Origin of the sequence: Nocardiopsis deserti (assembly GCF_008638355.1) — a bacterium.
Taxonomy (GTDB): Bacteria; Actinomycetota; Actinomycetes; order Streptosporangiales; family Streptosporangiaceae; genus Nocardiopsis; species Nocardiopsis alborubida.
Map to the genome: position 1 here is coordinate 458,205 of NZ_ML703349.1, position 54,261 is coordinate 512,465.

The window sequence follows — 54,261 nt, forward strand, 5'->3', positions numbered from 1 at the left end:
AACAGCGAGATCGCCGACGAGTTCTACATCACCCTCAGCACCGTCAAGACCCACATCGCCAGCCTGATGGCCAAGCTGGGCACCCGCAACCGCGTCGAGACGGCCATGTGGGCCTACGAGACCAAGCGCGTCAGAAACGGTCTCAGGCGCGGTGACGCTTCCGGTCGGTGACCGTCCCGCACTTCCCGCTGGTGCGTCCGCTTCCGGACCCCCGTGAGCGCGCCCCTTACCCGCGAGCCCGCCCCGTGCGGAGCCCCACGGCCGAAGTACGACTTCGCTCCCGTACTTTCGGCCGACCCGGTTCAGGCCTCTGGTCCGATGAGCCGCCACCCCCTCAGCCGCGACGATCGAGCCACGACGGCGGGAGCACGACCACGTGGCACCCGTCCTCGCGGCCGCCGCGGAGCGGACGGCTGGCAGCCGAAACCAGAACGAAAAGGGGACTCGTCGTGACCTCCTCCGCCAGGACGGGCTGGCTCCTACCCGCCTCGCTGATCCTGCTCAGCGCCGTTCCGATGATCGCCGGCGGCGTCCGTCTGGGCGAGCTGACCGTCGGCGCCGAGGTGACGCCCGAGAACGCACGGTTCTTCGCCTCGCCCCTGCCCGTGGTCCTGCACATCGTCAGCTCCGTCGTGTACTGCGTCCTGGGGGCCTTCCAGTTCGCCCCCCGTTTCCGGCGCAGACGGATCGGCTGGCACCGCGCGGCCGGGAGGCTCCTGGTCCCGCTCGGCCTCGTCTCGGCGCTCTCGGGGCTGTGGATGACCCTGTTCTACTCTCTGCCCGAGGGCGACACCGGTCTGCTCACCGCCATGAGGCTCGTCTTCGGTACGGCCATGGCGCTGTCGGTCGTCCTCGGCTTCGCCGCGGTGCGGCGGCGGGACATCGCCCGGCACAGCGCCTGGATGATCCGCGGTTACGCGATCGGCCAGGGCGCGGGCACGCAGGTACTGACCCACCTGCCCTGGACCCTGGCCCTCGGCGCTCCGGACGAGTTCAGCCGGGCGATGCTCATGGGCGCGGGCTGGGCGATCAACATCGCCGTGGCCGAATGGCTCATCCGACGACGCCCGGAAGGACCGGCCCGCGGCCCCGGTGCGGGGGAGGGCCGAGCGCCTGGCGGGCAGGCGGTGCTCCCGCATCCCGACCGCGGCTGACCCGTTCGCGGTGGCGCACCTGGACGAGGGTGGCGTTCCGGGGGGGCCGCCCTCCAGACCGGAAGGCGCGGCGTCGTGCGGAGAACGTGCTCGCCACCCTGACCTCGCAGGGCCGCTCGGTCGGCTTCGCGGTCCTGGCGGCGTTGCAGGACCCCCGCAAGGAGGTCATGAACCTCCGTAACCTCTTCCCGGACAAGGTCGCGCTGCGTCTGGACGAGGCATCGCAGGTGGACATGGTCCTCGGCGAGGGAGCACGCGAACGCGGAGCGGAGGCCCACCTGATCGACCCCGCCCTTCCCGGGGCGGCCTACGTCCGCCTGGAGGGCTCACCGGCCCCGGCGCGGGTCCGGGCCGCCTACGTCTCGGACGAGGACATCACCGCCATGGCTGACACCTACGGAGTGGGATCGTCCGAGGTTTCGTCTGAGTAGGCCGCGTGAGCGCTCTTCCTCGACCGACGGCAGTGATCCCAAGCAAGCCCCAGATAGAGCACAGAGATCGCGATGCCCGTCCACACCATCCAAGCGTGTGGATCACGGAGCACGATGTACACGACCAGGAATCCACTCCACACCAGGGCCACGACCAGGCTGATCCGCATCAAGCGCCGGGACTTGTCCATGAGGTCACCTCGCGGTTGCTGTCGGGGGGTATCTGATGCCGACTCCCACGGGCAAGAGCACCCGGGCTGAGCGTCTGGCCCAACCCTTGGCGAGGGAGGTCGCCGAACAGATCGCTGCCGACAAGGGGGTGTGCATACGGCCGGTCTCCCTCAGACGTACCGACATAGCCACGGGCCAAACCGAGATCATCGACGTTCCGTGCGGGTCCACGCTGGAATCCCGGTGCCCTGCCTGTGCGAAGCGCAAGAGGTCGCTTCGACGCACTCAGTGTGAAGAGGGCTGGCACCTGGCCACCGAACCCGTGGTGGAGCCTGATCCGCCGTCCGAGGAACAACGCTCCTGGGTCGAGTAGCGTGCGATGGTCACCGCCGAACAGGATCGCGTCGCCGCCACCGGGACCGCTGACCCCCAACAGCTCTCGGCGCTGGATGCGGCGATCGCGGACCTGGACGAGGAGACCACCGCCTCCGGCCTTCGAGGTTCGGTCACCCGCTCCGCTTCGCTCTTGTCGGGGTCGCGTCGGGTGCGTTCGACCAAGCGCCGTCAGGACGTGCCCGACCTGCCCAAACGGCCCATGACGCGGAAGACGGTCGGGCGGGCCTTCACCGACCCGGCCTCGGACAAGGTGTTTCGGCCCTCGCTGTTCATCACCCTGACCCTGGATTCCTACGGGCGGGTGCGCTCGGACGGAACCCCCGTTGACCCCTCCACGTACGACTACCGGCGGGCCGCTCGGGACACGCTCCACTTCTCCAAGCTGGTGGACCGGTTCGTGTAGAACCTTCGCCGGGTCGCGGGGTTCGATGTCCAGTACTTCGCGGCTGTGGAACCCCAACGACGCCTGGCTCCGCACCTGCACATGGCCACCCGGGGCACGATTCCCCGGGCCGAACTCCGCCAGATCGCTGCTGCCACCAGGTGGAGACCACCCGGCAGGAACAGCACGTGGACCGGCTGTTGGACGCCCTGCGCTTCGAGTCGTGCTCGCCCCGGTGCTCCAACTGGCTGCGCTACGGCATCCAACCTGACGACGCCAAGGCCGGACAGCGCCCCGGGTTCTGCCGCTCCAAGGCTCACCGCCGCGAACACCTGGGCTACGCGGGCCGCCGCGTCCTGGTCTCGCGCAAGTGGTCCGGCAAGACCCTGGCCGATCACAAGGCGGACCGGCTCGCCTGGGTCCTGGAAACCCTCGGCGACGACCCGGCCAACGACGGCCAGGAGGACGAGAAAACCCCGCATTCCCCGGTGCTGTCCTCGGTCTCCTCAGGCTCCTTCGCCTGGGAACTGGCCCGTCCCACCGACCCCGACGTGCCCCCTCGCGAACAACGCCTCCTCCGCGCCGTGGGCGAAGCGCTCAAACGCCGCGCCCAACTCGACGCGGCATGTACCCCCGAACGTTCGGCAACGGAAAGGGCCGCCTGATGACCAGCAAGAAGACCCGTCCGACCGGCCGTCTCCTGACCGTCGTGCAGGCGGCCGAACGCCTCAACACCTCCGAGCGCTACCCCCGTCGGCTGATCGAGGAGCGGCGCATCACCTTCGTCAGGGTCGGCCGCCACGTGCGCATCCCGGAATCGGCGCTGGACGAGTTCATCACCGCCGGTGTCGTGGAGCCGCTGAGGTCGCACACGAGGAGGGCCGCGTAGTGGCTGCGAAGAAGCGCCGGTTCGGCCGTATCCGCAAGCTCGCCTCCGGGCGCTACCAGGTCCGCTATCCGGGACCGGACGGGATCAACCACCCCGCCCCGCACACCTTCGCGACGAAGAAGGAGGCGGACCGCTGGTTGGCCCTGCGAGAGGCCGAGATCAACCGTGACGGCTGGTGGGACCCCAACGCGGAAGACCTCTTCTCCGAGTACGCGGCGGAGTGGGTGGACAACCGCGAACTCACCCCCAAGAGCCGCCGCACCTACGAGGACCTGCTCCGCCTCCACCTCAATCCCACGTTCGGCAACATGAGCCTGAAGGACATCCAGGAGGCCGACATCCGCAAGTGGCGGGCGGCCAAGCGCAGGAAGGCCCAGGGGAGGGGACAGGTCCCCAAGGCGTACCGGCTCATGCGGGCCGTGCTCAACACCGCCGTCAAGGACAAGCTGATCCGCGAGAACCCCTGCCAGATCGACGGCGCGGGCCAGGAGGAGACCGAGGAACGTCCGGTGCTGTCAGTGCCCCAGGTCTTCGAGCTGGCCGAGGCGATCAACCCCCGGTACCGGGCGCTGGTGCTGCTGGCGACGTTCGGCAGTCTGCGATGGGGTGAGCTGGCGGGCCTGCGCCGCCGACACCTCGACCTGGACAGGCGGACCGTGACCGTGCGGGAGACCGTCTACGACATCGGGACCCTGGAGAAGGGCAGACCCAAGTCCCGGGCGGGCGCCCGTACGGTGCGCCTCCCGTCGCTGATCCTCCCGGACCTGCGCCGCCACCTGGACGAGTACTCGGCTCCGGGGCCGAACGGCTTCGTGTTCGTCGGGGTACGCGGCAACCAGCTCCGCCGGAGCAACTTCACGAAGTACTGGGCCGACGCCTGCGCGGCCGTGGGCCTGGAGGACGTCCACCTCCACGACCTGAGGCACACCGGCAACACCTACGCGGCCGAGGCCGGGGCTTCCCTACGGGAGCTGATGAACCGGATGGGGCACTCCAGTCCCCGGGCGGCGATGGTCTACCTCCACGCGCGCGACGAACGCGCTCAGGAGTTGGCGGACCGGCTGGGGGAGAGGGCCGCCGAGGAGCTGCGCCGGACCCGTGCGGGCGACGGTGGGGGCTCGCACTCTGCGGGTGCTGCGGTCTGAGCATCGGGCACGTAACGGGCACGCGGCCCGTACGGACCCCTAGAAACGCCTGAGGCCAGGTGTTCGGTTTGCACCGATCTACCTGGCCTTCTGCTGCGTGGAGCGGATGACGGGAATCGAACCCGCGTTATCAGCTTGGGAAGCTGAAGTTCTACCATTGAACTACATCCGCGCGGCACCGCCGGAAGGTTCCGGCTGGCAACGGATGCCATCCTAGCCCAACTCCGGGCCGGGTGGGCAACTCGGCGCGGACCGCCACCCGGCCGGGGATCGCCGCTACGCTGCGTTGCCCCAGGCGGTAGGTTCGGACCGTGCTGCTCTCCGATCGCGATATCAGGTCCGAAATCGACGCCGGGCGGGTCAGGATCGACCCCTTCGACCCCGGCCTCGTCCAACCCTCCAGCATCGACGTCCGGCTGGACCGCTTCTTCCGGGTGTTCGAGAACCACAAGTATCCGCACATCGACCCCTCGGCCGAGCAACCGGACCTCACCCGGTTGGTCGAGACCGACGGCGAGGACGCGTTCGTCCTGCATCCGGGCGAGTTCGTGCTGGCGTCCACCTACGAGGTCGTCAGCCTCCCGGACGACATCGCGAGCCGTCTGGAGGGCAAGAGCTCCCTGGGGCGCCTGGGACTGCTCACCCACTCCACGGCCGGGTTCATCGACCCCGGCTTCTCCGGGCACGTCACGCTGGAGCTGTCCAACGTGGCCACCCTGCCGATCAAGCTCTACCCGGGCATGAAGATCGGCCAGCTGTGCATGTTCCGCCTGTCCTCCCCGGCCGAGCACCCCTACGGCTCCGCGGGCTACGGGTCGCGTTACCAGGGGCAACGGGGACCGACGCCGTCCAGGTCCCACCAGAACTTCATCCGCACCCCGATCAGCCCCGAGAGCGTCTAGGCGGAGCCGGGGGCAGACAGGGCGGTTCGTTTACGGTACGGTCATGGGCGGACACGGACTGTCGTTTGACCCATCTGTCACTAGTATGTGACCAAGGTCACTATTTTTTCCTGTGTGGCGTAAATCACAAAGGAGCGTTCTGGAGCTCCGGCATCCGCTGCCACAGGTCGGCGGACGGTTTTTATGGCGTTTAAACATGTTATTTGCTGGTTACTTAGCGCCTGAACTGTGCGTACACACCTCGGTAAGGTTGCGCCCCGACGTGAACCAGGTAGCGGTTCCGCCCCGATGAGGGGGCGCGCAAGAGGGCTCCGCGCAGGCCGGCTACCTGTGGGAACCGCGGGTCGGCGATGGGGCGCAGGTGTTGCCCCGACACGCCTCGCGGTCAGGACAGCCCTCTAGAGGAGACCGTGCCAGCAGTACGCGCAGACCACTTGTACAAGGTGTTCGGTAGACAGTCCAAAGCCGCCGTCGGGCGGCTCTCGGACGGCAGCCACCGCGACACCATCGCCGACCTCGACGTGACGGCCGCCGTCATCGACGTGTCCTTCGAGGTCGAACCGGGCGAGATCTTCGTCGTCATGGGCCTGTCCGGATCGGGGAAGTCCACCCTGATCCGGATGCTCAACGGCCTCCTGGAACCCACCGCGGGGACGGTCGAGGTCGACGGCGTGGACATCACCGCGCTCAGCAGGAAGAGCCTCCTGAAGCTGCGGGGCGAGAAGATCAGCATGGTCTTCCAGCACTTCGCGCTCCTGCCGCACCGCACGGTCCTGGAGAACGCCGCCTACGGCCTGGAGCTGCGGGGCCTGTCCCGCGCGGAACGGAGCCGGAAGGCGGGGGAGACCCTCGAACTCGTGGGGCTCGGCGGCTGGGAGGACAAGCTCCCGCACCAGCTCTCCGGAGGCATGCAGCAGCGTGTGGGCCTGGCCAGGGCACTGGCCGCCGACACCGACATCATCCTCATGGACGAGGCGTTCAGCGCCCTCGACCCGCTCATCCGGCGGGACATGCAGACCCAGCTCCTGGAGCTCCAGAAGAGCCTGGGCAAGACCATCGTCTTCATCACGCACGACCTCAACGAGGCCATGCGCCTCGGCGACCGGATCTGCGTGCTGCGCGACGGCCGCGTCGCCCAGATCGGCAGCGCGCAGGAGATCCTCAGCGAACCCGCCAACGACTACGTCGAGCGCTTCATCGAGGACGTCGACCGCACCCGCGTGCTCACCGCCGCGTCGGTGCTCGACCCGAGTGCTCCCGCTGCCGACTCCTCCGCGCCCGAGGTCGGCGCAGACACCCTGGTCGCCGACCTGTACGCCAGCGCGGCCGTCTCCGACCGCCTCCGCGTGGTCGACGAGGACGGCACCGTGCTCGGCACGGTGACGCGCAACTCCGTACTGGCCGCTCTCGCGGGCGGGAAGGAGACCCCGTGACACCCGTCGACTTCCCGCCGTCCCTGCCCATCGGCGACGGCTTCGAGGCCCTCAACGCCTGGCTCAAGAGCACCTTCGGTCTCTTCTTCGACGTCGTCGGCGAGTTCATCCGCTGGGCCGTGAGCGCCCTGGCCGGCTTCTTCACCGAACCGGCGGCCGGGCAGCTCGCCTTCGTCGCCGCCGTGATCATCGCCGTCCCGCTGCTGCGCCGCCGACGGCTGCCGCTGGCGGTGATCGTCGCCGCGGTCTCGCTGCTCTACGTCCTGCACGCACAGGCCGGGTTCGGCAACACCGTCGTCAACAGCCTGCCGCCGCAGCTCTTCCTGTGGGCGATGAACCTGTTCGACCAGCAGTACGTGGACGCCTACTTCTGCATCTCGCTGCTCTTCCTGGTCGCCGTCACCGTCCTCGGTGTGCTCGACCGGGGCACCCGCGTGCGCACCGGCGTCGTCGCGGGCGGATGGCTCGTGCTGGTCCTGCTCGGCTGGCTCGTGCTCCCGATGCTGGTGACCCGGCCCGGGGCTCTGCTGATGATCCTGCTGCTGAGCCTCCTGGCGCTCTCGGTGGCCGGGTGGCGCATGGGCCTGTTCGGCCTGGTCGCCCTCACCGTGGTGGCGTCGGTCGGCCAGTGGACCAACGCCATGGACACGCTCGGCCTCGTCCTCGTGGCCAGCGCCATCGCCGTGGTCATCGCGATCCCGATCGGCGTCGTGGCCGCCTACAACGACCTGGTCAGCAAGATCGTCAAGCCGGTCCTGGACCTGATGCAGACGCTGCCCGCGTTCGTGTACCTGATCCCGGCGATCTTCTTCTTCTCCATCGGCGCCGTGCCCGGCGTGGTCGCCACCATCGTCTTCGCGATGCCGCCCGGTGTCCGCCTGACCGAGCTGGGCATCCGCCAGATCGACAAGGAGCTGGTGGAGGCGGGCGAGTCCTTCGGCGCCTCCCGGCGCAAGGTCCTCACCGGCATCCAGCTTCCGCTGGCCCTGCCCACCATCATGGCCGGGGTCAACCAGGTCATCATGCTCGGCCTGTCGATGGTCGTCATCGCGGGCATGGTCGGCGCCGGAGGCCTGGGCAGCGAGGTCTACCAGGGCATCACCCGCAACGACGGCGCCCTCGGCTTCGAGGCCGGTATCGCCGTGGTCATCCTGGCGATCTTCCTCGACCGCCTGACCGCGGCCGTCACCCGCAACAGCCCGCGCGCGGCCGCCTCGGCCGCCTGAGCGGCGTGCCCGCCCCGCCCTACCCAGCCCCGCACACCGAATTCCCCGAGGGAAGGAACCCCACGATGTACAGCCGTAAGCGCATGACGGCCCTCTCTGCCGCCGGCATGAGCGCCGCGCTCCTCCTGACCGCCTGCGGCGGCGGTGGTGGTGGTGAGAGCCTGACCGGCCCGGAGGACGGTGGCGGCGAGGACGCCAAGGAGATCAACATCGCGCTGATCGCCTGGGAGGAGGGCATCGCCGTCACGCACATGTGGCAGGCCATCCTGGAGGAGAAGGGCTACGACGTCACGATCACCGACGTGGACGTCGCCCCGATGTACCAGGGCGCGGCCAACGGCGACGTCGACCTGTTCCTCGACACCTGGCTGCCGGTGACGCACGCCGACTACTGGGAGGAGTACGGGGACCAGCTGGAGGACCTCGGCGCCTGGTACGACAACGCCAAGCTGACCATCACCGTGCCCTCCTACATGGAGGACGTGAACAGCATCCCCGACCTGACCGACCACGTCGAGGACCTGGACGGCCGGATCGTGGGCATCGACCCGGGCGCCGGGCTGACCCGCGTCACCCAGGAGGAGGCCATGCCGGGCTACGGCCTGGACGAGGACTTCGAGCTGGTCACGTCCTCCACCGCCGCGATGCTCGCCGAGCTGGACTCGGCGATCACCGAGGAGGAGCCCATCGTGGTGACCCTGTGGCGTCCCCACCCGGCCTACGCCCAGTACGACCTGAAGGACCTGGAGGACCCCGAGGGCCTGATGGGCGACGCGGAGACCGTCCACGCCGTCGGTCGTGACGGTTTCGGCGAGGAGTACCCCGAGCTCACCGGCTGGCTGGAGGAGTTCCAGCTCAGCGATGACGAGCTGGCCAGCCTGGAGGTCCTGACCGTGTCCGAGGACGGCGGGTACAAGGACGACCCCGAGGCGGGCGCCCGCGTCTGGCTCGCGGACAACCCCGAGTTCCTGGAGCGCACCCTGGGCGAGGACGCCGAGGGTCTGGAGTTCTAGGGGCGCGCGGGGCCGCGTCCCCGCGCGCACCGGTCCCGGACAGCCCTCCGGGGCCTCCGTGCACACGAGAACGGGCCGTCCCCGAGGGGCGGCCCGTCCGCGTTCGTCCGTGCTCCCGGAGCCGCGCGCGGCTCCGGGACGCGCCGTCAGGGGGCGTAGTAGCCGCCCTGGGCGCCTCCGTAGCCCTGGTCGAGCTGTCTGCGGCGCTCCCGCCTGGGCAGCAGGTAGGCCGCGAGCATGCCGCCGACGAAGCCGAAGAGGTGCGCCTGCCACGAGACGCCGGGGTACTGGGGCAGGACCCCCCAGATCATCGTCCCGTAGAAGAGGATCACGCAGATCATGATGACGATGTCGATGGTCTTGCGCTCGACGATCCCGCGCAGGACCGTGTAGCCGAAGTAGCCGAAGACCAGGCCGCTGGCGCCCACGGTGAGGGAGAGCGGTGAGCTGAACAGCCACACGCCCACACCGCTGACCAGGATGATGATCAGCGTGGTGAGCAGGAACCGCCCCAGGCCGCTGAACGCGACGAGCGCGCCCAGCACGAGGAACGGCAGCGAGTTGCCGATGAGGTGTTCCAGGTTTCCGTGCATGAACGGCGCGGTGAACACGGTCCAGGGGCCCTGGAGGTCCCAGGCGCGCAGACCGTACTGCTGGTCGAGCCGTCCGAGGAGCACGAAGCTGTCGAGGATCTCGAAGACCCACATGGCTGCGAGCATCCCCGCTACGGTCAGGATGGCGGTGATTCTGGACTGCTTCACCCCATCGAGAGTAGAGGACACGGCCTTGCGGCGGTATGTCCGTCCGGGGCGTGGTGGGTAATTGCCCGATGTGTCGGGATATGTCGCGGCAGGCCCACGCGAGTGGCGCTGCTCCGCGCGGAGGGGGCCCGGCACCCGGGAGGGGGAGCGCTGACCCCCGGGAGGGGCGGCCGCGAGTCCCGGAGGAGGGGGCGCGGTACTCAGGAGGTCAGCGAACGCCCGCGCGGCGGGATGCCCGCCACCGCCATGAACGACTCGACCCGGGCCGGGTTGGTCATCCCGGTCAGCGGCAGGTAGGCGCGCGAGGTGCGGCGGCTCTGGAGCGAGGGGAAGCGCTTGGGGCGTCCGGCGTTGTCGTACAGCCCCAGGGAGCGGATACGGCCCGGAAGCACGTAGTACGAGCCGATGTCGTGGAAGGGCACGCGCACGATGTAGCGGCCCCGCTGGTAGCGGAACTCGCCGTCGGAGACCTCCAGGACGGGCGCCTTGATCATGTGGCCGTGCGCGGCCAGGGCGGCGCCCATGAGGGCCAGGAGGACGCCGAGGGTGATGTTGGCCCAGTGTGAGACGTCGACCGCGACCGCCAGGGCACCGAGAGCCAGCAGACCGTAGCCGCCCCACAGCTCCACGTGCTTGCGGCCTACGGGGCACACCAGGCGAACTGTTTCGGACACGGCAGAGGCCCCTCTCACTGGGCACCGCGGGTGGGATGACGGCGATCGCCGTTCGAAACCCTATCGGCTCCGGCAGTGCGTGGACGGTGGTTTCGGACAACCGGAGCTGGGGATTTCCGTGCCTGCCTGGTGTGGTCTGCCCTCGCATGGGGGAGTTTCAGCTCCTGTGTCTTATTAACATCACGTCATCCTATGTTTGACGCATTCTGTTTCCTCTGTGGGTCGCCGCGGAGACGGCCGAGGGGTCGGCACGAACATTCGGGATTATATGTGTGCTTTGTGGACTTTTGTCCGTTTGCCTCTGTGTAGTCATTCGGGACGCCCGGGTAGTTAAACGACGTTTACTTTACCTTAACCGTTGTTGGGTGGCGTAACTGGCCCGCAATGTATTTCTGGCTTGTCCGAATCCGGGGAGTGGAGTAGTGCTCTAGGATCGGGCTCTGACCTGCGGTGACATTCGTGTTTCCGTGGGGTGGGAACTGTGTGGCCGCGGTCCGGGGTGATGGGCGCGAACCGGTTGCGGATGGGTCACGAATCCGGCAGTAGGGCTATACAGACATTTCGCTCAATGGTCTTCTGATCGACTAATCGCCTAGTTCTGCGGGGCGTGTGCGAACCACACAACCCCGAGGTTCGGCTCGTATTAGTGATCAAGGGTGTAACTGATGCACAAACGAAGGAAGACGCTCGCGCTCGCCGCGGCGGGCACCTCCGCTTTGATGGTGCTGACCGCCTGTGGTGGCGGCGGTGGCGAAGGTGAGCAGGAGAAGGAGGTCACATGGGTGATCAACAGCCTTCCCGCCGCCTGGGGTGCCATCAGCGGCGCGGGCGGCAGCGTCTACGTCATCCAGATGCTCTCCGGTGTGCTCCCCTACACCGGGCAGTACCAGCCCGACGCGACCTACGAGTACGACATGGACGTGCTCGCTGAGGAGCCCACGCTCGTCAACGACAACCCGGACGAGGGCCCCTTCGAGTTCAGCTTCACCCTCGCCGAGGACGCCGTGTGGAGTGACGGCACGCCGATGACCGGCGAGGACCTGCGCGTCACGTGGATGATGTCCGCGGCTCCCACCGAGGGCTACTGCGACATCTGCGACTCCCGCGGCACCACGAGCGCCGACATGGTCGAGGAGGTCGAGGTCGACGGCAAGACCGCGACCTTCCGCCTCAAGGAGGGCCTGGCCAACCCCGAGTGGATGGGCATGTTCGACGCGCACAGCGTGGCGGGCGGCTTCTACCCGGCGCACCTGGCCGAGGAGCAGGGCTGGGACGTCGACGACCCCGCGCAGCTCGGCGAGTACTTCACCTGGCTGCACGACACCCGCCCCGAGTGGTCCGGCGGCCCGTACCAGATCGTGGACGGCGACCTGGAGAACCAGGTCGTCAAGGAGCCCAACCCGGAGTGGTGGGGCGAGGCGCCCGCGCTCGACCGCGTCATCATGTCGTACAACACCGACGAGGGCACCTTCATCCCCGCCTTCCAGAACGGCGAGATCCACGGCGCCAACCCCGCGCAGTACAGCGAGGACGTCATCACCCAGCTGAGGGAGATGGAGGGCACCACCCTCAGCGTCGGGGAAGGCAACATCTGGGAGCACATCGACATCAACGTCGAGAACGAGTGGCTCTCCGACGTCGAGTTGCGCAGGGCCGTCTTCACCGCGATCAACCGCGACGAGATCGCCAGCCGCAACTTCGAGGCCGGCTACCCCGAGTACGAGCTGAAGAACAACCACATCTTCGGCAGCGACAGCGAGTACTTCGAGGACCACATCTCCGAGACCGGGCAGGGCAGCGGCGACGTCGAGGCCGCCACCGGGATCCTGGAGGACGCCGGTTACGAGCTCGACGGGGACACCCTCATGCTCGACGGCGAGCAGGTCGGCCCCTTCCGCCTGCGCAGCACCGACACCGTCATCCGCAACAACTCCGTGCAGCTGATCCAGGCCCAGCTCGCCGAGATCGGCATCGAGACCACCATCGAGATGACCGACGACCTGGGCACGATGCTGGACGAGCAGGACTACGACATCGTCCAGTTCGGCTGGAGCGGCACCCCGTACTTCACCACCAGCCCCGAGCAGTTCTGGCGCAGCGACAGCCCCAGCAACTTCGGCGGCTACACCAACGACGAGGTGGACGAGCACGCCCGGGCCACCGCGACGGCGACCAGCCTGGACGAGGCGGCCGAGCACGCCAACGCCGCCGTGGCCGCCTTGGTGCCGGACGCCTACGTCCTGCCGATCGTGGCCGAGCCCAACTACTTCTTCGTGAGCGACCGGCTCGCCAACGTCGAGGACAACCTCCAGTCCAGCTACCGCGCCACCTACAACATCGGTGAGTGGGACCTCGCCGAGTAACTCGGCTCAGGCCCGTGGCCCGGGCCCGGGGCATCCTCCCGGGCCCGGGCCGGTCCTCGTCCACCCCTGAAGGATCACACCCATGCTCGTTTACACGGTGCGGCGCGTCCTGGGCGCGATACCCATCCTGATCCTCGCGTCCGTGCTCACGTTCGTCCTGATCGACGTCTCCGGTGACCCGCTCGCGGATCTCAGGATGCAGCAGCCGCCCCCGGACCCCTCGGTCATCCAACTCCAGGAGGAGCGGCTCTACCTCGACCGGTCCATGCCCGAGCGCTACTGGCTCTGGGTCACCGGCATCGGCGGCAACGGAGACATCGGCCTGCTCCAGGGCGAGTTCGGCCCCTCCACGCAGAGCAACAGCTACGACATCGGCGAGAACATCGCCGAGCGGCTGGGCACCACCCTGCGCCTGGTGGGCGCGGCCATGGTCTTCGCGCTGGGCCTGGCCGTCCTGGCCGGTGTCGTCAGCGCGATGCGCCAGTACTCCAAGCTCGACTACACGCTCACGTTCGTCGGCTTCCTGGCCCTGGCGATGCCCGTGTTCTGGTTCGCGGGCATCATGCAGCAGGCCGGGGTCGGCTTCAACGAACTCGTGGGGGACCAGGTCCTCGCCACCATCGGCGACGGTGTCTACCAGGCCCAGGGCGAGGACCTGTGGGGCAGGATCACCAACGCCTTCGCCTACATGACCCTGCCCACGATCGTGCTGATGCTGACCAGCTTCGCCTCGTGGAGCCGGTACCAGCGGACCTCCATGCTCGAGGTGCTCAACAGCGACTACGTCCGTCTGGCCCGGGCCAAGGGCCTGCCCAACCGCGTCGTCATCCGGCGCCACGCGCTGCGCACGGCCCTCATCCCGCTGACCACGGTGGTCGCCGTCGGCATCGCCGGGATCATCGACGGCGCGGTCCTGACCGAACGCGTCTTCCAGTGGCGCGGCCTGGGCGAGTTCTTCATCACCGCGGTCGAGAAGAACGACTCGTACGCGCTGATGGCGTGGCTGCTGCTCAGCGGCGTCATGGTCATCGTGGCCAACCTCATCGCCGACCTCCTGTACGGCGTGCTCGACCCGAGGATTCGCTATGAGTGAGAAGAGGGCGCCCTCGGCGCCGCGCAGCGCCGACGCCGAGAGCGTCGGGGGTGCCGAACGCACCCAGCTCCAGATGATCCTGTCCCGGTTCCTGCGCCACCGGGCCGCCATGATCAGCCTGGTCGTCCTGGTGGTCGTCGTGCTGGCCGCCTTCGTGGGCCCGCTCCTCTGGCGGTGGGACCACACCGTCCACCTGGAGATTCCGCCGAGCGTGCCGCCCAACGCCGACCACCCACTGGGCACCACCACGGCGGGGCACGACGTCCTGGGCCAGCTCATGCGCGGCGCCCAGCAGACGCTCAAGGTGGCGTTCACGGTGTCGGTCATGGGTACCGTCGTCGGCTCCCTGTGGGGTGCCACCGCCGGATACTACGGCGGCCGGATCGACGCGCTCATGATGCGTGTCGTGGACGTGTTCATGATCGTGCCGCTGCTGGTGATGGTCGCCGCGATCGCGGGCAACGCCCGGGCCGGGACCACCTGGTACGCCGTCGCCCTGATCATCGGTTTCTTCTCGTGGGCGCAGATCGCCCGCGTCGTGCGCGGCGTGGTCCTGTCCCTGCGCGAGCAGGAGTTCGTGGAGGCGGCCAGGGCCGCCGGGGCCTCACCCGGGTGGATCATCGTCCGCCACCTGCTGCCCAACGCGGCCGGTCCGATCATCGTCGCGGCCACCCTGCTGATCGCGGTGGCGATCCTGCTGGAGGCGGGCATGTCCTTCCTCCAGTTCGGCATCCAGCCACCCGACATCTCGCTCGGCCAGATGATCGGCGACGCGCGCACGGCCGCGTCCACCAGACCCTGGCTGTTCTACCCGCCCGGTGTGCTGCTGGTGGTGATCTGCCTGACGATCAACTTCATCGGCGACGGGCTGCGCGACGCCCTCGACCCACGACAGACCATGGTGCGGCGATGACCACGACTGACCAGATGAGCAACGAGGGGACCGCCCCGGCGGGGACCGGCGACGTGGTCCTGGAGGTCAGCGACCTCAGCGTCACCTTCCCCTCCGACGACGGGCCGCTGCCCGCCGTGCGCGAGGTGTCCTACGTCCTGCGCCGGGGCGAGGCGCTGGGGATCGTGGGCGAGTCCGGATCGGGCAAGTCCGTGACCTCGATGGCGATCATGGGGCTGCTGCCCAAGAACGCCCGCGTCGAGGGCTCGGCCAAGGTGCTGGGCCAGGAGGTCATCGGCCTCAGGGACGCGCAGATCAGCAGGGTCCGCGGCAACAAGATCGCGATGATCTTCCAGGACCCGCTGACCTCGCTGAACCCCGTCTACACCGTCGGCTACCAGATCGCCGAGGCCGTCCTGGCCCACCGCAGGGTGGGCAAGAAGGCGGCGATGGCACGGGCGCTGGAGCTGCTGGAGCTGGTGGGCATCCCCAGCCCCGAGCAGCGGATCAAGCAGTACCCGCACGAGCTGTCGGGCGGCATGCGCCAGCGCGTGGTGATCGCCATCGCGATGGCCAACGAGCCGGACGTCATCATCGCCGACGAGCCGACCACGGCCCTGGACGTGACCGTCCAGGCCCAGGTCCTGGAGGCGCTGGAGGCGGCCCGCAAGGAGACCGGCGCCGCCCTGGTGCTGATCACCCACGACCTCGGCGTGGTGGCCGGGCACGTCGACAGGATCGGCGTGATGTACGGCGGCCGCCTCGTGGAGATGGGCCCCGTGGAGGAGGTCTTCTACCGCCCGCGGATGCCCTACGCCCTCGGCCTGCTGGGGTCGCTGCCCCGCCTGGACGAGGACCGCCACGAGCGGCTCACCCCCATCGTGGGCACCCCGCCATCCCTGCTCTCCCTGCCCACCGGGTGCGCGTTCTCGCCGCGCTGCCCGCTGGCCAGGGACCTGTGCCGCGAACAGGAGCCCCGCCTGCTCGCGGTCGGCGGGGACGGGGAACGGACGCGAGTGCCGGTGACGGACACCTCCGCGCACACGGCGGCCTGCCACTTCAGCGAGGAGCTGGGGGGCGCCGTGCCCACCGACCTGTTCCGGGGGACGGCGGTGGAGGCCGACACCGTCACGAAGGTGCGGGAGGCCGAGGAGCAGGCCAGGGAGGCGCGTGCCGAGATCGGCGCGGAGACCGCCGCCCCCGCGGACGGGGAACGCCGCGAGGCCATCCTGACCGTCACGGACCTGGTCAAGAACTTCCCCATCCGCTCCAAGGGCCTCCTGCGGCGCAGGGTCGGCGAGGTGCAGGCGGTCTCCGGGATCTCCCTGGAACTGCGCGAGCACGAGACCCTCGCCCTGGTCGGCGAGTCCGGGTGCGGCAAGTCCACCACCGCCCGCCTCATGCTCCAGCTGATCAAGCAGACCTCGGGCGAGGTCAGCTACATGGGGCAGCCGCTGCACACGCTGTCCCCGCGGCAGATGCGGCCGCTGCGCCGCGACCTCCAGCTGGTCTTCCAGGACCCGTTCGCCTCCCTGGATCCGCGCATGACGGTCTCGGACATCGTCGCCGAGCCGCTGCGGATCCACGGCCAGGGCAACGGCACCGCCAAGAAGCGGGTCAGGGAGCTGCTGGACCTGGTGGGGCTCAACGCCGAGCACGGATCGCGCTACCCGCACGAGTTCTCGGGCGGCCAGCGCCAGCGCATCGGCATCGCCCGCGCGCTGGCGCTCAACCCCAAGGTGCTCGTCCTGGACGAGCCGGTCTCGGCGCTGGACGTGTCCATCCAGGCGGGCGTGATCAACCTGCTGGAGGACCTCCAGGACGACCTGGGCCTGTCGTACCTGTTCGTCTCGCACGACCTGTCGGTGGTCAAGCACATCGCCGACCGGGTGGCCGTGATGTACCTCGGCAAGATCGTGGAGACGGGGACGGCGGAGGAGCTGTTCGGGGCGCCCTCGCACCCGTACACGCAGGCGCTGATCTCGGCGATCCCCCTGCCGGACCCGGTCAAGGAGCGGACCCGGGAGCGGATCGTCGTCACCGGCGACGTGCCCAGCCCGGCCGACCCGCCGTCGGGCTGCCGGTTCCGGACCCGGTGCCCGAAGTTCGCGAACGAGCTGTCGGAGAGCGAGCGCGCCAAGTGCGTGGAGGAGCCCCCGGAACTGATGGACCGGGGGGCGGGCCACCTGGACGCCTGCCACTACTCCCGGGCCGTGGACCTGTTCTGACCGGGGTGCCGCCCGGGTGATCCGGGCGCGGCGGCCGTGACGGGCCGGTGCAGGGGGCGCTCCCCCGGCACCGGCCCGTTCGCCGTCCGCGTCACCCGCAGCGGGGGAGGCACCGGCCTCCGAGGACCGCTCCGGGACCGGGCACACGCCTCCGTGCCGGGACGGGGGCGGGAGAGCGCGGAGAGAGCGCTTCCGGTACCGGCTTCTGGACGCCGCGCCCCCTCACCGCGCCCACGAAGAAGACCGAAACCGGACAATTTTATCTGTAGCGGATTTAGGCGTGCATGTGTCACCTGCGTCTAGGCGTCCCCACGCGCCACTCACGTGTTCGACCCGCGCCCGGGGTGCTGGTGCCGGGGATCCGCAGCGGGTTAGGGTGCGGTGCCCCTTGGTGTCCGTGACCGCTAGGAGACACACCGTTGAGAACCCCCACCGCCCCCAGTGAACCCCCGGTCGGGAGGCGCCGTGCCCCGGTCCGGCGACGCGCCGCCTGGACCGCGGCCCTCGCGGCCGTCCCCGTGCTCGTCGCGGCGCCGCTGGGCGCGCTCCCGGCCCACGCCGACCCGGCGGCCGCCGAGGAGCGCCTGACCGACCTGCGCGCGGACATCGACGCCCTCCTGGCGGACCCGTCCCTGGAGGGAGGGGTGTCGGGAGTGACCGTCACCGACCCCGCCACCGGCGCGGTGCTGTACTCGCGTGACAGCGGGGAGCAGCTGGTACCCGCGTCCAACATGAAGCTGTTCACCGCGGCGGCCGCCCTGGACGTCCTGGGCGCCGACCACACCTTCTCCACCGAGGTCGTGGCCGAGGGCCGCTGGCACCGGCGCTCCGTGGAGGACCTGTACCTGGTGGGCGGCGGCGACCCCACCCTGTCCGAGCGGGACCTGGACGCGCTGGCCGCCGACGTGGCCGCCTCCGGGGTCAGGACCGTGCGGGGCGACGTCCTCGCCGACGACACCTGGTTCGACTCCGAGCGCCTCGTGGACGACTGGTGGCCCGAGGACGAGCCCTACGCCTACTCCGCGCAGATCTCGGCCCTCACCGTCGCCCACGGGGAGCGCCACGACACCGGCGTGACCGAGGTCGTGGTCACCCCCGGCGTGGCGGGCGCGCCCGCCACCGTGGACCTGGGCGCAGCCGAGGGCTACGCCGAACTCGACAACCAGGCCGTGACCGGCCCCCCGGGCGGCACCAGCAGCGTGGTCGTCGACCGTCCCGTGGGGACCAACACCATCACGGTGACCGGCACGATCCCGGCGGACGCCGCCCCCGTGACCGCCCTGCGCACGGTGGACGAGCCGGCGGGCCTGGCCGGGCACCTCTTCGCGCAGGCGCTGGAGCGGCACGGCGTCACCGTCGAGGGCGGCGTGGAGTCCGGCGAGGCGCCCGAGCGGGGACGCCACGGCGCCCGGCTGGTGGCCGACCACGAGTCTCCCGAGCTGGCGGAGATCATGGTCCCCTTCATGAAGTTCAGCAACAACGGCCACGCCGAGATGCTCGTCAAGAGCATCGGCCAGGAGGTCGCGGGCGAGGGCAGCTGGGACGCCGGGCTCGCCGGTGTCGAGCGGTCCCTGTCCGGGCTGGGGGTGGACACCTCCGACCTCGTCCTCAACGACGGCTCGGGCCTGTCCCGGGGCAACCTGGTCACCTCCGACACGGTCGTGGACCTGCTCGTGAGCACGCGCGACGCGTCCTGGCACGGGATCTGGGCGGACTCGCTGCCGGTGGCGGGCGAGAGCGACCCGTTCACCGGAGGAACCCTGAGGTTCCGCATGGGCGGCACCGCCGCCGCGGGCGCCGTCTCCGCCAAGACCGGCACCATGACGGGCATCAGCGCGCTGTCCGGGTACGTGGCCGGACAGGACGGCGGCGACGGGCTGGTGTTCAGCGTCGTCAACAACGGCTACAGCGGCCCGGCTCCCACGCCGGTGCAGGACGCGATCGCCGTCCGGCTGGCCGAGTACCTGGGACACCAGGCGCCCGTGAGCGTCCGGTCGCAGAGCGCGCCGGCCCAGCCCAGCGGTGAGCTGGAGTGCTCCTGGGAGCTGACCTGCTGATCCGCTGACGGACGGGCCGGGCGGCGGGTCCGCCGCCCGGCCCGCGCGCCGCCCGCGCCTGAGGAGCGGGGGCGCGCGGGCAGTACGGTCCCGCCCAAGGGCGTTCGCGCGTGAGGCGTGGGGAACCGGTCCGGAGGGCCACGGGGAGCCTCCCCGTGGCCCTCCGGGTTTTCCACAGGTGTGGACGCGCCCCGCCGCTTCGGCTCCGAAGGTGGCATCTTTGGAGAGGACGACGCCGCCTCCTCCCGCCACACGATCCGCGTCGCACCCCTGATCGCCTCCTCCGCACGCGCGGAGCCCCCCGAAAGAGAGCGTTCCGACCGTGTCCTACATCAGCGAGGGGATCGGCCAGATCCTGTCCCTGCTCGTGTTCGTCGGCCTGCTGGTCGGCCTGGGCGTGCTGGCCAGCCGGATGATGGGCGTCCCCTTCAGCGCGCCGCGGCTGGTGCTCGCGGGCTCCCTCGGCATGGTGCTGGGCGGCGTCGCCACGGCGCTGCTGTACTACGGCTCCCTCCGGCGGCTGGCGGAGGTCGTGCCGGGGGAGTCGGCGCCGCCCGCGGGGTTCGGCCAGGTCGTGCTGCTGCTCTCGGCGGCCGCCGCCATGCTGGTCTTCGTCGCCCTGAAACTCGTCCTCCCCCGGGGCACCCGGCTGCGCCCGGTCCGCATGGTCCGCGCCGTCCTGGACTGGTCGGGGCGCATGCGCCGCTACCGGCAGATCACGTGGATCCTGGCCAGACACGGACTGTGGGGCTACGTCACCGGCCGCAGGGAGGGCGGCGAGGACGCCTCCGGCCAGCACCGCCTGGCCCGGTCCCTGGCCCGCTCCATGGAGGAGGCGGGGGTGGTCTTCGTCAAGCTCGGCCAGGTGCTGGCCACCCGGCGCGACCTGCTGCCCCCGGCGTTCGTGGTGGAGTTGGGGAGGCTGCACAGCGAGGCGGCCCCGGTGCCCGCGGACCGGATCCGCGCGACCGTGGAGAGCGAGCTGGGCCGTCCTCTGGACGAGGTGTTCGAGGACTTCTCCGAAGAGCCCCTCGCGGCCGCCTCCATCGCCCAGGCGCACACCGCACGGCTGCACGGCGGGGAGGAGGCGGTGGTCAAGGTGCAAAGACCCGGTATCGGCCCGGTCGTGCACCGCGACCTCGACATCATCCGCCGGCTGGCGCTGCGCTTCGAGGCCACCACCCGGTGGGGTCCGGCGATCGGTGTGGTCGACCTGGCCGACGGGTTCGCCGAGGCGCTCCGGGAGGAGCTGGACTTTGAGGTGGAGGCGGCCAACATCGCCGCCGTCTCCGAGGCCGCGCACGGGTCTCCGGTGCGCGTCCCCAGGGTGTACGAGTCCTACACCTCCAGACGCGTGCTGGTCATGGAGCGGCTGCGCGGAGTGCCCATCGGCACCGCTGACCTGGCCGGAGCCGACGGGCACGGGCTCGCCTCGACCCTGCTGGCCTGCCTGCTCGAACAGGTGATGCTCCACGGGATCTTCCACGCCGACCCCCATCCGGGCAACATCCTGCTGCTCGACGACGGCGGGGTGGGGCTGCTCGACTACGGCTCGGTGGGCCGCCTGGACGGGCGGACCCGCGAGTCGCTCCAGATGATGCTGCTGGCCCTGGACCGGTCGGACGCGGTGCTGCTCACCGACACGCTGCTGGACGTGGTCACTGATTCCTCGGAGGTGGACGAGGAGCGGCTGCGGCGCGCCCTGGGCCAGTTCATGGCGCGCTACCTGCACCGGGGGATGACCGCCAGCGTGCGGATGTTCACCGAGCTGCTGCTCATCGTCACCCGGTTCGGTCTGTCGCTGCCGGGCGAGCTGGCCGCGGTCTTCCGTGCGCTGGCCACCCTGGAGGGCACGCTGGTGCACCTGTCGCCGGGCTTCGACACGGTGACCGAGGCCCGGCGGTTCGCCGAGGCGCGCGCGTCGGAGCAGCTGAGCGGAGGCAGCCTGCACGACCTCGCGATGGGCGAGCTGGCGGCGATGCTGCCCACGCTGCGCCGCCTGCCGCGCAGGCTGGACCGGATCACCGACCAGCTGCACAAGGGCCGGTTCACCGTCCGGGTGCGGCCGTTCGCGCACCCGGAGGACCGACACCTGGTCCAGACGATGGCGCACCGCGCCGTCCTCACCGTGCTGGCGGTGGCCACCGGACTGATGTCGGTGGGCCTGTTCAACGTCACCGACGGCCCCCAGGTGGACTGGGCGCAGATGTCCGCGCGGGCGCAGGCGCTCAACGCCGTCGCCTGGCTGCTGCTGGCGGTGGCCGGGCTGCTGATCCTGCGGCTGCTGGTGGGCGTCTCCCGCGACGGTGTCCGGGGGAGGGGATAGGAGGGGGAGCGGTACACGGTGGCGGAACCGCCCTCCGGGCGAAGGCGTCCGGGGCCGCTACCAGGCGCGGCGGCCGACGAAGGCCAGGAACCGGGTCTGGGCGTCGGCGCCCTCGGGCGGGGTGAGCTCGGGCCCGCAGACGTTGTTCCCGCGCAGGTGCTCCCCGAAGGGGGCGGTGGCCTCGTGCGCCCACCGGACGTCGTCGGGGTCCAGACGCTCGTCCTGGCCGGTGGCCCGGGCCAGGTCCCAGCGGTGCACCACGAGGTCGAAGCTGAGGAACCGGTCCACCGCCTCGGCGAAGGTGGTGCGGCCGAAGAACCCGTCGAACCCGGTGTCCGCGCGCCCGGGGTCGTCCAGGTCGCCCTGGACCACCGCGCGGGCGGCGTCCCAGGCGGCGCGGGGGTCCTCGTCCACGGAGGGGATGTCGCCCAGCTCGCGGCCGACCAGTCCGAGGAACATGCCCTGGGTGTCCACCATGTGGCGGACCACGTCGCGGGCGTCCCACCCCTCGCAGGGGGACGCCGACGACCAGCGGTCGGCGGGGACGGCCGCCACCGTCCCGGCGAAGTCCTCGGACAGGCGGGCGTAGCGCTCGGAGATGTCGCTCATGATCGGTGTTCCCCTCGGATCTCTCTCGGTGTCCGCCATCCTGCCCTTCGCGACCGGGTCCCGTCTTGAACAAACGCGACGAAGCGTACGTGAGTTCGGGTGGGCGAGGGCTATCCTGGAGCCGTGAGACCGTACTCCGTGGGGGTGGAGGGGGACGCGCGCGGCATCCTCGATCCGGCCGCCGGGCTGACCCGGTTCCACCTGGACCGGCACGCGCCCTCGGAACGGGTGGCCCGCTTCGTGGACCGCTACTGGCTGGCCTCGTGGAACCTGAACGGCCGCGAGCCCCACACCCAGCGGGTCCTGGCCCACCCCGTCGTGAACCTGGTGTTCACCGGCGGGACCGCGACGGTGCACGGCCCCACCACCGAGGTGACCGAGCGCCGCCTGGAGGGCGAGGGCTGGGCGCTCGGGGTGATGTTCCGGCCCGCGGGGTTCCGCCCGTTCCTCGGCAGGCCCATGAACACGATCGTGGACGCCAGCCTCCCCGCGTCGGAGGTGTTCGGCGTCCTCGGTGCGGGTGGGGTTCTTGGCGCGGACGGAGTTCTCGGGGCCGACGGGATTTCCGGTGCTGACGGCGTTCTCAGCGCGGGCGGGGTTCTCGGGGCGGACGGGGTCCTCGACGGTACGGACGGGGTCCTCGACGGCGCGGCGCCGCCCGACCCCCTCGCCCTCATGGCCGGGGTCGACCGCGCCCTGGCCGCGCTGCTCCCCGCGGACCGCCACCCGGCGGAGGGCACCCGCGACGTCGTGGAGCGGGTGGCCGACGACCCCTCGGTGGTCAACGTGTCCGGGCTCGCCCGGCGCGAGGGGATGGGCGTGCGGCTGCTCCAGCGCCGCTTCGCCGACCACGTCGGCCTCGGCCCCAAGACGGTCATCCGCAGGTACCGGCTCTACGAGGCCGCCGAGCGGGCCCGGAGGGGCGCGGTGCCCGACTGGGGGAGCCTGGCCGCCGAACTCGGCTTCAGCGACCAACCCCACCTGACCAGGGAGTTCACCGCCGTTCTTGGGGTTCCTCCCGCGCGCTACGCGGCACGCGCGGCACCAGGCGGCTGAGCGTGCGGTACACGTCCTCGGCCGTCAGGTCCGGGTCGGCGCAGGCCCGGACGAAGAGGCCGTCGACGGCGGCGCCCACGCCCGCTCGGTCCTCCGGGTGGGGGAGGTGGGGCGCCAGGAAGGCGTCCACGGCCCGGTTCCAGCGTTCGGTCTGCGGGCGCAGGGCCGGGCGGCGCGCGGCGAGCAGGAACAGTTCGCACTCGGCCATCACGTGGGCCCGCTCGGGGCCCGAGCCCGCCGCGATCATTCCGGCGAGGGCGCGCAGGGCCGCGTCCGCGTCGTCGGGCACGGCGGCCAGGGCGGCCACGTAGGTGTCGTTGACCCGGGTGAGGGTGTCCACGAGCAGGTCGTCGACGGTCGAGTGGTAGTAGGTGACGGTGCTGGGCGGCACCCCGGCCTCGGCGGCCACGCGCCGCTGGCTGACCGCCGCCACGCCGTCGCGTTCGATGACGCGCATGGTGGCTTCCAGGAGCTGTCGGCGGCGCCGCTCGCCCTTGCGTCTGCGCCCGTCGGCGATGTCCTCGCCGACGGGCGCCGTGTCGTGCCCGTTCAGTGCCGACCGCCCAGCTCCAGGGCCATGACCCCCGCGATGATCAGCGCGATCCCGCCGACCTGGACCCAGGTGAGCGACTCGCCGAAGAGCAGGGTGCCGATCACCGCGACCAGCGCGATGCCCACGGCCGCCCACACGCCGTAGGCCACGCCGAGGTTCATGCCCCGGGTGAGGGCCTGGCTGAGCATGAGGAAGGCCCCGACGTACCCGACCACGACGACGACCGAGGGCAACGGGCGGCTGAAGCCCTCGGAGAGCTTGAGCGAGGTGGTGGCGATCACCTCGGCGATGATCGCTCCGGCCAGCCAGAGCCACGGCACGGCGTTCCTCCCGACAGGGAACCGGACGTTTGACCAGGTTCCTCCGGAGAAGGAACCTGAGCGTTCGGACAAGATTCTAGGAGAGGGCCGCCCCGGTGTCCAAGGCCGGTTATGGATGGCCGTAACCTCATACCCGTAGGGAATCGAGGTGTACCCCCGGGGTGTATCGTCTTCGGTTCCGGCTTCCCCCGCGCTCCACGCCCCAGATAACCGCTCTATACCGATGCATGAGATTTCAGAACCTTTTCGGTGGGTGTGCGTCTTACTTGCGTGGATGGCGTTCAGGCATGACATGGAGGTAACCAGACGTGACGGGCAAGACACCTCCGGCGGTGGCACGTCGTTTCGGTATCGGACTGGCGGCGCTGGCGCTGGCCGCGACGGCCTGCACGTCAGGTGAGGCCGAGACCCAGGGCGGCGGCACCGAGGCGGCCGGGGCCGACCCCGCGGAACTGGTGATCACCCCCGAGGACGGAGCCGAGGAGGTCGCGCCCAACTCCCCCGTCCGGGTCACCGCCGAGAGCGGTGTCATCACGGACGTCCAGGTGGAGCAGGTCGTCACCACCGAGGCGGCGGTGGAGGGCGGGGACGAGGCGGAGGACCCCGACCTCTACGCGATGACCGGCACCCTCAACGGCGACGCGACCGAGTGGGTCAGCGACTGGAACCTGCGCCCCGGCGCGGAGATCGTGGTCACCGCGACCGCCGAGAACGACGCCGGTGAGGAGACCGAGGTCGTCCAGGAGTTCACCACCCTGGAGGCGGTCGCCGGACAGCGCCTGGAACTGGCGTCCAACTACCCCGTCTCCGGTGACACCGTCGGCGTGGGCATGCCGATCGTCATCAACTTCGACCTGCCGGTGACCAACAAGGCGCAGGTCGAGAACTCCATGGAGGTCGTCTCCGAGCAGGAGATCCAGGGCGCCTGGAACTGGACCAACGACTCGACCGCGGTCTTCCGCCCCGAGGAGTACTGGGAGCCCTACCAGGCCGTCAGCGTCGACCTCCACCTCGCGGGCGTGGAGGCCTCCGAGGGCGTCTACGGGGTGAGCAACCACCGCATCGACTTCGAGATCGGCCGCGAGCTGATCGCGACCATGCACGTGCCCGACCACGAGATGGTGATCACCGTCGACGGCGAGCACGAGCGCACCATCGAGGTGAGCAACGGCAAGGCCAACCGCCGCTTCGACACCACGAGCAGCGGCACCCACGTGCTCATGGAGCGCTACGAGCAGATCACCATGGACTCCTCCACCGTGGGCATCCCCGAGGACTCCCCCGGCGCCTACAACGTGGACGTCCAGTACGCCGTCCGCACCTCCAACAGCGGCGAGTTCGTGCACGAGGCCTCCTACAACGGCAACATCGGCAGCGCCAACACCTCCAACGGGTGCACCAACCTGCGCATGGACGACGCCCGGTGGTTCTTCGAGAACACCCTCATGGGCGACATCCTGGACACCACCGGTACCGACCGCGAGTTCGAGTGGGACAACGGCTGGGGCTTCTGGCAGAAGTCCTGGGACGAGTGGCTGGCCGAGAGCGCGACCGGCGAGCCGCAGGTGACCGACGGCTCGGGCACCCCCGGTTCCGTCCACGGCGAGCAGTAAACGCACAGAGAACGCCGGAGGGGCGCCGGAACCGCACGGTTCCGGCGCCCCTCCGGCGTTCGCCGACCCTTCCCGGGTGGGGCCCGCCCCCGGTGGCCCCCCCCCCCCGGCGCGGGCCCGCCCCCGGCCGCCCCCCCCCCCGCCCCGGGGGGGGGGCCCCCCCCCCCCCCGGCCCCCCCCCCCCCTCCGGCGTTCGCCGACCCTTCCGGGGTGCGGCCGTCCCCGGGTGCCGCGCCCCGCCGGACGCGGGACCGCCCCGGACGCTCCTGCGGGTGTCAGTCCTGCCGGGACAGCCGGGCCACCACGGAGTCGATCACCAGCTCGGTGACGGCGGCCATGTCCACGGCCCCCGGGTCGAGGAGCCACTGCACCTGGAGCCCGTCCATCACGGCGATGACCGCCGACGCCGCGGCCTCCGCCGGGGTGTGCCCGTCCGGCCCCGGCGTGTCCGCGGCCTCCCTGTGCCCCGGTCCCAGCCGGTCCAGCACGGCGTCCCCGATCTCCCTGCGCAGCACCGTGTAGCGGTCCCGGAACCACTCCTGCGCCGGGTGCTCGTCGGTGGCGCTCTCCGCCGACAGCACCGCGTACAGCTGCGTGGTCCCCGGCCGCTCCGCGTTGCGCCCGGCGGTCGCCACCAGGTGGTCCAGCATCCGGCTGCCCTCCGGCGCGGGGTCGGTGTCGTCGCGCAGCTCCAGGACCGCGGTGAGCAGATCGGTCTTGGAGCCGAAGTGGTGCAGGACCCCCGCCGGGGTGATGCTGAGCGTCGCCGCGATGTCGGCCAGCGAGGTGTTGTGGAAGCCCTGCGAGGCGAACACGTCGGCTGCCGTGCGCAGGATCTGCTCGCGCCGGTTCACCCGCCTCCGGGGAGTGGGCGCCTCGGCGCCGGAGGAGGCGCGGGTGTCCGGCGCCGGAGTCGTCTCGCTCATGCTGGTCTCTCCACTTCCTGTACCCCGTCGGGTACTCCGGAGCCCGTGCGGGGGGTCGGGGGCCCATCGTCCACGGTATCCAGCTTTCCCCGCCTCCCTTGCTTAATGAATGTTAAGTAAGTAAGGTTCCGGCTCAAGAGACGTACGTCACAGGACCAGGGGCCCATGACTTCAGACCTTCACGCCCGCGTCACCCGGCTCCCGCTGGAGGACAGGGTGCGCCTGCTGACCGGACGCACCGGATGGGTCCTGCACGGGAGCCCCGAGGCCGGACTGCTGCCGATCACCGTCTCCGACGGCCCCGCCGGGGTGCGCGGCACCGAGGCCACACAGCTGGAGCACTCGGCCAGCACCCCCAGCCCCACCGCCGTCGCCGCCGCCTGGGACACCGAGCTGATGGAGCGCACCGGCCGCTTCTTCGCCGCAGAGGCCCGCCGCAAGGACGTCCACGTGGTCCTCGCGCCCGTCCTCAACCTCCACCGCTCACCCGCGGGCGGACGCCACTTCGAGTGCTTCTCCGAGGACCCCGTCCTCACCGGCGAACTCGGCGCGGCCTTCGTGCGCGCCTTACAGGGCGAGGGCGTGGGCGCCTGCCCCAAGCACTTCATCGGCAACGAGACCGAGCAGGAGCGCACCAGCTACCGCGCCCGCATCGACGAGCGCACCCTGCGCGAGGTCTACCTGCCGCCCTTCGAGGCCGCCCTGGAGGCCGGGGCCTGGACGGTCATGGCCGCCTACAACGGCGTGGACGACGGCGTGGAGTCCGAGAGCATGACCGACCACCGCCGCCTGCTCACCGGGCTGCTCAAGGAGGAGCTCGGCTTCGACGGCGTGGTCGTCAGCGACTGGACCGCCGCCCGCAGCACCGCGCCCTCCGCCAACGCCGGGCTCGACCTGGTCATGCCCGGCCCGAGCGGCCCCTGGGCCGAGGGCGACGCCCTGCTGGAGGCCGTCCGCTCCGGCCAGGTCCCCGAGACGGTCATCGACGACAAGGTCGTGCGCCTGCTGCGCCTGGCCTCCCGGGTCGGCAGGCTCGACCGCGACACCGCGCCCGCCGTCGAGGGCGAGGACGAGCGCGTCGTCCTGCGCGAGATCGGCTCGCGCGGCCACGTCCTGCTCCGCAACGAGGGCGGGCTGCTGCCCCTGGACACCCGCGGCGTGCGCCGGGTCGCGCTCATCGGCCCGAACGCCGTGGAGGCCTACACCCAGGGCGGCGGCAGCGCCCACGTCAACGCCAAGTACCTGGTCAGCCCCGAGGAGGGGCTCCGCGAGGCCCTGCCCGACGGCGTCGAGCTCACCGTCGTGCGCGGCGGCGACCCCCGGCGCCTCCTGCCGCTGGCCTCCCGCGACCTCGTCACCGGCCTGTGCCTGGACCTGTTCGACGCCTCCGGCGCCCCCGTCGGCGCACAGACACCCGACCGGACCGCCGTCCACGCCGACGTCGACGACCCCCGCGCGGTCAGGGCGGTCGTCACCGCCGCGCTCCGCCTCAGCGAACCCGGCGTCCACCTGGTCGAGGTCGGCGTGGTCGGCCGCCACACCGTCCGCGTCGACGGCGAGGTCCTGTCCGAGGGCGGCCGGACCGCCTCCGACGCCGAGATCCTGGAGTCCCGGCACAGCCACCCCGACGGCCCGCGCACCGAGGTCCGGGTGGACGGCCCCCGCACGGTCCGCGTGGAGGTCGAGCTGGAGGTGGCCGACTTCGGCGGCTTCGGCCGCGGCGTCATCACCCAGCTGCGCCACCTGCCGCCCGGGCCCTCCGCCGAGGAGGAGATCGCCGAGGCCGTGCGGGCCGCCGAGGAGGCCGACACCGCGATCGTGGTGGTCGGCACCAACGACGAGGTCGAGTCCGAGGGCTACGACCGCCCCACCCTCGCCCTGCCCGGACGCCAGGACGAACTCGTGCGCCGCGTCGCCGCCGCCAACCCGCGCACCGCCGTCGTGGTCAACGCGGGCGCCCCCGTGCTCCTGCCCTGGCTCGACGAGGTTCCCGCCGTCCTGTGGTCCTGGTTCGGCGGCCACGAGTACGGCCACGCCCTGGCCGACACCCTCACCGGCCGGTCCGAGCCCACCGGTCGCCTGCCCTGGACCCTGCCCCGCGACCACGCCGACGTCCCGGTCATGGACACCAGCCCGCACGAGGGCGTCCTCGCCTACGACGAGGGCGTGTTCGTCGGCTACCGCGCCTACGACCGCGACGGGCGCGAGCCCCACCGGCCCTTCGGCTTCGGGCTCGGCTACACCGACTGGGAGATCTCCGGGGCCCTGCTCGACGGGGCCCTCCCCGAGCGCGTCGGAGGCCTGCTCACCGGTCCCGTCCGCGTCACCGCCACGCTCGCCAACACCGGTGCCCGACCCGGTCGCCACGTGGTCCAGGTCTACGTGGAGCCCCCCGCGGACGGCACGGGCCCCGCGCGTCCGGTCCGCACCCTGGCCGCGTTCGCCTCCGTGCGGGTCGCCTCCGGCGCGCGGACAGACGTCCACCTCGACATCCCACCGCGGGCCTTCGCGGTCTGGGATCCCGCCGCGCACTCCTGGCGCACCCCGGCAGGCGTCTACCGCCTCGCGGTCGGCTCCTCCAGCCGCGCCATCGCACACCGCCTCTCCTTCGAGGTGTGCTAGTCCCCCCACTCGGCAGTTCCCCTGAGGAAACAGCATGAAAGCACCCATCCCTCCACCGTCCGGGCTGTCCCGGCGCGGCCTGCTCCGAGCTGGGGCGACGGCGTCGGCACTCGGCTCCGTCGCCGCGCTCGGCGGATGCGCCGCCACCGTCGGCCCCGCGGACGACCGGCCGCTCGTTCCCCCCAAGGGCCCCGACGAGAACGTCACGCTCACGTACTGGACGTGGTGGCCCAATCTCCAGGCCGTCGCCGACATCTGGAACGCCGAGCACCCCGACATCCAGGTCAGGGCCGTGACCATCCCCGGCGGACTCGACGGCGGCTACGCCAAGATGTTCAACTCCCTGGTCGCGGGAAACCAGCCCGACCTGGCCCAGGTGGAGTTCTTCCAGCTCCCCTCGTTCCTGTTGGAGAACGGGTTGGAGGACCTCGGCCGCTACGGCGCGCTGGAGTACGCCGACCGCTACGACGAGTGGCAGTGGCTCCAGGCCTCCTACGTCGGCGGCCACTACGGCATCCCCGTGGACTCGGGGCCGATGACCTACTTCTACCGCGCCGACAGGTACGAGGAGTGGGGCGTGGACGGCGCCCCCGCCACCTGGGAGGAGTACGCCGAGGCGGCCCGCCGCGTGGCGTCCGCCGGGGACGGCTCCCTCATCGAGTCCTTCCCCGTCGGCGACGCGGACTGGCTCGCGGCCATGTGCATGCAGGCCGGAGCCCGGTGGTTCAGCACCGAGGGCGGCGAGTGGTCGGTCAACCTCGTCGACGACGCCTCGGTGAGGGTGGCCGAGTTCTGGGAGGGCCTGGTCCGCGAGGGAGTCCTCAACCTCACCCACGCCGTGTGGTCCACCGGCTGGTTCCAGGGCCTCCAACAGGGCACCATCGGCACCTGGACCGTCGGCAGCTGGGGCGACGCCATCATCAAGGGCAACGATCCCGACAACCCCGGCCGCTGGCGGGTCGCCAGCATGCCCCAGTGGGACGGCGGGCAGCGGCGGGAGGGCACCTGGGGCGGCTCGGCCTCGGCCGTGCTCGCCGGGGCGCCCCACCCCCACGAGGCGGTGCTGTTCGCCAACTGGCTCAGCACCGACCAGCGCGCGGTGGACGCCATGATCACCGAGTGCGGGATCGGCTGGGCGGCCTCGGAGGAGCTCAACCAGAACTCGGTCCGCAACCAGGGGCCCGACCCCTACTTCTCGGACCAGAACTACACGAGCGTCATCGCCGAGGCCACCGAGTACATCTCCACCGACTGGGAGTGGGGACCGACCCTCTCCAGCACCAAGGACCACATCGGAGACGCGTTCCGCTCCGCCGTCGCCGAGGGCACGTCCTTCGTGGACGCCCTGGCCACCGCGCAGGAGAACACCGTCAACGACATCCGCAACAAGGGCCTGTCGGTGAGGAGCGCGTCATGACCGCCACCACGGGCACCGTGCCCGCCGAGGGAGCCGCGGGCGGCGCCGCCCCCGCATCCGCCGCGCCGCGCCGACGCCGCCTCCGGACCGGAGCCCTCGTCCCCTGGGGCTTCGTCGGGCCGTTCCTGGCCCTGTTCACACTGTGCTTCCTCCTGCCGATCCTGTACGCGCTCCACCAGAGCTTCATCCAGGTCCGGCGGCACGGCCTGTTCGGCGAGGAGGGCAGGGAGACCGTCTTCGCCGGGTTCGCCAACTACACCCGGGCCCTGGGACAGGAGAGCTTCGTCGACTCCGTCGGCCGCGTGCTGCTGTTCGGCGTCGTCCAGGTCCCGGTCATGCTCGGCTTCGCGCTGGTGCTGGCCCTGCTCCTGGAGTCGGCGTCGGCGAAGTGGCCCGGGTTCTTCCGCGCCCTGTACTTCATGCCCTACGGCGTCCCCGGCGTGGTGGCCTCGCTGCTGTGGGGCTTCCTGTACGTGCCCGGCCTGTCCCCGATCCTGGACGTGGCCGCGCTGGTGGGCCTGGAACCGGACCTGCTCGGACCGAACAGCGTGCTGTGGTCCATCGCCAACATCATCACGTGGCTGTTCATCGGCTACAACATGCTGATCCTCATCGCGCAGCTCAAGACGATCCCGAGCGAGCTGTACGAGTCGGCGCGCATCGACGGCGCCGGACCGCTCCAGACCGCCTGGCACGTCCAGCTGCCGCTGATCCGCCCCGCCCTGGTGCTGACCACGGTCTTCTCCATCATCGGCACCCTCCAGCTGTTCGCCGAGCCGCAGATCCTGGCGGCGTTCACGGTGAACATCGACTCCGCGTACACGCCCAACATGGCGGCGTACAACTCCGCCTTCACCGACAACGACTACAACGTGGCGGCGGCGCAGTCGGTCATCGTGGCCCTGACCGCGTTCGTGCTCTCGTTCGGGTTCCTCTGGTTGGTCAACAGGAAGGACCGGCAGCGATGACCGCGACCGAGACCGACGTCCGCGAGGACGGAGCGGCCCCCGCCCGGCGCCGCCGCTCGCGCCGGGGCGGCGCCACCGGAGCCCCCACCGCGTCCAGGATCCTGGTCACCGCGATCCTCGCGGTCGCCGCCGTGTACTTCCTGGTGCCCGTGTACTGGGTGTTCGTGGCCGCGACCAAGACCACCTCGGACCTGTTCAACTCGTTCGGCTTCGGACCGGGCGAGGAGTTCGCCCTGTTCACGAACATCGGCGAGGTCCTCACCTACAACGGCGGCATCTTCTGGCGCTGGACCCTCAACAGCCTCCTGTACTCGGTGGTCGGCGCGCTGCTGGCCACCCTGCTGGCGGCGGCCGCCGGGTACGCCCTGGCCAAGTACGCGTTCCGGGGCCGCGAGCTGGTCTTCGGCCTGGTCCTGGGCGGCGTGCTCGTCCCGGCCGCGGCCACCGCCCTGCCGCTGTACCTGCTGTTCAGCCAGATCGGCCTGGCCAACACCTACTGGGCGGTCCTGCTGCCCAGCCTCATCTCCCCGTTCGGCCTCTACCTGTGCCGGATCTACGCCGAAGCCTCGGTGCCGGACTCGGTCGTCGAGGCGGCCCGGCTGGAGGGCGCGGGCGAGGGGCGCATCTTCTTCACACTGGGGCTGCGGATGATGGCCCCCGCGCTGGTAACGGTGTTCCTGTTCCAGATGGTCGGCATCTGGAACAACTACTTCCTGCCGCTGGTGATGCTCGCCGACGAGGGCCTGTACCCGATCACCCTGGGCCTGGTGACCTGGCAGTCCTACCAGGGGCGCGACATCGAGATGTACATGCGGGTGGTGACGGGCTCCATGCTGTCGGTCATCCCGCTGATCATCGCCATCATCGTCCTCCAGCGCTTCTGGCGCGGAGGCATGACCGCGGGAGCGGTCAAGGGCTGACCCGCGTCGGCGGGGCCTCCGCCAGAGCCCTTCGGAGGTCCCGCCACCCGGTTCCCCGCGCCCGGGACGACCGGGCACGGGGCGGACGGACCGGCTGGTCCGCGATCGAAGGCCTGTTCCTCCGGGGGAGGCGGCGCGGCGGGAGTCCCTCCCGCCGCGCCGCCTCCGTCACGGACGCCGGACCGGGCGGACCTCGTACCCCACGGCGGGCGGCGGGGTCTCGACCGGCCCGCCCGGGCCGCAGGGCGCCGTGCCGAACGGCGTGGACAACGGGGGGACCCGGTCGGGCGCGGGCACCGGGAACTCGGCGGCCAGGCGCGCCATCGACCGTTCCGTGGCCGACCCGGGCTCGGGGCAGTACGTCATGACCCGCTGGTCGGTGTCGGGCACGTGGAGCAGTTGGCACTCGAACTCCAGGCGTCCCACCAGCGGGTGGTCCATCCTCTTGCTGAACCCGCGCCGCCTGCGCACCTCGCGCGACTCCCACATCCGTGTGAACCTCGGCGAGGTGCCCAGCAGGGTGGTGACCAGGCGGGCGATGTCAGGGTCGCCCGGGTAGCGGGCGTAGGCGGCGCGCAGGTCCGCCACCGAGTGCTGGGTGAAGCAGACGTTGTTCGGCTCGTTCCAGTGCGGGTCGTCCTCCGGTTGGGAGAACATCCACTCGATGATGTTGCGCCGCCCCTCGGGCAGCGCCGCCATGTCCCCGATGAAGTGGGTGGCCATCCGGTTCCACGCGAGCACCTCGTACTTGGCGTCCAGCACGTAGGCGGGGGTGGTGGTCAGGCCGTCCAGCAGGTACCGCACCGCGGTGGAGACCTCGCGGCTGGGACCACGGGTGACGGGGGGCTCGGCCCCGGCCGTGTGGAAGAGGTAGGCGCGCTCGTCCGCGTTCAGCATCAGGGCGCGCGACAGCGCCGACAGCACCTGCCGGGAGGGGTTGGGGCCGCGCGCCTGCTCCAGCCGTACGTAGTACTCCACCGACATCCCGGCGAGCTGGGCCACCTCCTGGCGACGCAGGCCCGGGGTGCGGCGGCGCCCGGTGTCGGGCAGCCCGACGTCGCCGGGGCCGATCCTGCCGCGCCGGTCGCGCAGGAACGCCGCGAGTTCCCCACGGTCCACCATCGCACGCCTCCTCGTTGTGGTCTCCCCTCCAGAGTGCCCCAGGAACGCCTTCCTGACAGTGGTACCGCCGATACCAGCCTCGACTGTTCCTTCCTCGCGTTCGCGGGCTCCTCCACGGTGGGACCCATGACGAAGACACGCAGGATCGCCCTCGTGACGGGGGCGAACAAGGGAATCGGATTCCAGACCGCGCGACTGCTGGGACTGGAGGGAATGACGGTGCTGGCCGGGTTCCGGGACGCGCGACGCGGCGCCGAGGCGGAGGAGGCCCTGCGCGAGGAGGGTGTGGACGTGCGCGCGTTGGCGCTGGACGTCACCGACGCCGGGAGCGTCCAAGCCGCCGCCGCGAGGGTGGAGGAGGAGTTCGGACGGCTGGACGTGCTGGTCAACAACGCGGGCGTGGCCCTGGGCCGGGGCGGGATCGGGGAGAGCGACCCCGCCGCGCTCCGGCGGACGCTGGAGGTGAACGTGGTGGGCACGGTGACGGTCACCGACGCGTTCCTGGGCCTGCTGCGCCGCTCGGAGGCCGCGCGGGTGGTCAACGTGTCCAGCGAGATCGGCTCGATCGGGACCATGACCGACCCGGACAGCCCGTTCTTCGCGATGGAGGGGAACGCGGGCTACCCCGCCTCCAAGGCGGCGGTGAACATGGTGACGGCGCTGTACGCCAAGGCCCTCGCGCCCCTGGGAGCCAAGGTGAACGCGGCCAACCCCGGGTACTGCGGGACCGACCTCAACGGCAACACGGGCACGCGCACGGCGGAACAGGGCGCGCGGGTGAGCCTGCACCTGGCCACCCTGCCCGGGGACGGGCCCAGCGGGGTGCTCTGGGGCCACCTGGCCTCGGCCGGGGACCCGGAGAGCTACGGGGTCCTGCCCTGGTAGCGGTGGCACCGGGGCCGGGCGGATCGCCTCCGCCCGGCCGGGGCCTCACCAGGCCCGGACGCCGCCGACGGGAGCGGGCAGGCGCTCGCTCAGCCAGGTCCACGTGCCGTCGTTCTCGGTGAAGCGGCGCTGGACGCGCTCCACCTCCGTGATCGGGTTCGAGAACACCTCGGTCCACGCCCCGGCGGTGCGCTCCTCCAGGTAGAGGCTGCGTGCGTCGGTGCGCATGCGCACCGCCTGGAGCGTGTGGTTGGAGCCGTCGCGCAACTGGATGCGGTAATAGGCCATGGGAAGTCCCTGGAGTGTGGTTCGTCCTGGATGGAAGAAGGACGGTGCGTGCCCGGACCGCGCGCGGCACCGGCGGGTGCGCGTGGGGGAACCGGTCTCCCGGAGCGTGCGGCGGGCGTACGTGGTCGTGCCGCGTGAGCGTCTGACGGGTGGCGGCGGGAACGCCGAGACCCGGAGTGCTCCGGGGAACGGGTGCGGGTGCCGGAAGCACCATGCTGTCCGCGGTCCGGACTCTACTCCTGTCATGGACACGCCGGAGCCGTAACCACAGGTACGGCGGATGAAATCCGGGTGATCCGACGGTGATCGCGGGATGCGATTCGGAAAAATGGCCCGATAGCGACACAACGCACGCGATACGCCTGATCCGGTCCGTGTGCGGACCCGGCGGCGGCCCGCGGTCCCCGCGGAGGGGGAGGCCTGGGCCGTCACCTCGGTGCCTGGGGAGGTCGCGACGTGCGGGACTCCACTACCCTCGTAGGGCACCTTTGCTCCGTGTGCCCTCCCCTTCACACCACCCCGCCCCGAATGAGCGAGGTTCCCCTCCGTGTCCACAGGCCCCCTCACCGTGCTCCTGCCCACGACCGTCGCCGACCTGGCCCCGGACGATCCGGTCCGGATCGGGCGCTACCGGCTGCTCAAACGGTTGGGCGCGGGCGGGATGGGACTCGTGTACGCGGCGCGGGACGAGGGCGGCGGGCTCGTGGCCGTCAAGCTGATCCACCCCGAGTACGCGTCGGCCGCCGATTTCCGGGCCCGCTTCGCGCGCGAGGTGGACCTGCTGGGCCGCGTGGGCGGCGCCTGCGCCGTGCCGCTGCTCGACGCCGACACCGAGGCGGCGCGGCCCTGGCTGGCGACACCGCTCGTGCGCGGCATGACCCTGAGCGACTACCTGCGCAGGCACGGTCCGCTGGGCGAGGAGCTCTCGCGCGGCCTGGCGGTGGGTGTGGCCGAGGCGTTGACCCAGATCCACGAGGCGGGGATCGCGCACCGCGACCTCAAGCCCTCCAACATCGTTCTCTCGCCGGAGGGTCCGCGCGTCCTGGACTTCGGCGTGGCGCGGGCGATCGACCAGACGGCCATCACCCGTACCGGGATGCTCAGCGGCTCGCCCGGGTGGATCAGCCCGGAGCACTACCGCGGTGAACCGGTCTCCACCTCCGACGACGTGTTCGCCTGGGGTGCGCTGGTGGTGTACGCGGCCACGGGACGCCCGCCCTTCGGCACGGGGAACGCGGCCGCGGTGGCCCACCGGGTGCTCGACTCACCGCCCGACACCGACGGCTTCTCCGGCCCTCTGGCCGACCTGGCGCTGCGCGCGCTGAGCAAGCACGCGGCGGACCGCCCCACCGCGCTGGAACTGGTGCACGGCGTGGTCCAGACGGCCTCCCCGGGCCGGGCCATCGCGCCGATCCGCGACGTGGGGACCGCGGCCGCGGCCACCGCCGGGGTGTTGGACCGCGACTGGCACGGTGTGCGGACGGGGGCCGAGCGCGAGTACGAGATCCCCGCGACCGGTGAGGGCCGGGGCGGGAGGCGGGTCCTGGCCCTCACCGGGGCCGCCCTCGGAGCCCTGGTACTGCTGGCGGGACTCGTCGCGGGCGGGGTGGCCCTGGGCGGTAACTGGGAGAACCTGCCCATGGCCGCGTGGTTCTCGGGCGGGGAGGAGCAGCCGGAGACGGTCGCGCACGAGCCCTCGGAGGAGGAGCGCGTCCCCGGGCCGGTCTCCCGCGAGGAGCCCACCGAGGAGCCCTCGGAGGAGCCGTCCGAGGAACCCGTCCAGGAACCGTCGGAGGAGCCCACCGAGGAGCCCGAGGAGACGGAGGAACCGGAGGAGGAGCCCGAGCCGGAGGCCCCCGCGCCGCCGCCGACGGTGCCGATGACCGTGTTCAACGCCGAGGGCCCCTGCCAGACCTCGCGCGCGCCGGAGTGCGGCCTGAGGCTGGTCCACGACCCCCACGCCCCCTACGCCGACCCCGGGAACCGGGCGGGCCAGGTGTGGCACGGCGACGTCGTCCAGGCGTCGTGCCTGGTCCCGAACGGCGTCACCGTCACGGACGAGAGCGGGACGAGCACCAGCACCATGTACCGGGTGACCGCCGGCGCCACCACCGGCTGGCTTCCGGGGGCGCGCACGCGCGACAACCCCCGGGTCCCGGTCTGCTAGACAGTGTTTTTTGGGACCTCCGCTTCGCTTCGGCCCGTGTTCGGGCGCCCGAAGCACGGGAACCTTCGGTGTCTCCGGCGGGCTCGCTCGTGCCCACCCGTCGCCCGCCACCACCCTCAACGGACGCCTACGGCGCGGTTCTCCCACGGAAACCCGCCTCCACCACCTCCAGAACCCCGTGGGCGCCCGAACCAACCCCCCACAAACTGAGGCCGGTTCAAAAAACAGACCCTAGTGCCGTGACCACGGAGGTCCGCGCCCCCTCCGCGGTGCCCCCTCCGCCGTGATCTTGTACCCCTAGCGCGTCTCGACGGTCCAACCTCGCTGTAAGTACAGGGTCAACGCAGGTCAGGGCCCTTGCGTCACACCAGCGACGCCTCTGGCCAACGCCCCGTCCCCGCCCGGCCCGGACGCTGGCCCGGTGGGGACCGGACCCGGCGTCACGGGGCCGCCGCGAGGCGGGCGCGGGTCTCCATCAGGGCGAACCCCAGCAGGTTGAGGCCGCGCCAGCGCTCGGGGACCCGCGCGTCGTCGTTCCTGGCGCCCAGTCCGATGCCCCACACCCGGTCGCGGGGGCTGGCCTCCACCAGCACCCGTCGGCCGGTGCCGAGCAGGAACTCGCGCAGCTCCGGGTTCTGGCCGAACTTGGCGACACCGCCCCCGACCACGATCCCGAAGCGGGCCGCCTCCCACACGCGCTCGTCGAAGCCGCGCACTCGGCGGCCGATCACCTTGGCGTCCCGGGGGTGGCCCGCCGCGAGGATCCGCTCCTCCGCCTCGGCGTCATCGAACAGGCGGGCCTTGGCGGCCATCATGTAGTGCTCCGCGGTGCGGTAGCCGACCCCCTCCACCGTGAAGTCGGCGGGCCACCACTGCGACAGGCAGCTCGCCGACACGCCTCCGGAGGCGGGCGGCTGGTGACCCCAGAAGCACAGGTACTTGGCCCCGGCCTCCGAGGCCAACAGCTCCTCGACCGTGCGCGCGTCCGCGGGATCATGTGTGTCCGTCATGGGGGAAGTGTCCCAGTCGGTACCGACACGCGCGGCGCCGCGCGTGCGTGCGATGGCCGCCGCGGAGCCCCGGGCGGGTGCGGGCGTAACCGGGGCGGCGTATGTGACTCCGTAGTAGCGTTGCGGGGAACCCCGGAAGCCGTAGGTCAGAGGGACTGTGTTCTCCCGGCGCGCGGACACCACGAGGACCGCGCTTGGGCAGGTGGCGCCACCTGCCCGGCCGGTCGGCTGGCGGATCCACTCGGTGTCGTCCGCCAACGGCTGCGCCCCGCGGCCGAGGGGCGGGGTCGGCACGCGCGTCGGCCGCCGTGCCGTGGCGGTCCTCCGGTGGTTGGAGGATGGGATATTTGACCAGATCACAGTTGAACTCTCAAGTTATTCCTGGGGGCACGGGCCCGATGGCCGAGACGCGGTGGCTCGACGAGGGCGAGCAGCAGACGTGGCGGGCCTTCCTGGCCGCCACCCACCTGCTGGAGGGAGCGCTGGACCGGCAGCTCAGGCAGGACTCCGGCATGTCCCACGCCTACTACCAGATCCTCGTGAAGCTGTCCGAGGCGCCCGAGCGCGTGATGACGATGACCGACCTGGCCAGGCGGCTGCGCTCCTCGCCCAGCCGCCTCTCCCACGCGGTCGCCCGCCTGGAGGAGGGCGGCCTGGTCCGCAGGTCCAAGCGCCCCGGCGACCGGCGCACCACCCTGGCCGAACTCACCCCGGGGGGTATGGCCGTGCTGCGCCGGGCGGCGCCGGGCCACGCGCACGAGGTCCGGCGCGTGCTCTTCGACGCGCTCACCGACGAGCAGGTCAAGCAGTTGCGGGGGATCGCCGAGTCCATGCTCGACGTACTCGACCCCGAGGGCGAGGAGCCGCGGTACACGGGGCCGACCGGTACGGTGCGCCAGGACTGAGTCGCGTTCTGTTGCCCGCTCTCACCAGGGCGGACGCCGAGGGGGAGAAATATCCCTCATTGGCACTCTATGTGTCCGGGCGGATGCGTACTATCATATACTTTCCCAGGAAAAGGTTGTAGTCTCAAGCAACGGTGCGAGGCCACGACCTTCTCCTGGGTTGCCCGCTCACAGAGACAGGAACCGCTATGACCGAGAATCCGCTCGTGTCCCGTCTGGGGGACGTCACCGCGCTGCTCGCCAGAGTCGTGGTCGGCGTCGTCTTCATCGCGCACGGCTGGCCGAAGATGTCCAGCCTCGAAGGCACCGCCCAGGGCTTCGCGTCCATGGGGATACCCTTCCCGCAGTTCGCCGCGCTCCTGGGCGCGAGCATCGAGGTGGGCGCCGGACTGGCCCTCATCATCGGGTTCGCCCTGCCGCTGGCCGGACTCCTCCTGGCCCTCATGATGGCCGGTGCCTACTTCTTCGCCCACGTCGGAGACCCGCTGGTCGGCGGCTTCGAACTCGTGCTGGTCCTCGGCGTCGTCGCCCTGGCCCTCGGGTTCGCGGGCGGCCGCCTCTCCGTGGACCGCCTCATGCCGTGGGGACGCCCCCGCCGTCGGACCCCTGAACCGGTACCGGCCTCCTGACCAGTGCGTCCGGGCCGCCCGCCGCCGGAGGCGGACGGCCCGGGTACCGCGCACCTCCCTTTTTCTTCTTAACTTGTTTAACGAAATACACTTTTCCCTCACAAAAAACACCCAGTCCTTTCGCTCTCCTTCACGACAACGGATCTTCATGAACGACAGGTAGAATTCGGTGCACCCGAAACACTGAGCGGGCCCGCGCCCGGGCCCGCCCCGTGTGCCCCGCCCGCCGAACGGGAGCACCGTGTCCCACCTGGCCCCCCGCCCCCTCGCCCCCGACTGGCAGTTGCGCGTCACCGACCGCGGCGGCACGGCCCTGCACGGAGCCGCGGTACTGGTCGCCCCCGGATACGCGATCACCTGCGCGCACGTGGTCCGCGAGGCCGTCACCGGGTCCGGCTCCCCCGCCGGACCCGGCAGCGCCGTACGCCTGGACGCCCCGCGCGGCCTCCCGGGCTGGGAGGCCGCCGCCACGGTCGCCGCGGACGGCTGGTGGTGGGAGGACTCCGCGCCCTGGGACGCGGCGGTGCTGCGCCTGGACCGGCCCGCCCCCGCCCCTCCCGCCGCCCCCGGGCGGTACCGCGTCGGCGACCGGGTCCGCGTCCTCGGCTTCCCCCGCGCCGAGAACGGCCTCTGGGTGACCGGACGGGCCGCCGGAACCGGGGGCAGCCGTTTCGGCTACGTCCAGATCGACGTCGACTCCCGCACGGGGTTCACCGTCCTGCCGGGCTTCAGCGGCAGCGGTGTCCGAGAGGAGAGGGGGAACGCCCTCCTCGGCCTGCTCTGCGAGGCGACCGGCAGCGGCAGGGCGGGCTGGATGATTCCGATGGAGGCGATCCCCCGGGTGTGGCCGACCGAGCGGACCGCCGCGGACGCGGCGGCGAACGGCGGGCGGGAGGCGCTCACGCGTACCGCCAGGGCGATGACCGACCTGCGCACGCTGCTCCTGCCCGACCTGCGCCTGGACCTGTACGTCGCGCTCGACCCCCGGCTGCGCCGCAGGCTCCGCGCCGACCAGGACCTGCTCTCCTTCGCCACGCAGCTGGTCTCCCTCGCCCACGGTGAGTACGGACTCCTCGACGAGGTGCTCACCCTCCTCGACGCGAGGGAGGACGGGGGAGCGGGGATGCTCCGGGTCCGCGAGGCCGCGGCCCCGCTCCTGGGGAGCCAGCCCGGGTGAGCGAGACGACGACCACGGCGGGGGGCCAGGCCCCGATCGGGGGACGGCCGCCACCGGACGGCGGGCGGCTCCCTTCCGGCGGGCGGCTCCTCCCGGAGGGCACCGGACGGCCGGTCCCGGCCGACGGCGGGGTGGAGGAACTGGTCGACGCCCTGTGCGCGCTCAGGTGCGTCCTCCTCCCGGACGCGCGCGAGCAGCTGGCCTACCAGCTGCCGAACCGGGTCCGCCGCAACCTGCGCCTGGAGGGCTCGGCGGTCGAGTTCGCCCGCCACCTGGTCCGCCTCTGCCGGGAGCAGGTGCGCCTGGGCTGCCTCGTGCGCTGGATCCTCCACCTGGAGGAGCACGGCCGCAGCTCGCTGGTGGCGGCCCGGGCCGCGGAGCCGCTGGTCCACGCCGAGGAGTGGGAGCAGCTGTGCCGCCTCCTGCCCGAGGGGACCACCGACGCCGACATCGGCCTCGTCCGCCGAGAACTGGGGGAGCACTCCCCGGAACTGGTCGCGGAGGCCTTCGAGGCCGCCCGGACCGACCGGCTCGCCCCGGCCGAGGCGCCGCCGCACACGGCCTGGGACCGGCTCGTGGACCTGTCCGAGATGACCGTGCCCGAGGGCGTCGAACTCCCGCTGCGGGTGTTCTGCGCCCTGCTGCCCTGCGCCGTCCCGCTGCGCGACTGCGCCGACCTGCTCCTGCTCTGGGGCGGCGGGCGGCGAGAGGGCACGGCCGCCCCGCCGGGGCCGCGCGCGCCCGCCCGGCTCGTCGTGCACGTCACCCAGGGCGAGAGCAGGGACCGCTACGACGTCGAGTACTGGACGGTGCTCAGCGAGAGACGGGACAGGGTTCCGGACTTCTGCGGCCACGGACACACCCCGCACATGGAGGCCGAACGCATCGGCGCCCACGTCGGGGGCCTGCTCACCCTGCTGGAGGTGGACCACCGCACGGGGTACCACGAGGGCGTGCGGGTCGAGCTGGTCGGACAGCTGGACCTGCTCCGCCGCCTGGAGGCCGAGCGCTGGCAGGAGGCCGGGGAGGGTGATCGCAGGCTCGGTTCCCGGGCCCAGGTGGTCTACCGGGCGGAGGAACTGGTGGACCCCGCGCGCGGCGACACCGTGCAGGCCCGCCGGACCTGCGCCCGCCGGTGGGAGGGGCTCGCGAGCGCACGCGAGGTGCTGCACCTGGACACCGCGCACGAGGCCGGGAAGAGGAGGCGCAGGGGTGGGCGGACCTACCGCGAGCCCCTGGCCGAACGGCTCCAGGACGACAGGATCGTCGCCCTCTCCGTTCCCTCCCATCTGGACGAATGCCACATGTCGGTCTGGTCGGCGCTCATGATCGGAGTTCCGGTCGTGGTTTGGCGTTCCGCCGATAATGGTCCGGGGGCAAGTCCGTGGCTCAATCTGGGAAAGGTGGGGCGGGAGGTGATGGTGCCACCCGAAAGAATACGGGCGCTTCCCAAGGCGCTCCACCAATCGCGTTCCGGATGCGTTTCCCCGGACGATACCGGGTACATCGAAGAAAGCTTCGAGGTCGCCGTCTTCTACCACGACACCCTTCCGGTTCTGCCCGCTCCCAGACCGATGACCCCCCCACAGCATCCGACAGCCCCCCTTGGGCGCGGCTCGAAGGGCCTGCCATGACCACACCAGCCGAACCCGGATCGACCAGCCCCGCGCCGGAGTGGTGGGTCTTCCACGGCACAGGTCAGCCCCGCCCGCACCTGGACCTCGCCGCCCAGCTCCCCCCGCCTCCCCGGTGGCGTGCCTACGGCGGCGGTCCGGACCCCGCCGGAAGCGGCGCGGACCCCCCGCTCTACGACCCGGGGCCGGGGGCCGCGGAGCCCGCCGCCGAGAGCGAGCGCCACCTGGGTCCCGTCCGGCCCTGGAGCTTCCCCATCCCCCTGGGGCCGCACCGCCGCCAGCTGCTGGACAAGGTCAACGCGGCCATCTGCCTGCGCCGACCGCTGCTGCTGGTGGGTCCGCCCGGGGTCGGCAAGTCCAGCCTCGCCCACCAGGTCTCCCGTGAGCTGGGCCTGGGCCGCGTCCTGCGCTGGGCCGTCACCAGCCGCAGCACCGTGCGCGACGGCCTGTACGCCTACGACCCCCTCACCCAGATCCACGACCTCAACCTGGAGAACGCCCGCAACCGGGCCCGGGGCGCCCGGGACCGCCGCTACGCGAGCGCCGACGGCACCGAGACCGACGCCCACCTGCGCAGCAGCGCCGAGTCGATCGGCCGCTACCTCACCCTGGGGCCCCTGGGCACCGCCTTCCTGCCCACCCGGCTGCCCCGGGTGCTCCTGGTCGACGACTTCGACCTGGGCGACTTCGACCTGCCCGGCGACCTGCTCGACCTGTTCGAAAGCGGCGGCTACACCGTCCCCGAGCTGGGCAGACTCGCCAACGTGGCCGGGGCGATCCGGGTGGCCACCGACGACCCCGGCCGCACGGCGGTGGTCGAACGCGGCGAGGTCCTGTGCTCGGCCTTCCCCGTCACGGTGGTGACCTGCAACGACGACCGGGACCTGCCGCCCGCCTTCCTGCGCCGCTGCATCCCGGTCCGGATGGGGCTGCCGGACGAGGACGAGCTGGTGGCCGCCGTGGCCGGGCACTTCGACGGCGATCCGCCCACCGGTACGCGGACCCTGGTCACCGAGTTCCTGCGCAGGAGCGCCGACGGCCACGGACTCGCCGTGGACCAGCTGCTCAATGCCGTGCACCTGGTCGGCGCCATGGGACAGGGCGAGCCCGGGCCCGAACAGGTCCGCCACCTCTCCGACCTGCTCTGGCACCGCCTCACGGAAATCCCGGGATGAGCCCCGCGCACCAGCCGGGGGACGACCGCCCCCGGGGCTCCGGCGACCGGTCGGGCGGTTCCCCGGGGTGCCTCACCCCCACGGAGTGGGCGGACGCGCTCCACCTGGCGGTCCTCCAGGCGCGCGCCGAGGCCGCGCGCCGCGAACGGCCGGTCTTCCCGGCACCGCCCGCCGGCGGGCCGCCGCCCGGGGAGGCCTCCGCCTCCGGCACGCCCCCGGGGGGTGTCGAGCCCCGCACGGACACCGGGACCACCCGGTCCCCGGGGCTCCCCGACGGCGGGGCGGCGGTCGCCGGGAACGGTTCCGCCACCGGGCACAGCCCTCGTGAGCGGTCCCCGGACCCGCCGCCCGGCCGGGAGCGGACACCCCCGCGGGGACACCGGGACCAGGAGGACGTCAGGCCGCCGACGGAGCCCCACGGGTTCGTCCAGCCGGTCCTGCACCGGCGCCAGGAACTGGTCGCGGCGCTGGGGCCCTTCCACCTCACCGAGCCCCGGGGGCGGCCGGACGGCATCGACCCGGAGGGCACCGCGCGCAACTACGCGCGCGCCCTCCTGGACAGCCTCCACTGGTCCGAGGACGAGCGCGAGGGCGTCGGCGTCCCGGTGGTGCCGCAGCCGTGCGCGCGTCGGGAGCGGGCGGTGGACCTCACCCTCCTCGTCGACGACGGCGTCACCATGGCCTTCCAGCGCGGCCTGGCCGCCGAGTTCGTCCGGCTCGCGCGCTCCGGCGGGATCTTCCGCGAGGTCACCTCCCTGTACTTCGACTCCGGGCGCACCGGCAGCCCCAGGCTGCGCGACGGGCACGGACGCCCCGGCCGCCTCGGCGGGGGCCGCGCGCACGTGGTCCTCTTCCTCACCGACGGGCTCGGCGGCGCCTGGCGCGACCGCGAGTTCCAGGACTGGGTCGCGGCGGCCGCGGGCCGCGGCGCGGTCGCGATCCTCCACCTGCTCCAGCCCCGCCTGTGGCGGCGCGGCGCCATCGCCACCGCCCCCATGGAGCTGGGCGCGCCCCGGGCCGCCGACCCCTGCGCCGCGAACACCCGGTACGCGCGGGAGCGCACGCTCACCGACCCGGAGGAGGAGGGGCGCGCGCGGGGGGTGCTCGTGCCCGTGCTGCCGCTGGACCCCAGAGCGATCCGGGACTGGGCGGTCTTCGCGATGGGGCGGGGCCGCGGGCGCCTGTGGGCGCACACCGCGCGGTTCCCCGCGGGGGAGGGCCCCGCCGCCTCCGCCGAGGCACCGGACGCGTGGGAACCCGAGTTCGACGCCGAACGGGAGGCGCGGCGCTTCCGACAGCTGGCCAGCCCCGAGGCGTTCGACCTGGCGGTGGCCCTGGCCGCCGTGCCGCTGGACCCGCGCCTGGTGGAGGCGGTCTGCGAGGACGTGCTCGGCCGCGCCACGCCCTCGGAGCTGACGGAGGTCTTCTTCAGCGGGCTGGTGCGCGGGGGCGGCGGCTGGGGTGAGGAGGACGGGCCGGTCGGGTGGGACTTCCGCCCGGGGGTCCGGCGGGCCCTGCTGTCACTGGGCGGCCGGGTCTCCGACATCCGCCGGGTGCTGGGCCTGGCGGCGGAGCGCCTGCGGTGGGTGGACCCCTGGTTCGACGCACTGCGCCTCATGCTGCGGGGCAGGCACGACGACCTCCCGAAAAGGACGCGGGTGTCCCACCACTGGGCCAATTCCATGCTCCCCGCGGTGGAGAGCGCGGCCCTCACCCGGCGTTACGCCGAACCGATCAGGGAATACGCCGACATCTCCGGGACGGGTGCGACCCGCGGTACGCAGGAAACGCAGGAGGCGGGTACGCCGTCGCCCACTGGTCTAGTATTACCGAAGGTTTCCGGATCTGCGCGTGTGGGCGGGAACAACGGCTGGAAGGCGCGGAACAGAACACCCTTTTATGAACGGTCGGGGAAAGAAACTCATATGGCCACAAAACTGTCAAATGAGGATATGATGCAAGAATCTGGCGACCAGTCCAGCGGTCGTACGTCCCGATCGTCCACGAGTGGCCGGCCGCTCAACGCGGTCTGGGTCCAGGTTCCGCGCCGCAACAGCGCCTTCACCGGGCGCGAGGAGCTCCTCTCCGCGCTGCGGGGACAGCTCCTCAAGGGAAGGCGCCAGGTCATCACCGCCCTGAACGGGATGTCGGGGGTCGGCAAGACCGAGCTCGCCAAGGAGTACCTGTACCGGTACGCGTCCGACTACGACCTCATCTGCTGGATCCCCGCGGCCCACAGCAACCAGCTGCGGGAGAGCTTCTCCGTCCTCGCGTCCAGGCTCAGGCTGGACAGCGCGGGGGCGGGCAGCGGACACGTCCTGGAGAACGTCCTGGAGGCACTGCGCCAGGGCGTGGACTATCCGCGCTGGCTCCTCGTCTTCGACAACGCGCAGGCCCGGTCCGAACTGGATCAGTATCTTCCTGTCGGGGGCGAGGGCCACGTGATCATCACTTCTCGGGACTCCAGCTGGACGGTGCGGGGTGGCGACGCCTACCTCTCCGTCCGCGAGTTCGACCGGGCCGAGAGCATCGAGCTGCTGAAACGGCGCGGACCCGCGTCGCTGTCCGACGAGGAGGCCGACCAGCTGGCGCACGAGCTGGGCGACCTGCCGCTGGCCCTCAACCAGGCCGCCGTGTGGCTGCACGAGAGCGGGATGGCCACCGAGGAGTACCTGCGCCAGTTCGCGGAGAAGAGCCAGGAGATGCTCGACCTCCTGCGCCCGGTGGACAGCGCCTACCCGGTGGCCGTCGCCGCCGCCTGGAACGTGTCCCTGGACCGGCTGGCCACCACCAACCCGGCGGCGCTCCAGCTGCTCCAGCTCTGCTCCTTCATGGCGACGGCGCCCATCCCCCGGACGCTGTTCAACTTCGCCCGGGGCATCGAGGGCCCCGCGGAGCTGCGCGGAGCCCTGGAGGACCCGGCCAGGCTCGGCATGGCGATCCGCGACATCGGACGCAACAGCCTCGCCCACATCGACCACCAGCGCAACACCGTCTCCCTGCACCGGCTGGTGCAGCGCGCCGTCCAGGCGCCGATGAGCGACGGGGAGCGCGAGGAGATGCGCCACTGCGCCCACCAGCTGCTGGGCCGCAACGACCTCCAGGTGGTGGCCGTGGACGCCTCGCAGCGCTACACCGAGCTGCTGCCGCACGTGTGGGCCTCCGAACTGTGGAACTGCACCGACCCCTGGGCACGCAACCTGGTGGTGCAGATGTGCCGGGTCGCGTCGCTGCGCCAGGAGTTCGACGACGCCCGCCGCCTGGGCGAGACCGCCCACGAGTGGTGGCGCCTGCAGCTGGGCGAGAACCACCCCTCCACCCTGGGCATGGCGATCCAGATCTCCACGGCGATGCGAGGGCAGGGGTACCTGGAGCAGGCGCTCGCACTGTGCGAGGCCACCCTGGGCACCCTGCGCGAGACGCAGAACCCCGAGGACCCCGAGACCCTGGAGGCGGAGATCGAGCACATCCGCACCCTGCGCTTCCTGGGCCGGTTCCGCGACTCGCTGACGGCGGCGGCCGACGCCTACCACCGCCGGGTGCGCCTCTTCGGCGAGGACGACCCGCACACCCTGGTCACCGCCCACTTCCGCGCCTTCAACCTCCTGCTCAGCGGCGACCCGGAGGCCGCCACCGACCAGTACCGCGACACGCTGGCCCGGCTGGAGGCCGTCTTCGGCCCGGACCACCCGCGCACCCTCGGCACCAACAACGGCTACGCCGAGGCCCTGATGGAGAAGGGCCGCTACCGGGAGGCCGAGGAGATCCAGGCCCACCAGGTCGAGCGGGCCATCGGCCTGATCGGGGAGGACGACAACCGCGTCCTGCGCAACCAGCGGACGCTGGCCGTCATGCGCCGGCGCGTCGGCCACCACCGGGAGGCGCTCGTCCTGTCGGAGCGCGCCTGGCAGCGCTTCCGGGTCAAGCACGGCGTGGACGACAACGAGACCATGTACGCCGCTCTGGTGCACTCCATGTCCCTGAGCGCGGTCAACCAGCACGACGAGGCGCTGGAGCTGGCCCAGACCACGGGGGAGCGCTACGTCAAGCTCCTGGGCGAGCGCCACCCCTACGTGGGCGCTGCCGACGTCAACCGGGCGATCATCCTGCGCCGCCTGGGCAGGGCGGCCGAGGCCCGTCAGCTGGACGAGCGCTCGCTGGAGTTGTTCCTGGACCGGCTCGGCACCCACCACCCCAGCACCCTGGCCTGCCTGGTGAACCTGGCCAACGACCACTTCCTCATGGGCGACGCGGCCGGTGCCCGGGAACGGGACGAGGAGGCGCTGCGCGGCTGTGAGAGCGCGCTGGGGGCCTCGCATCCGCTGGCCCTGCTGGCCCGCCGCAACCTGCTCGTGGACCGCAGGGCCCAGGGCGAGGACATTGAGGCCGAGTTCGTCGCCGTGGAGGACGGCTACCGCGAGGTGATGGGGTCGGACCACCCCGCCACACTCAGCCTCCGCAGGACGGTGCGGGGGGACGCCGACATCTACCTCGCCCAGATGTGACCGGTCGCGGTCCGGGGCGCACTCCCCGGACCGTTCGCGCCGTTCAGCGGCGTTCGGCGAGCCTGAGCAGCGCGACCCACTGGTGCGCGGGCAGGACGAGCGCCGCGTGGGCGGGGTGCGCGGAGTCGCGTAGGCCGACCGTCCGCGGCGGGTCCAGGACGGCCTCGACGCAGTCGCCGTTGCCGCCAGCGCTGTAACTCGACGTCCGCCACCGACCGGGTTCGTGTCCCAGCCCTCTCACGGGCACTCCCGTCCGCTCTGTCCCCGCTGGTTGTCGCTACGCACGCGGCGGCCTCGATTCTCTCAGTTCCACCATTGGTCGCTCCTGTTTCCCGAGCAGTTCTGAAAGTGCGATCGGGTCCGACTCCGGTTCAGTTATGTATTCGGTTGGTGACAGGGGCCGACTTGTACATGCCCACTGGAGTGGTATTCATGTTGTCCGGGCGCGGGCGTTCTCCGGATGGTCCGTAAAAAGACGCGAATGATACGCCGGGAAGCGGTTCCGCTTCGGTCGGGGAGGCACCGGACCCGTGCGGTGCCCGGCGGGGGAGGCGCCAGCGCGGTCCCTTCCCGGTCCGGCGCGCGCAAAGCCCGTGTCCGCAGGGGATGCGGGCTCGGCACCCTTCGGCGCGCGGGAGCGGTCCCCTCCCGGGAGGCGCCACCGGACACGCCCGCCGGGGAGGGGCCGCGGGGCGGAGGGGCGATTACCGTGCCCACCGGTCCGGGGAAAAGCGCGTGTGGGAAAAGGGCGTCCGCGGTCGGCCCGTGACTCCGATCCCTTTTCGTTCCCGCTGCGGCTCGGGGTCCGGGTGTTGCGCCCGGGGCGGCCCGATTTGCGTTCGCCGTGTGCGCTCCGGGGGAAGCGGGTGCCTCGGTGCGGACACAATTCCGGCCGCGGTGTTATGGCCGCGGAAATGCTGACCGGGACCCGGGCCGCCCGGATGCCCGCGCCGTGCAGCCGACGGGCGGCGAACGCCCCGCGGGGGTCGGTGAACGGTGCCCGGTCACGGCGCGCCCCGGCGGCGTGCCGCGACCGGGGCGAGGACTGCCTAACATGCTGGACATGCGCATTCTCGTGGTCGAGGACGACGACCGGGTCGCCCGTGGACTGGTGACCGCCCTGCGGACGGCGTCCTTCGACGTCCAGAGGGTCGCCACCGCCGAACGGGCCCTGAGCGCCCCGCCCGCCGACGTCGTCCTCCTCGACCTCGGCCTCCCCGACGCCGACGGCATCGACCTGCTCCGCAAGCTCCGCGACCGCCCTCAGACCGCCATCATCGCCGTCACGGCCCGCGGCGAGGAGCGCGACCGGGTGCGCGGACTGCGGGCCGGTGCCGACGACTACGTGGTCAAGCCCTTCGGCGTCGCCGAACTCCTCGCGCGCATCGACGCGGTCCTGCGCCGCACCCGCGCCGCGCGGGCCGAGGCCGCGGAGGAGGAGCCCGCGCTCAGGATCGGCGAGCTCACCGTCGACCCGAGCGCCCGAGCGGCCAGCGTCGGCGGCGCGGAGCTCCAGCTGACCCGCAAGGAGTTCGACCTGCTCACCCTCCTGGCCTCCCGCTCCCCGTCGGTGGTCGCCCGCGACCAGATCCTCGACCAGGTGTGGGGCACGGCCTGGGAGACCTCCTCCAGGACCCTGGACACCCACATCGGCTCGCTGCGCGCCAAGCTCGGCCAGGCCGTGCAGATCCGCACCGCGCGCGGTGTCGGCTACCTCCTCGACCAGTCCTGAACCCGTGCTCCGCAGACTGCTCACCATCCTGCTCCCCGCCGCGTTCGTCCTGGTCGCCTCAGCGGTCGTCCCCCTGGGGACGGTCATCGCCCAGCAGCTCACCCAGGAGGTCTACGTCGACCGTCTGGGGGACGCGGGCCGCTTCGCCGCCCTGGCCCGCACCGCCCTGGAGGCCGACCGCCCGGAGGCGCTCCTCCAGGAGATGGCCCGCTACGAGGCGCTCTACGGCATCCCGGTGGTCGTGGTCGCCACCGACGGCGAGATCATCGCCGGGTCGGGCAGCACGGCGCACCAGCGCGACGTGCTCGCGGAACTGGGCTCACCGGAGACCCTCACCATCGCCCTGGCCGGGGAGCGCCCCGCCCCTCCGACCACCGTCTGGCCCTGGGAGTCCGATCCCCTCGTGGTCGCCGAGCCCATCGGACGCGACAGCGAGGTGACCGGGGCGGTCATCGTCGCCGCCCCCACCGACCAGCTCGGCACCGACATCCTCGGCTCCTGGGGATGGCTCGCCCTGCTCAGCCTGGTGCCCCTGGCACTCCTGGTGGCGGCCTCGCTGCCGCTGTCGCGCTGGGTCCTGCGCCCCATCGGCCGACTCGACGCCGCGACCACCGCCGTCGCCTCGGGTGACCTGGACGTGCGGGTGGACGCCGAGCGGGGCCCTCCGGAGCTGCGCCGCCTCACCGAGTCCTTCAACACGATGGTCGACGTGGTGCGCAGGGCCCTGGAGCGCCAGCGCTCCTTCGTCTCCGACGCCTCCCACCAGCTGCGCAACCCCCTGGCGAGCCTGCGCCTGGCAGTGGAGAACCTCGCGCCCTACCTCAGCTCGGAGGAGGCCCGGGAGGCACACGCCGTGGCAGTGGACGAGACCACGGCCATGCACCGGATGCTCAACTCCCTGCTGGCCGCGACGCGCCTGGAGAGCGTCACTGGCACCGAGGCCGTGGACGTCCCCGAGCTGCTGCAGACCCGGGTGGAGCGCTGGCGCGCCCTGGGGGAGGCCCGGGGGATCACCGTGACCGTGGACGTCCCCGCCGGGCTGCGGGTGTGCGCCCCGGCCGGAGGGCTGGGCAGCATCCTCGACGAACTGGTGAGCAACGCCCTGCGCCTGTCCGGGGGGACCCGGGTGCGGGTGCGGGGCTCCGCGGGCGACCCCGCGCGGATCAGCGTGCTCGACGACGGGGAGGGGCTTCCGGAGGAGGAGCGCGGCGCCGCCCTGGACCGCTTCTGGCGCTCGCCCCGCCAGCAGAACACCGAGGGGACCGGCATGGGGCTGGCGATCGTCTCCGACCTGGTCCGCGAGGCCGGAGGGGAACTGGCGCTGGGCGAGGGCCTGCCCGGCGAGCGGCCCGGCTTCGGCGTGACCATCACGCTGCCGCCCGCGGACTGAGCCTCACGAGGGCTTGTTGTCCCGGTACCAGCGCGCGGCCCCGGGGTGGAGGGGGACCACGCCGGTCGAGATGCCGGTGCGCACGTTGATCTGCGCCGCCTCGGGGCGGGATTCGGCGATCCGTGCGGCTCCGGTGTAGACGGTGTCGGCGACGACGTGGGCCAGGTCGTCCGGCAGGTCGGCCGCGCACAGCAGCAGGTTCGGGATGGACATGGTGGGGCAGGCGGGCACGCCCTCGTAGGTGGTCGCCGGGACTGTGGCGGGGAAGTACCTCTCGGGGTGGGCCTCGGCCATGGCGGACGCGACGTCCCCGAGGTCGACCAGGCGCGTCACGTGCTCGCGGGCCAGGTCGGCGACCGCGGGCGTGGGCAGCCCCGTCAGGGAGAACATCGCGTCGATCTCCCCGCGTCCCAGGGCGTCGGCGGAGGCCGCCTGGTCCAGGCGCACGGCCTCCATCGCCAGCCCGGTCTCCTCGATGATCCGCGCCACGGTGAACTCGGTGCCGGAGTTGACCGCGCCCACCGAGACGCGGCGGCCCTCCAGGTCGGACAGGGAGCGCACGGGAGAGGCGTCCAGGACCGCCAGGTGCAGGAAGCTGTCGTAGAGGCGTCCGATCGCGCGGAAGGGGCCGGCGTCGGCCACCTCGTCGCCCAGGACCGCGTCGAGGCTGGTCAGGCCCAGGTGGGCCTCGCCCGCGTCGATGAGCAGCAGGTTGTCGTGCGAGGCGCCGGTCTCGACGGTCCCCACCCGGGTGTCGGGCAGCCGGGCGTCCAGCAGGGTCGCGATCTCCGCGCCGATCTCCCGGTAGACGGCCCCGGCCGGGCCCGTGGCCACGACGAGCGACGCCGGGGCGGGAGAGGGATCGCGCCACGCGCAACCGCCCAGCGCGACCGCGGCGAGCGCGCCCGCGGCCCCCCTCAGGGCGGTGCGCCGGTTCGGTCCGTGCATACCCGCAGCTTAGGCCAGGGGAGCGGCGGTTCAGTCCTACCGGTCACACCTTGCACATGCTCACCGCGCGTTCCAGGGTTCCCACCCACGGTTCCGAAATGTCAGAGGATTCTCAAATCTTTGTTGAGACCTTGAACACGCGCGAAAGAGAGCCACACCATCGCTGTATCAATTCGGGGTAATCAGGGAGAAACCCGACGGTAAGACCAGTGTCACTCCCCGGTGGCCCACAACAGGAGGAACCCATGGCGTCCGAGAAGGGTGTCGACGTGCCCGACACCGCATCCCCCACCCAGGACGGCAGAACCGCCAGAGGCAGTTCGCCCTCGCGCGTCATCGGGTTGGTCGCGGGCCCGCTGGTCGGGCTGCTGGTCTACTTCCTCATGCCGGACATGCCGATGCCCCTCGCCGACGGCGAGGACGGCGAGACGGTCCTGTCGGCCAACGGCCGCGCGGTGGCCGCGGTGACCGCGTTCATCGCCATCTGGTGGGCCACCGAGGCGATCCCGATCCCGGTCGCCTCGCTGCTGCCGCTGGTGCTCTTCCCGGTCCTGCTGGAGGGCACCCCCGTCGGGGACGTCGCCTCCTCCTACGGGTCGGACACCATCTTCCTGTTCATGGGCGGCTTCATGCTCGCCCTGGCGATGCAGAAGTGGAACCTGCACAAGCGCATCGCCCTGGTCATCGTCTCCAAGGTCGGCTCCAACACCGCGGGGCTGATCGGCGGCTTCATGATCGCCACCGGGTTCATCACGATGTGGGTGTCCAACACCGCCACCGCCGTGATGATGCTGCCCGTCGGCATCTCAGTGGTCGCGCTGATCACCCAGTTCCGCGACGGCAGGACCGACGCGAACTTCGCCACCGCGCTCATGCTCGGCATCGCGTACTCGTCCTCCATCGGCTCGGTGGCCACCATCATCGGCACGCCGCCCAACGTGCTGATGGTCGGCTACCTCGCCGAGGCCCACGACATCCACATCGGCTTCGGCGAGTGGATGCTGGTCGGCCTGCCGCTGGCCGCGGTGTTCATGCTCATCGCCTGGTTCGTGCTGATCAAGGTCTTCCCGCCGCAGGTCAAGAAGGTGAAGGGCGCCCAGGACCTCATCCGCTCCGAGCTCGCCGAGATGGGTCCGATGGCGCGCGGCGAGAAGCTCGTGCTGGCGGTCTTCGCCTTCGCGGCGCTCTCCTGGATCTTCGTCCCGGTCCTGGCCGACAACTTCCTGCCCTGGCTGTCCAGCGTCAGCGACGCCGGTATCGCGATGACCGTGGCGGTCCTGCTGTTCCTGATCCCGGTCAAGCGCGGGACCCGCCTGCTGGACTGGGAGACCGCCGTGCAGCTGCCGTGGGGCGTCCTGCTCCTCTTCGGCGGCGGCCTGGCCATCTCGGCGCAGTTCACCGCGTCCGGCCTGAGCACCTGGATCGGCAGCCAGGTCGCCGTCCTGGCGGGCGTGCCCACCTGGGTGCTGATCCTGGTCGCGGCCGGGCTGGTCCTCTTCCTAACGGAGCTCACCAGCAACACCGCCACCGCGGCCACCTTCCTGCCCATCCTCGGCGGCGTCGCGGTGGGCATGCAGATCGACATCCTGTCCCTGGTGATCCCGGTGGCCCTGGCCGCGACGATGGCCTTCATGCTCCCGGTGGCCACACCGCCGAACGCGATCGTCTTCGGTTCCGGTCACGTGCGGATCGGCCAGATGATGCGCGGCGGTGTGTGGCTCAACCTCACCGCGCTGTTCCTGATCCTGGCCACGATGTACACCCTGGTCAGCTGGGTCCTGGGCGTCAGCCTGTAGGAGTACGCGTCGCGGGCGGTCCCCTGTGGTCCAGGGGGCCGCCCGTTTCCGCTGTCCTGACCCGCCCCTCCCGTCCCCCGCCTCCCGCGGCCGTGGAGGGCGTGGCGGGCGTGGAGCGCCGGCTGGCGGCGGTGCCCCTCAGGGGAGGGGAACCGGGCGGCGGCTCACCACGGGAGCGGGGCAGGACGTCCGGTGGTCGTTCGCCCCCGGGGGCGTGGCTTTCTGCCGCGGGGAGCCGGCCCCTCCCCCGAGGCCCCGCCCCGCGTCACACGGCGGCGGGCCCCCCCCCCCCCCCGGGGGGGGGGGGGCCCCCCCCGGGGGGCCCCGCGCCGCAGGGCCCCCCGCGGCAGGGGGGCAC

Annotated in this window: 43 protein-coding genes, 1 tRNA gene and 2 pseudogenes (1 of these 46 cut by a window edge); 34 read left to right on the top strand and 12 right to left on the bottom strand. The window is 71.7% G+C overall.

Annotation, left to right across the window (positions count from 1 at the left end):
• From FYW99_RS07070 to FYW99_RS07095, 7 genes and pseudogenes are all read left to right on the top strand, one after another.
• Positions 1-171: the final stretch of a response regulator gene (locus FYW99_RS07070; protein WP_150251135.1), read on the top strand. 516 nt of this gene lie to the left of the window's left edge; 171 of the gene's 687 nt are visible here — the last part of the coding sequence; the start codon falls outside the window, past its left edge; its stop codon occupies positions 169-171.
• Positions 172-449: 278 nt separating this feature from the next.
• Entirely contained in the window at positions 450-1,154 is a 705-nt protein-coding gene (locus FYW99_RS07075) for a DUF2306 domain-containing protein (protein ID WP_223838828.1), read from the top strand.
• Positions 1,096-1,585: pseudogene (locus FYW99_RS07080) on the top strand (cell division protein FtsK); the annotation flags it as partial. The gene FYW99_RS07075 and the pseudogene FYW99_RS07080, both read left to right, overlap by 59 nt.
• A gap of 226 nt (positions 1,586-1,811) precedes the next feature.
• Positions 1,812-2,632 (top strand): annotated as a pseudogene (locus FYW99_RS32950) (replication initiator); the annotation flags it as partial.
• A gap of 63 nt (positions 2,633-2,695) precedes the next feature.
• Positions 2,696-3,199: a replication initiator gene (locus FYW99_RS32955; protein ID WP_317846982.1), complete on the top strand. Its 504-nt coding sequence runs from the start codon at positions 2,696-2,698 to the stop codon at positions 3,197-3,199.
• Positions 3,199-3,423 carry a helix-turn-helix domain-containing protein gene (locus FYW99_RS07090; protein ID WP_150251136.1) on the top strand — a complete coding sequence of 75 codons (225 nt, stop codon included), beginning with the start codon at positions 3,199-3,201 and terminating at the stop codon, positions 3,421-3,423. Before FYW99_RS32955 ends, FYW99_RS07090 begins: the two co-directional genes overlap by 1 nt.
• Positions 3,423-4,568 (top strand): tyrosine-type recombinase/integrase, encoded by a 1,146-nt coding sequence (locus tag FYW99_RS07095; RefSeq protein ID WP_150251137.1) that lies wholly within the window; start codon positions 3,423-3,425, stop codon positions 4,566-4,568. The genes FYW99_RS07090 and FYW99_RS07095 overlap by 1 nt, the downstream gene beginning before the upstream one ends.
• 98 nt (positions 4,569-4,666) lie before the next feature.
• Here the strand turns inward: FYW99_RS07095 and FYW99_RS07100 are convergent.
• Positions 4,667-4,740, bottom strand: a tRNA-Gly gene (locus FYW99_RS07100).
• A gap of 139 nt (positions 4,741-4,879) precedes the next feature.
• Here FYW99_RS07100 and dcd point away from each other — a divergent pair.
• The 4 genes from dcd to FYW99_RS07120 all read left to right on the top strand — a co-directional run bounded on the left by dcd (position 4,880) and on the right by FYW99_RS07120 (position 9,142).
• Positions 4,880-5,470, top strand: coding sequence for a dCTP deaminase (gene dcd / locus FYW99_RS07105; protein WP_013155535.1), 591 nt, complete (start codon positions 4,880-4,882; stop codon positions 5,468-5,470).
• A 434-nt stretch (positions 5,471-5,904) separates the two neighbouring features.
• A complete protein-coding gene (locus FYW99_RS07110; protein WP_150251222.1) occupies positions 5,905-6,903 on the top strand; it encodes a quaternary amine ABC transporter ATP-binding protein in 999 nt (332 codons plus the stop codon).
• Complete coding sequence (locus FYW99_RS07115) at positions 6,900-8,129, top strand: ABC transporter permease (protein ID WP_150251138.1); 1,230 nt, start codon at positions 6,900-6,902, stop codon at positions 8,127-8,129. The genes FYW99_RS07110 and FYW99_RS07115 overlap by 4 nt, the downstream gene beginning before the upstream one ends.
• Positions 8,130-8,194: 65 nt before the next feature.
• Positions 8,195-9,142 carry a glycine betaine ABC transporter substrate-binding protein gene (locus tag FYW99_RS07120; RefSeq protein ID WP_150251139.1) on the top strand — a complete coding sequence of 316 codons (948 nt, stop codon included), beginning with the start codon at positions 8,195-8,197 and terminating at the stop codon, positions 9,140-9,142.
• Between the two features lie 146 nt (positions 9,143-9,288).
• Here the strand turns inward: FYW99_RS07120 and FYW99_RS07125 are convergent, their stop codons facing one another.
• Positions 9,289-9,903, bottom strand: a complete 615-nt coding sequence (locus FYW99_RS07125) for a rhomboid family intramembrane serine protease (RefSeq protein ID WP_150251140.1) — start codon at positions 9,901-9,903, stop codon at positions 9,289-9,291.
• Between the two features lie 200 nt (positions 9,904-10,103).
• Positions 10,104-10,577 carry a hypothetical protein gene (locus tag FYW99_RS07130; RefSeq protein ID WP_150251141.1) on the bottom strand — a complete coding sequence of 158 codons (474 nt, stop codon included), beginning with the start codon at positions 10,575-10,577 and terminating at the stop codon, positions 10,104-10,106.
• A gap of 665 nt (positions 10,578-11,242) precedes the next feature.
• On the opposite strand from FYW99_RS07130, the gene FYW99_RS07135 reads away from it, so the two are divergent.
• The 6 genes from FYW99_RS07135 (at position 11,243) to FYW99_RS07160 (ending at position 21,536) form a co-directional block, all read left to right on the top strand.
• Positions 11,243-12,940, top strand: coding sequence for an ABC transporter family substrate-binding protein (locus tag FYW99_RS07135; protein ID WP_150251142.1), 1,698 nt, complete (start codon positions 11,243-11,245; stop codon positions 12,938-12,940).
• A gap of 82 nt (positions 12,941-13,022) precedes the next feature.
• Positions 13,023-14,033 (top strand): ABC transporter permease, encoded by a 1,011-nt coding sequence (locus FYW99_RS07140; RefSeq protein WP_150251143.1) that lies wholly within the window; start codon positions 13,023-13,025, stop codon positions 14,031-14,033.
• Positions 14,026-14,946 carry an ABC transporter permease gene (locus tag FYW99_RS07145; RefSeq protein ID WP_150251144.1) on the top strand — a complete coding sequence of 307 codons (921 nt, stop codon included), beginning with the start codon at positions 14,026-14,028 and terminating at the stop codon, positions 14,944-14,946. The genes FYW99_RS07140 and FYW99_RS07145 overlap by 8 nt, the downstream gene beginning before the upstream one ends.
• Complete coding sequence (locus FYW99_RS07150) at positions 14,943-17,153, top strand: ABC transporter ATP-binding protein (RefSeq protein ID WP_150251145.1); 2,211 nt, start codon at positions 14,943-14,945, stop codon at positions 17,151-17,153. Before FYW99_RS07145 ends, FYW99_RS07150 begins: the two co-directional genes overlap by 4 nt.
• A 419-nt stretch (positions 17,154-17,572) precedes the next feature.
• The gene (dacB, locus tag FYW99_RS07155; RefSeq protein WP_449289643.1) at positions 17,573-19,210 is read left to right on the top strand and encodes a D-alanyl-D-alanine carboxypeptidase/D-alanyl-D-alanine endopeptidase; all 1,638 of its coding nucleotides are present in this window, start codon (positions 17,573-17,575) and stop codon (positions 19,208-19,210) included.
• A gap of 322 nt (positions 19,211-19,532) precedes the next feature.
• The gene (locus FYW99_RS07160) at positions 19,533-21,536 is read left to right on the top strand and encodes an ABC1 kinase family protein (protein ID WP_150251146.1); all 2,004 of its coding nucleotides are present in this window, start codon (positions 19,533-19,535) and stop codon (positions 21,534-21,536) included.
• A gap of 57 nt (positions 21,537-21,593) precedes the next feature.
• On the opposite strand, the gene FYW99_RS07165 is transcribed toward FYW99_RS07160, so the two are convergent.
• Positions 21,594-22,145 (bottom strand): TIGR03086 family metal-binding protein, encoded by a 552-nt coding sequence (locus FYW99_RS07165; RefSeq protein ID WP_150251147.1) that lies wholly within the window; start codon positions 22,143-22,145, stop codon positions 21,594-21,596.
• 123 nt (positions 22,146-22,268) lie between these two features.
• Between FYW99_RS07165 and FYW99_RS07170 the strand changes: the two genes are divergently transcribed.
• On the top strand, positions 22,269-23,201 hold the full coding sequence (locus FYW99_RS07170; RefSeq protein WP_223838830.1) for a helix-turn-helix transcriptional regulator: 933 nt from the start codon (positions 22,269-22,271) through the stop codon (positions 23,199-23,201).
• Here FYW99_RS07170 and FYW99_RS07175 read toward each other — a convergent pair.
• Positions 23,140-23,718: a TetR/AcrR family transcriptional regulator gene (locus FYW99_RS07175; protein WP_263364050.1), complete on the bottom strand. Its 579-nt coding sequence runs from the start codon at positions 23,716-23,718 to the stop codon at positions 23,140-23,142. The genes FYW99_RS07170 and FYW99_RS07175 overlap by 62 nt on opposite strands.
• Positions 23,719-23,750: 32 nt before the next feature.
• Entirely contained in the window at positions 23,751-24,074 is a 324-nt protein-coding gene (locus tag FYW99_RS07180; protein ID WP_150251149.1) for a DMT family transporter, read from the bottom strand.
• Positions 24,075-24,382: 308 nt separating this feature from the next.
• Between FYW99_RS07180 and FYW99_RS07185 the strand changes: the two genes are divergently transcribed.
• Positions 24,383-25,687 carry a L,D-transpeptidase gene (locus tag FYW99_RS07185; RefSeq protein WP_150251150.1) on the top strand — a complete coding sequence of 435 codons (1,305 nt, stop codon included), beginning with the start codon at positions 24,383-24,385 and terminating at the stop codon, positions 25,685-25,687.
• Between the two features lie 275 nt (positions 25,688-25,962).
• Here the strand turns inward: FYW99_RS07185 and FYW99_RS07190 are convergent, their stop codons facing one another.
• Positions 25,963-26,613, bottom strand: a complete 651-nt coding sequence (locus FYW99_RS07190; RefSeq protein WP_150251151.1) for a TetR/AcrR family transcriptional regulator — start codon at positions 26,611-26,613, stop codon at positions 25,963-25,965.
• A gap of 165 nt (positions 26,614-26,778) precedes the next feature.
• On the opposite strand from FYW99_RS07190, the gene FYW99_RS07195 reads away from it, so the two are divergent.
• From FYW99_RS07195 to FYW99_RS07210, 4 genes are read left to right on the top strand one after another with little or no spacing between them, the layout of a single operon-like run.
• The gene (locus tag FYW99_RS07195; protein ID WP_150251152.1) at positions 26,779-29,235 is read left to right on the top strand and encodes a beta-glucosidase family protein; all 2,457 of its coding nucleotides are present in this window, start codon (positions 26,779-26,781) and stop codon (positions 29,233-29,235) included.
• Between the two features lie 34 nt (positions 29,236-29,269).
• Positions 29,270-30,652: an ABC transporter substrate-binding protein gene (locus tag FYW99_RS07200; RefSeq protein WP_150251153.1), complete on the top strand. Its 1,383-nt coding sequence runs from the start codon at positions 29,270-29,272 to the stop codon at positions 30,650-30,652.
• Entirely contained in the window at positions 30,649-31,620 is a 972-nt protein-coding gene (locus tag FYW99_RS07205) for a carbohydrate ABC transporter permease (RefSeq protein WP_150251154.1), read from the top strand. Before FYW99_RS07200 ends, FYW99_RS07205 begins: the two co-directional genes overlap by 4 nt.
• Positions 31,617-32,540, top strand: a complete 924-nt coding sequence (locus FYW99_RS07210) for a carbohydrate ABC transporter permease (protein ID WP_150251155.1) — start codon at positions 31,617-31,619, stop codon at positions 32,538-32,540. The genes FYW99_RS07205 and FYW99_RS07210 overlap by 4 nt, the downstream gene beginning before the upstream one ends.
• A gap of 168 nt (positions 32,541-32,708) precedes the next feature.
• On the opposite strand, the gene FYW99_RS07215 is transcribed toward FYW99_RS07210, so the two are convergent.
• Positions 32,709-33,662: a helix-turn-helix transcriptional regulator gene (locus FYW99_RS07215; protein ID WP_150251156.1), complete on the bottom strand. Its 954-nt coding sequence runs from the start codon at positions 33,660-33,662 to the stop codon at positions 32,709-32,711.
• A gap of 126 nt (positions 33,663-33,788) precedes the next feature.
• Here FYW99_RS07215 and FYW99_RS07220 point away from each other — a divergent pair, with 126 nt between their 5' ends.
• Entirely contained in the window at positions 33,789-34,547 is a 759-nt protein-coding gene (locus FYW99_RS07220) for an SDR family NAD(P)-dependent oxidoreductase (RefSeq protein ID WP_150251157.1), read from the top strand.
• 45 nt (positions 34,548-34,592) lie between these two features.
• On the opposite strand, the gene FYW99_RS07225 is transcribed toward FYW99_RS07220, so the two are convergent.
• Positions 34,593-34,835: a hypothetical protein gene (locus FYW99_RS07225; protein ID WP_013155518.1), complete on the bottom strand. Its 243-nt coding sequence runs from the start codon at positions 34,833-34,835 to the stop codon at positions 34,593-34,595.
• 547 nt (positions 34,836-35,382) lie between these two features.
• Between FYW99_RS07225 and FYW99_RS07230 the strand changes: the two genes are divergently transcribed.
• Positions 35,383-37,002, top strand: coding sequence for a serine/threonine-protein kinase (locus tag FYW99_RS07230; RefSeq protein ID WP_150251158.1), 1,620 nt, complete (start codon positions 35,383-35,385; stop codon positions 37,000-37,002).
• Between the two features lie 440 nt (positions 37,003-37,442).
• Here FYW99_RS07230 and FYW99_RS07235 read toward each other — a convergent pair whose 3' ends face one another.
• Positions 37,443-38,012, bottom strand: a complete 570-nt coding sequence (locus FYW99_RS07235; RefSeq protein ID WP_150251159.1) for an NADAR family protein — start codon at positions 38,010-38,012, stop codon at positions 37,443-37,445.
• Between the two features lie 398 nt (positions 38,013-38,410).
• Here FYW99_RS07235 and FYW99_RS07240 point away from each other — a divergent pair, with 398 nt between their 5' ends.
• The 6 genes from FYW99_RS07240 (at position 38,411) to fxsT (ending at position 48,037) form a co-directional block, all read left to right on the top strand.
• Positions 38,411-38,917, top strand: a complete 507-nt coding sequence (locus FYW99_RS07240; RefSeq protein ID WP_150251160.1) for a MarR family winged helix-turn-helix transcriptional regulator — start codon at positions 38,411-38,413, stop codon at positions 38,915-38,917.
• 188 nt (positions 38,918-39,105) lie between these two features.
• The gene (locus FYW99_RS07245) at positions 39,106-39,546 is read left to right on the top strand and encodes a DoxX family protein (protein ID WP_150251161.1); all 441 of its coding nucleotides are present in this window, start codon (positions 39,106-39,108) and stop codon (positions 39,544-39,546) included.
• Positions 39,547-39,787: 241 nt separating this feature from the next.
• Positions 39,788-40,723: a S1 family peptidase gene (locus FYW99_RS07250; protein WP_150251162.1), complete on the top strand. Its 936-nt coding sequence runs from the start codon at positions 39,788-39,790 to the stop codon at positions 40,721-40,723.
• Positions 40,720-42,357 carry a hypothetical protein gene (locus FYW99_RS07255; protein WP_223838832.1) on the top strand — a complete coding sequence of 546 codons (1,638 nt, stop codon included), beginning with the start codon at positions 40,720-40,722 and terminating at the stop codon, positions 42,355-42,357. The genes FYW99_RS07250 and FYW99_RS07255 overlap by 4 nt, the downstream gene beginning before the upstream one ends.
• Entirely contained in the window at positions 42,354-43,532 is a 1,179-nt protein-coding gene (locus FYW99_RS07260) for an AAA family ATPase (RefSeq protein ID WP_150251163.1), read from the top strand. Before FYW99_RS07255 ends, FYW99_RS07260 begins: the two co-directional genes overlap by 4 nt.
• Positions 43,529-48,037, top strand: a complete 4,509-nt coding sequence (fxsT, locus tag FYW99_RS32800; protein ID WP_150251164.1) for an FxSxx-COOH system tetratricopeptide repeat protein — start codon at positions 43,529-43,531, stop codon at positions 48,035-48,037. The genes FYW99_RS07260 and fxsT overlap by 4 nt, the downstream gene beginning before the upstream one ends.
• 43 nt (positions 48,038-48,080) lie before the next feature.
• Here fxsT and FYW99_RS07270 read toward each other — a convergent pair whose 3' ends face one another.
• Positions 48,081-48,278: a DUF397 domain-containing protein gene (locus FYW99_RS07270; protein WP_150251165.1), complete on the bottom strand. Its 198-nt coding sequence runs from the start codon at positions 48,276-48,278 to the stop codon at positions 48,081-48,083.
• 813 nt (positions 48,279-49,091) lie between these two features.
• On the opposite strand from FYW99_RS07270, the gene FYW99_RS07275 reads away from it, so the two are divergent.
• Both FYW99_RS07275 and FYW99_RS07280 read left to right on the top strand, forming a co-directional pair.
• Positions 49,092-49,769: a response regulator transcription factor gene (locus tag FYW99_RS07275; protein ID WP_150251166.1), complete on the top strand. Its 678-nt coding sequence runs from the start codon at positions 49,092-49,094 to the stop codon at positions 49,767-49,769.
• A gap of 4 nt (positions 49,770-49,773) precedes the next feature.
• Positions 49,774-51,159, top strand: a complete 1,386-nt coding sequence (locus FYW99_RS07280) for a sensor histidine kinase (RefSeq protein WP_150251167.1) — start codon at positions 49,774-49,776, stop codon at positions 51,157-51,159.
• Between the two features lie 3 nt (positions 51,160-51,162).
• On the opposite strand, the gene FYW99_RS07285 is transcribed toward FYW99_RS07280, so the two are convergent.
• Positions 51,163-52,107 carry a TAXI family TRAP transporter solute-binding subunit gene (locus tag FYW99_RS07285; RefSeq protein ID WP_150251168.1) on the bottom strand — a complete coding sequence of 315 codons (945 nt, stop codon included), beginning with the start codon at positions 52,105-52,107 and terminating at the stop codon, positions 51,163-51,165.
• Positions 52,108-52,352: 245 nt separating this feature from the next.
• Between FYW99_RS07285 and FYW99_RS07290 the strand changes: the two genes are divergently transcribed.
• Positions 52,353-53,903, top strand: a complete 1,551-nt coding sequence (locus FYW99_RS07290) for an SLC13 family permease (protein WP_150251169.1) — start codon at positions 52,353-52,355, stop codon at positions 53,901-53,903.
• The last annotated feature ends 358 nt before the right edge of the window (positions 53,904-54,261 follow it).

Coding starts and splice junctions, on each gene's coding strand:
- fxsT (WP_150251164.1), top strand. CDS start 43,529: ATGAGCCCCGCGCACCAGCCGGGGGACGACCGCCCCCGGGGCTCCGGC.
- FYW99_RS07240 (WP_150251160.1), top strand. CDS start 38,411: ATGGCCGAGACGCGGTGGCTCGACGAGGGCGAGCAGCAGACGTGGCGG.
- FYW99_RS07140 (WP_150251143.1), top strand. CDS start 13,023: ATGCTCGTTTACACGGTGCGGCGCGTCCTGGGCGCGATACCCATCCTG.
- FYW99_RS07285 (WP_150251168.1), bottom strand. CDS start 52,107: ATGCACGGACCGAACCGGCGCACCGCCCTGAGGGGGGCCGCGGGCGCG.
- FYW99_RS07150 (WP_150251145.1), top strand. CDS start 14,943: ATGACCACGACTGACCAGATGAGCAACGAGGGGACCGCCCCGGCGGGG.
- FYW99_RS07235 (WP_150251159.1), bottom strand. CDS start 38,012: ATGACGGACACACATGATCCCGCGGACGCGCGCACGGTCGAGGAGCTG.
- FYW99_RS07120 (WP_150251139.1), top strand. CDS start 8,195: ATGTACAGCCGTAAGCGCATGACGGCCCTCTCTGCCGCCGGCATGAGC.
- FYW99_RS07090 (WP_150251136.1), top strand. CDS start 3,199: ATGACCAGCAAGAAGACCCGTCCGACCGGCCGTCTCCTGACCGTCGTG.
- FYW99_RS07190 (WP_150251151.1), bottom strand. CDS start 26,613: ATGAGCGAGACGACTCCGGCGCCGGACACCCGCGCCTCCTCCGGCGCC.
- FYW99_RS07205 (WP_150251154.1), top strand. CDS start 30,649: ATGACCGCCACCACGGGCACCGTGCCCGCCGAGGGAGCCGCGGGCGGC.
- FYW99_RS07165 (WP_150251147.1), bottom strand. CDS start 22,145: ATGAGCGACATCTCCGAGCGCTACGCCCGCCTGTCCGAGGACTTCGCC.
- FYW99_RS07200 (WP_150251153.1), top strand. CDS start 29,270: ATGAAAGCACCCATCCCTCCACCGTCCGGGCTGTCCCGGCGCGGCCTG.
- FYW99_RS07215 (WP_150251156.1), bottom strand. CDS start 33,662: ATGGTGGACCGTGGGGAACTCGCGGCGTTCCTGCGCGACCGGCGCGGC.
- FYW99_RS07245 (WP_150251161.1), top strand. CDS start 39,106: ATGACCGAGAATCCGCTCGTGTCCCGTCTGGGGGACGTCACCGCGCTG.
- FYW99_RS07275 (WP_150251166.1), top strand. CDS start 49,092: ATGCTGGACATGCGCATTCTCGTGGTCGAGGACGACGACCGGGTCGCC.
- FYW99_RS07195 (WP_150251152.1), top strand. CDS start 26,779: ATGACTTCAGACCTTCACGCCCGCGTCACCCGGCTCCCGCTGGAGGAC.
- FYW99_RS07145 (WP_150251144.1), top strand. CDS start 14,026: ATGAGTGAGAAGAGGGCGCCCTCGGCGCCGCGCAGCGCCGACGCCGAG.
- FYW99_RS07225 (WP_013155518.1), bottom strand. CDS start 34,835: ATGGCCTATTACCGCATCCAGTTGCGCGACGGCTCCAACCACACGCTC.
- FYW99_RS07220 (WP_150251157.1), top strand. CDS start 33,789: ATGACGAAGACACGCAGGATCGCCCTCGTGACGGGGGCGAACAAGGGA.
- FYW99_RS07290 (WP_150251169.1), top strand. CDS start 52,353: ATGGCGTCCGAGAAGGGTGTCGACGTGCCCGACACCGCATCCCCCACC.
- FYW99_RS07135 (WP_150251142.1), top strand. CDS start 11,243: ATGCACAAACGAAGGAAGACGCTCGCGCTCGCCGCGGCGGGCACCTCC.
- FYW99_RS07210 (WP_150251155.1), top strand. CDS start 31,617: ATGACCGCGACCGAGACCGACGTCCGCGAGGACGGAGCGGCCCCCGCC.
- FYW99_RS07260 (WP_150251163.1), top strand. CDS start 42,354: ATGACCACACCAGCCGAACCCGGATCGACCAGCCCCGCGCCGGAGTGG.